This window comes from Streptomyces sp. Ru62, from assembly GCF_002920615.1.
In the GTDB taxonomy this organism is placed as follows: domain Bacteria; phylum Actinomycetota; class Actinomycetes; order Streptomycetales; family Streptomycetaceae; genus Streptomyces.
The window spans coordinates 1-57,671 of sequence record NZ_PQSU01000023.1 but is presented as its reverse complement, the minus strand read 5'-3'; the positions used below and the strand labels follow the sequence as shown (position 1 = coordinate 57,671).

The window sequence follows — 57,671 nt, the reverse complement described above, 5'->3', positions numbered from 1 at the left end:
GGTGGCCGAACGGTCTGGGCGAGGCCCACCTGCACGACCTCACGCTCACCGCCTCGGTGGGTGGCCAGGAGAGCGACCGGCGCACCACCCGCTTCGGCATCCGCCAGTTCGGCTACGAGTACGACGTACCGCTCCAGTTCACCGCGTCCGGCGACGCCTACACGCAGACCGTGACCTTCGACCGGCAGCAGGCCCAGCACGTCCGCATCCGCTGTCTGACGCGGGCCACCTCGTGGGGCAGTTCCCTGTGGACCCTGTCCGTGCGGGACAGCACCCGGCCGGACACCGACCTCGCGCTGCACGCCCACGCCGACGCGTCCAGCACCGATCAGGACGGCAACCGCGCGGCGAATGCCACCGACGGCGACTCCGGCACCCGCTGGTCCTCCGCCTACGAGGACGACCAGTGGATCAGCGTGGACCTCGGCTCCGTCCAGTCCTTCGACCGGGTCGACCTCACCTGGGAGCAGGCGTACGCGAAGATCTTCGTGGTCCAGGTCTCCTCGAACGGCTCGGACTGGACCGATGTGAAGTCGGTGGACAACGGGGCGGTGCCGCTGCCGTTCAACAACGGCAACGCCAGTCTCCAGGTCGAGGACTTCGACCGGCGGACCGCACGCTATGTGCGGCTCGACTGCGGCCTGCGCAACACCAGTTGGGGCAACTCGTTGTGGTCGCTGTCCGTCGTCGACCGGAGTGAACCCGGCACCGACCTCGCCCTGCACCAGAAGGCCACCGCTTCCACGGAGGAGTCAGACCACCCGGCGTCGAACGCCACCGACGGGAACCCGAACACCCGCTGGTCGTCCGCCTACGAGGACCACCAGTGGATCAAGGTGGACCTCGGCTCCTCGCGGGCGTTCGACCGCGTCGCCGTCGTCTGGGAGACCGCGTACCCGAAGTCGTACACGATCCAGGTGTCCGACGACGGCGAGCAGTGGACCGACGTCAAGTCCGTGTCGAACACGCCGGACCCGCTGAAGATCAGCGTCAACGGCGTGCGCGTGCTGGCTCGCGGCGGCAACTGGGGCTGGGACGAACTGCTGCGCCGGATGCCGGCGGAGCGCATGGACGCGGCCGTGCGGATGCACCGGGACATGAACTTCACCATGATCCGCAACTGGGTGGGCAGCAGCGACAGGGAGGAGTTCTTCGCCGCCTGCGACCGGCACGGCATCCTGGTGTGGAACGACTTCCCCAACGCGTGGGGCATGGACCCGCCGGACCACGACGCCTTCAACGCGATCGCGCGGGACACCGTGCTGCGGTACCGCATCCACCCGTCCGTGGTGGTCTGGTGCGGCGCCAACGAGGGCAACCCCCCGGCCGCCATCGACAAGGGGATGCGCGAGGCGGTGGAGCGGCAGGTGCCCGGCGTGCTCTACCAGAACAACTCGGCGGGCGGCATCATCACGGGCGGCGGCCCCTACGGCTGGGTGGAACCGGAGAAGTACTTCGACCCGATGACGTACGGCAGCCGTGACTTCGGCTTCCACACCGAGATCGGCATGCCCGTCGTCTCCACCGCGGCGAGCACCCGCAGCATGACGGGCGACGAGCCCGAGTGGCCGATCCGGGGTGCGTGGTACTACCACGACTGGAGCGAGCACGGGAACCAGGCGCCGCAGAACTACAAGGCTGCCATCGAGGCCCGCCTGGGCGAGTCCGGCGACCTGGACGACTTCGCCCGCAAGGCGCAGTTCGTCAACTACGAGAACACACGTGCCATGTTCGAGGCGTGGAACGCCAACCTGTGGGACAACGCCTCCGGTCTGATGCTGTGGATGTCCCACCCGGCCTGGCACAGCACGGTCTGGCAGACGTACGACTACGACTTCGACGTCAACGGCACCTACTACGGCGCCCGTTCGGCCTGCGAACCGCTGCATGTGCAGGCGGATCCGGTGAAGTGGCGGGTCATCGCGGTGAACCACACGTCGGCGGACCTGCGGGGCGCCACCGTCACCGCCCGGCTGTACGACCTGTCCGGCCGGCAGCTCGGCAGCGGCAGGACCGCCCGGGTGGACGTGGAACGGGCGGCCACCGCCGAGGCGTTCACCGCCGCGTGGACGGACGGCCTTCCGGACCTGCACCTGCTGCGGCTGACGCTGGAGGACTCCCGGGGCAGGGAGCTGTCGCGGAACACCTACTGGCGCTACCGCGAGGCCGCCGCGCTGCGGGGGCTGAACAAGGCGAGGCAGGTGAGGCTCACGGGTGCGATCACCCGGTGGTCGCGCTCCGGTGACCGCCAGGAGCTGACGGCGGTGATCCGCAACCAGGGCCCGGCGGTGGCCGCCATGGTCCGGCTGTCGCTGCTGGAGGACGCGCACGGCCGCCGGGTGCTGCCGACGCTGTACAGCGACAACTACCTGTGGCTGCTGCCCGGCGAGTCCCGGACCGTCCGGCTGTCCTGGCCGAAGGGGGCCGGCTCGGCGCGGCGCCCGGTGCTGACGGCGGAGGCGTACAACAGCCCGGTCGCGACGCTGCGCGGCTGAGCCGCTCCGCGCACCAGTCCGCCGCCCGGACCCGGCGAGCGCCGGGTCCGGGCGGCGGCCACGCGTCCCGCGCCGCTCATGCGTGATGCGGCGTCAGCCCGGGCGGTCGCGCCGGCGGCCATGGTAGGAGGCCCTGTCGCTGCCCTCGTCCGTCCCCTCTTCCCGGTGACGGCGTGCTACTGCGCGCGTCGGACGGAGGTGCGGACCCACAGCACGGTCGCGAGTGCGGTGACGCCGAGGCCGGTCAGGCAGATGCCGGCCCAGCCGGCCCTCGGCCATACGGAGGACGCCAGGGCGGAGCCGAGAGCACCGCCCAGGAAGTAGAACGTCATGTAGATGCTGTTGACCCGGTTGCGGGCCGCCGCGTCGACGTCGTAGATGACACGCTGGTTGAGCACGTGCAGCGCCTGGACGCCGACGTCGAGGACCAGCACGCCCACGATGATGCCGCCCAGCGTGTTGCCCGCGGCCAGGAGCACGGCGTAGGCCAGGGCGATGAGCGCGAGCGCGGCCGCGGTGGGCACGGGATGGGTGTGCCGCTGGACGCGGCCGGTGAGACGGGCGGCCGTCGCGCCGGCGGCGCCGAGCAGCCCGAACAGGCCGATGACGGCGGGTGAGTAGCCGAACGGGGCCTGGCTGAGCCGCAGGGCGGCGGTGGACCAGAAGACGCTGAACGCTGCGAAGCCCAGGGCGCCGTACGCGGAGCGGACGCGGACGGCGGCTTCGGTCCGGTAGATGCGGACGGTGGAGCGCAGTACCTCGCCATAGCCGACGGGCCGGCCCGGGACGGGATCGATGCCGTGCAGAGCGCGGCGCAGGACCACGTTGACGACGATCATCAGCGCCGCGGCCCCGAGGAACAGCGGGCGCCAGCCGACGAGTTCGGTCACGAGGCCCCCGACGGTCCGCGCGAGGAGCATGCCGGTGAGCAGGCCACTGATGACGGTGGCCACGGTGCGTCCGCGCTGGGTGTCGTCGGCGAGGTGGGCCGCCACGGGCACGAGCACCTGGGCGGCGACATTCGCGAGACCGAGCACGGCGAAGGCGACGAGGGCGGCGGCCAGTCGGGGTGCCAGGCCCACCGCGGCGAGCGCGGCGGTGTCGAGCAGCAGCAGAGCGCTCATCAGGGACCGGCGCCTGACGATGTCGGCCAGCGGGAGCACAGACACCAGGCCGACGGCGAAGCCGAGTTGGGTGACGGTGACGACGACACCGGCGGCGCCGGTGGAGGTGCCCAGGGAACGCGCGATCACGGCGAGCAGCGGCTGGGCGTAGTACACGTTCGCGGCGATCGCACCGGTGGCCACGGCGAGGAGCAGGGTCAGGGCGCGCGATATGCCGGGGTGCGCGGGAGCCGCCGGGGTGGCGGGCCGCGCCGCGGCGGTCTGGGACATGGGGCGTCTCCTTGGGGCGTGGCGTTGGTCCGCGTCCCACGCTCGGGCGGGGCGCTCACGATGTCCAAGACCTCTTTCGGCGTCCGTGATGCCTTGCGGGCATCAGTCGCCGACGGCCACAGCGCTGATGCCCCTCGGGTATCACAGGCGGCGGAAGAGGTCTTGGACGGGGGTCCGTCCCTGAGCGCAGGCTGGTCAGCGAAGTCAGCGAACTCCCCGAGCCACGGAGACAGGAGCCATCACCATGAAGATCTTCCTCACCGGTGGATCCGGATACATCGGCAAGGCCACGATCAGTGCGCTGATCCGCCACGGACACACCGTCGAGGCGCTGGCCCGCAACGACGTCGCCGCCGAGACCGTCGCGACCCTCGGGGCGACGCCGGTGCGCGGCGGGCTGGGGGATCTCGGCGTGCTGAACGCGGCGGCGGCCCGCGCGGAGGCGGTCGTCCACCTGGCGCAGGCCGAGACCGGGGACGAGGACCTCGCGGCGGCCACCGCCATGCAGGACGGCATCGGCACCGGCACCTACGTCCACACCGGCGGCACCTGGGTCTACGGCGACACGGACGGGGTCGTGGACGAGACCGCCCCCTGGAACCCGCCGGCCCTGGTCGCCTGGCGCAAGCCGGTGGAGTACGCCGTTCTGCGGCGCGCGCAGCAGGGTGGCCGCCCCGTCGTGGTGCAGCCCGGTCTGCTGTACGGCGGTGAGAACCGCCTGATCGACTTCTTCTACGCCGTCCCGGGCAAGGAGGCGGGAGCCGTTCCGTACATCGGCGACGGTGCGAACCGCTGGGCGCTGGTGCACATCGACGACATCGCGGAGCTGTACGTCGCCGCCCTGAAGGCGAAGCCCGGCTCTGTGTACGTCGGCGTGGGCGGTGTGAACCCCACCGCCAAGGAGTGCGCGCTGGCCGTCGCCCGCTCGCTCGGTCTCGACGGCAAGGTCGCCTCCATCACGCTGAAGCAGGCCCGTGAGCAGATGGGGCCGGTCGCGGACGCCTTCGCCCTGGACCAGCAGCTCACCCCGGCACGCGCCGAGGCCGAGCTGGGGTGGACCCCCGCGCACACCGACCCGCTGGCCGTCCTCGCCGGCGAGAAGTGACCGGGCCAGGGACAAGGCGGCACCTCTCGCGAAGGCGGCGGGCACCGTCCGTGACGGCTCGCCGTGGCCGGGGCGGGTAGATTCGTGCAGAACTGCCTCGGTCGTCCCACGGGGCGATCGAGGAGTCGTTCCAGGAGAGCCGACCGCCCGGCCGGGCCGTCGCCTCGGAGAGAGTGAGCGGTGAGTCCGGGTGGATCTTGACCTGCGGAAGCTCCGGTATTTCGTGGCCGTGGCCGAGGAGCTCCACTTCGGGCGTGCGGCCGAGCGGCTGCACATCGCGCAGCCGGTGCTGTCCCGGCAGATCCGGAGCCTGGAGGACGACCTGGGCGTCGAGGTCTTCGCACGGGACCGGCGCGGCACGCTGCTCACGCCGGCCGGGGAGCAGTTGCTGGAGGACGCCGTCCCGCTGCTCGCCTCGGCCGAGGCGCTGCTGCGGCGGGCGAAGACGGCGGCGCGGGGCACCCCCACGCTGACCGTCGGGTTCATGCCCGGCATCACGGTCACCCCGGCCACGGCCGTCTTCTCCGCCCGCCGTCCCGGCGTCAACGTGCGTCTGCTGCGCACGAGTTGGGACAACCAGGTGGAGGTGCTGCAGGACGGCCGGGCGGACATCGGCGTCGTGCGGCTGCCCATCGACCAGCGGGGCCTCCAGGTGCGGCCGCTCTTCAGGGAGCCCCGGGTCGTGATGGTGCCGGCCGGACACCGTCTGGCGGACAGGGCGTCGGTGACCGTCGGCGACCTCGCGTCCGAGCACCTGCTCCAGGACCCGGACGCCGTACCCGAATGGCGTGACGTGGCACTGGAGTTGCGGGAGCGGCGGCGCCCCGAGGTGCCCGTGATCCACCAGGTGGAGGAGAAGCTGGAACTGGTGGCCTCCGGTGCGGGCATCTGTGTGCTCCCGTTGTCCACCGCCAGTTTCTACACCCGCCCGGACGTCATCCCGCTGCCCGTGGAGGACATCGGCCCCAACGAGGTGGCCCTGGCATGGGTGGCGTCCCGGCGCTCGCCCCTCATCCACGACTTCGCCGAGGCCGCGGCGGAAACCCTCGGCCGGACCCGGACCGAGGAACAGCCGCCGCAGCGCTGACGACCGCACGAGGCCGAGGACCGCGCGAGCCTGAGCCCTCCTTGGAGGACTGGTCCGCCCGGCCTGGCGTCGGATGCCGGCGAACCGGGTGCGGGGCGCTGACGCACCCCCGGGCGCGCCCGCGCGGCAATTCCGCCGTACGCCCTACGCCGGCACCGAGCGCACCGGCGACAGCTCTGCCGCCAGACTGTCCGCCAGGCTCAGCAGGCCGGGACCGGAGAGCACGCGGGGTCCGCCGCCACCGAGTTATCCCCCGGTGACGAGGTCATCGGGTACCTCCGCGGCGACGTGCAGCGCGCGCACGGCGGACTGGCCGAGCTGGTGTCGGCCGATGTCCGCACGCCGGTGCACAAGCCCCGCACCATGAGCTTCGCCGAGGCCGCCGGACTGCCCCTCGCCGGCCTCACCGCCTACCGGGCCGTGGTGCGTGCCCTGCGTGTCCGGCAGGGTGAGACGCTGCTCGTGCACGGCGCGGCCGGCGGTGTCGGCTCGCTCGCCGCCCAGATCGGCCGGGCACGCGGCGCCCGGGTCGTCGGGACGGCCTCGGCGCGTGACCACGCCTACCTGCGTTCCCTCGGCGTCCTCCCGGTCGCCTACGGGGAGGGGGTCGCCCAGCGCGTCCTCGGGGTGCCCGCCGGCGCGGACGCCGTCCTGGACACGGTCGGGGGCGGCACGCTGGTGTCGGCCGCGGGCACCGTCCGGCCGGGTGGCCGTGTCGCCTCTGTCGCGGAGACCGGGCTGCCGGGTGTCGTCCCGGTCTTCTGCCGGCTCGGCGGAGACGATCTCAAGGCCGTGGCGGAGCTGGCCGACGCCGGCAGGCTGAGGGTGCGGGTGGGCGCCACCTTCCCTCTGGAACGCGCAGCCGAGGCCCAAGGGGTGCTGGCGGCGGGCGGCACCCGCGGCAACGTCGTCGTGGCCATGGGGGCTGATCCTCCTCGCGGCCGGCCGTGGGGCAGTGCGGGGGCACCCTACGGCCGGCGCGGTCGGCGCCCCCCCTGCCCGGCCGCCCCGGACGCGGGATGACGGCCTTTTTCGATCCAGACGTTTGTCTTTTAGGCTGCCGCCATGGGCTATGACTCTTCCGCGACGCGTGCCCGGCTGCTGGAGGCCGCGCACGAGGAGTTCGTCGCACATGGACTCGCCGGAGCACGCGTCGAACGCATCGCCAAGAACGCGCCCGCCAACAAACAGGCGATCTATGCCTACTTCGGGTCCAAGGACGCCCTCTTCGACGCGGTCCTGGAGGCCCGCGTCCGCATCCTGGCCGATGTCGTCCCCTTCACCCCGGACGACCTGGCGGCCTACGCCGGCGCTCTGTTCGACGCCTTCGTCGCCGACCCGGACCTGATCCGGCTCACCCAGTGGAAGTCGCTGGAGCGGCCGGAGGCGTCGACGGCGGAGCTGGAGGCACATCTCAGCAAGGCCCAGGCCGTCGCCGACGCACACGGGGCCGACCTGGAAACCGGCATGGACGCCCTCATGATCGCCCTCGCCGCCGCCCAGGCGTGGCTCTTCACGCCGCCGGCCATCCGCAATCCCACCGACGATGGCGAGGCGGCCCGGCTCAAGCGGCACCGCGCGGCCGTCGTCGCCTCGGTCGAGGCACTGACCGAGCGGCTGATGCCGGCCGAGTGACACACCCCTCGGCCGGGCCGCTCGGCGCAGGACGGGCAGCCCGGTCGTGCGGGTGCCGGTGCGCGTCCGGCCGTCGGCGTTCTCCAGCCCGGTCCGAGCAGGTACGGCACGGCCGCGCCGACGATGAGCTGTGCGCGCGCGTACGGTGCCGGCCGCGGCGGCCGGCGGTCGGGACTCCGCACCAGTGCCTCCGTCGCCCCCGCGGTCGGCTGTGCGCCTGGTCCGCCGAGCCGGGACGGCCAGGGACGGGGACGGCCACCGCGTCGTGCCCGCCCTCGCCGTGGCCGCTTCCGGTCCCGGTCTCAGCCGATCGTGACGACCCGTGCCCAGGGCGGTGGGGTGTCCGGAACGTAGTCGGGGTCTTCCTCGTCCACGGCGTGGGCGGGGCGGGGGAAGAGGCCGACGACGGTGCGGCAGGGCGGCTGGGTGGAGGGCCACGGGGTCTGTCCGTCCGTGAGGGCGACGATCACGTCCGGGCGGGAGCGCAGCGCCCGGGTGAAACCGGAGCGCAGATCGGTTCCGCCGCCGCCGACCAGTGCGATGTTCTCGGCGCGGCACAGGGGGACGGCGACCCCGGCCGCCGCGTCGCAGGAGATCACCGAGACCAGGTCGCGCCGTCCGCCCACCGCACGGGAGATCGCCGCGACCTCCAGCAGCGCGCTGCCCAGTTCGGCGTCGCTCACCGACCCTGAGGTGTCGATCACGACGCAGACCCTGGGCGGCTTGCGGCGCAGGCTCGGCAGCAGTGCTCCGGGGACGCCGGCCGAGCGCCGGGACGGACGCCGGTAGCTGTGGTCCTCCCCCGCCCCCGGCGCGCCCGTCGCCGAGCGGACCGCCGCTCCGAGCAACTGCCGCCAGGGCTGCGGCGGATGGAACGCCTCCTCGGCCCATCGGCGCCACCCCTCCGGCGCGTGGCCGGGCCGGCCTCTGATGCCCTCGGCCACCCGCCTGCTCAGCCCGTGTGCGCCGTCGGGTCCCAGCTCCCACGGCCGGGCCTGCCCGTCGGCACCACTGCCGCAGTCCAGCCAGGCCAGCTCCGCGGTGAGCGCGGACAGCGACGCCGTACGCAGGTACTCCTCCATGAGCAGACCCTCGGGCAGCCGCAGCATGGACGGGTGCACCGCTCCGGCAGGCCGGGGCAGGCCGTCGCCGTAGATGTCGTCGTTGATCTCGAAGTCGGCGGCGATGTTGCGCCGTAGCCTCTCGCGGCTCCCGGTCGGGGAGCTCCCCCTCCCGCTTCGCCCGCCGGGACCGTGCCCCTCGTGCTCCCGCGCGTACCGCTCGCCCCGCGCGTGGTGGTCGCGGAGCAGGTGGGAGACCTCGTGCACCCAGACGCCCGCCAGTTCCTCCACCGGGGTGCGCGCCACGAAGCCGGGTGAGACGTAGCAGCGCCAGTGCGCGTCGACCGCCATCGTCGGCACCGAGCGGTCCTCCACCACGTGCAGCGCGAAGAGGGCGGCGGCCAGGTAGGGGCGGACCTTCACCGCGTGCAGCCGGGCGGCCAGCAACTTCTCCTGGTCCAGCGGCAGTCCGGGACGGTCGTACGGTCCACCGCCGGCGGTCGGCGGGGCCGGCACCGCGGCCCGTACCGGGCGGGCCGGCGCGGGCCGGGGCATGGGACGTGGCAGCGGCCGCGGGCGCTTCGCGCTCCCCGTCACCGGCGCGTTCCCGTCGTACGCCCGGCGTCGGCCGCGGTGGCGCGTCCCACCGACCGCTCGGCCCGTCGGGCGAGGCCGACCACCCCGGCCAGCCGCTCCACCGCCTCCGGCACCTCCCAGTCGTCACGCCGCAGCGCCGCCAGTGTCGTCGCCGGGGCCACCAGCAGGTCGGGGGCGCCGGTCTCCAGGGCCCGGACCAGTACCGCCCAGCCCGCCTCCCACCGCTGCCGCTCCGGTCTCGCTCCGACGGCGGCCACCACCGCCTCCAGCGTCGCCTGGCGCAGATCGCCCCGCACGGGCAGCTCGGCAAAGGCGGGATCGGCCAGCAGGGACTCCGGGTCCGGCAGGTCCATCCGGTCCAGGTGGGCGAGGAGTTCGAGCCCTGGGCCGTCCCCGACCGCGCCCCGTACCAGCAACGCCAGCACCTCCCGGGAGACGGAGGCCGCCGTGCCGAAGGCCAGCAGGGTCAGCGCGGCGTCCCAGCTGCGGGGCGAGGGCCAGGCGGCGCCGCGTCGTGTCTCCGTGCTCGGCAGCCGGTGGATCAGCGTCGGCCGGGCTCGCAGGAAACCGCAGACCGCGCGCCGGGCGTGGGCCACCGCGTCCGGCAGCCGCTCGGGCACCAGCCGGGGCAGCTCCGCCCGGGGCCAGACCCCGCCCAGCCCGCGCACCACCACCTCCGGGTCGTGCGACCAGTGCAGATGCACGAACCGGTTGGCGAGCGGCGGGCTCAGTTCCCACCCGTCCGCCGCGGAAGCGCGGGGATTGGCGGCGGCCACGATCCGCACGCCCTGCGGCAGTTGGAGGGCACCCACCTTCCGCTCCAGGACGACCCGGAGCAGTGCGGCCTGCACGGCGGGGGTGGCGGTGGAGAGTTCGTCCAGGAAGAGCAGCCCCCGTCCGGCCCGCACCAGCTCCACGGCCCACTGCGGCGGCGCCATCGGCACGCCCTGCTCCGCCGGGTCGTCGCCCACGATGGGCAGCCCGGAGAAGTCGGACGGCTCGTGGACGCTGGCGATCACGGTCGTCAGCGGCAGGCCGAGGGAGTGGGCGAGCTGCGTCAGGGCCGCGGTCTTGCCGATGCCCGGTTCACCCCAGAGCAGGACGGGCAGGTCGGCCGCGACGGCCAGGGTGAGGGCTTCGAGCTGGTCATCGGGGCGGGGCTCGGTGCTGGTGGTCCGCAGGAGGGTCAGGAGATCGTCGGCGACGGCGAGTTGTGCGCGGGTGCCGGACGGGCCGGCGGGGAGTGGTGCGGGCGCGCCGACGGCCGCAACCGCGGTCCGCGGGAGGGTGCTGGATGTCATGGGCATCACCTGGGTGGGAGGAGGGAACGGGACGGCCCGTCCGGATGTCATGGGGGCATGGGGCACCGAAGGTGCGGTGCCTGTGGGTGTGCTGGGCGGAGGACGGCTGATCAGCGCAGGGAGCCGGTACGTGGCCGGGCCCGGCTGCTCCGCTTGCGGAGCATGGCGTGCGGGGTACGGCGATCGGGCCGCGGGCGATGACTCGCGTCGGCGTGTCCCGCGTCCGAGGCGTTCCCGCCTCCCGCGGCACGGGCAGCGGGGTGCACGGTGACCAGCCCCGAGCGGAAGAGACCGTGGTCGACGCGCCGGGTCGCGGCCGACTCCAGTTCCCGCCGGAGCGGCCCGTCGGGCAGGACGGCGCCGGGGCCGAGGAGTCCCTCGATCACGGTCAGCGCGCCGGCGACGTCACCGTGGAGGAGCCGCTCCCTGACCGCGGGCAGTGCCTCCGGGCTGCGGTGCACCGCGTCGATGGCCCGTAGACAGGGCAGCGCCGGCCCGCCGAGCGCCACCAGCAGTTCCTCCCGCCGTAGTTCGGCCGGATCATGGTCGATCGCCGTCAGCACCCCGTCCCGGAGCGCGATCCGGTGGACCTCGCCCCGGCACCGCACCCGGTGCGGGTCGTGGGGCTCGGGGGCCGGTCCGGTCGCTGCTGCCGGGCTGGGCTCCGCCAGTGCCGCGGCGACGAGCGGATGCAGACGGTCGGCCGCGACGAGCCCGGCGCGCAGCAGTTCCAGATCGGGCAGGACGCGAGCCGCCGCCTCCGGCAGCAGCGGAAGCGCGGCGACCTGCTGCGACGGCAGCGGCTCCCGCAGCGGCCGGAACGTCGGGGCGTGGCTGTCGTCGGGTGCGACGAGTTCGAGCACGGCGCGGCTGCGTGCACCGAGCCGCACGGTGAAGGCGCCGCGTGGACGGCGGCCCTCGGCCCGCAACAGCAACTCCGCCTCGGCGGCCCAGCGGGAGACCGCCCACGACGCGTCGTCACCGCTGGACCGGTCCGGGCGACCTGGATCATCCGGACGGTCCGGACGATCCGGCGGGGCTGGACGGCGAGGTCCGTCGGAGCGGCCGGACGGCATCGTCGGCGGTGCGCCGTCCGCTCCGCATCGCCGTGCGAGTTCGCCGCTTCGTCCGGAGTCCCAGAGGTGCCGGTGCAGGTCGAGGCGGTGACGCCGGTCGGGGTAGGGGTGCGGGTGGTGCCCCGGGACACTGCTCCCGGTCCCCTCCCACAGGGCCAGTGACATGCGCTGCCCGGCCTCCGCCCACGTCGGTGGTGTCCGCACCACCAGGTGCAGCGGTGTGCCGCCCGGACCGCCGTAACGGGCCAGGGAGAGGGTGAGGCCGGGCCGGAGCCGTCCGTCGGGGGCGATCCGGGGCATGTGCCAGCGGAGCAGATCCGGCGCCAGCCGACGCAGATCCGCACGAAGCCGGGTGGCGACATCGGTGCCGTGGCGCTTGCGCACGGCGCGCAGATCGAGATCGATGTCGACGCGGGCGGCGGCGCAGGCCCCCGCCCAGTCGCCGACCGCACGGCGCGCGGTCGCGGTCTCGATCATGGACGGTGGCACGGCGTACTCGCGCACGCGCTGCCACATCAACAGGCGGGACGGGATGTCGTTCGCGAAGTGATGTGCCATCAGCACTCACCTTGCGCGGACGATTCCCCCAATCCGTACGAGGAGAAGTTCTTCATCTCCGGCATCCTAACCACACCGCTGACCATCCGCCCCCGACTTTCGCACCCGCTCCCTCCTCCGGATGGGACGGCCAGGTCGGGCCGACCGGCTGCATGGCGAGCACGCGCCCGGAGGTCCTCTCCTGATCAACCACCGACGCGAATCACCGAGCTGTTGGCCGAGTACACCTAGACGCTGAGGGAGATCGCGGCGCCGATGCCGCCCAGGCCGAGGGCGACGGCAGCCTCCGCCCAGCCGCCCCGGCCCCAGGGGAAGAAGCGGTCAGCGGCCAGCCGGCCGGGGCCGATGGCCGCGACGGCCAAGGCGGCGACGGCGATCGCCACGTTGTACTCCACACCGCCGTCCGTTTCCCACAGGCCATGGGCGGCGGTCACCGTGACCATCGCGTTGATCATGACCCCGATCAGGGCGGCAGCCGCGAGCGGGGTCAGCAGCCCCAGAGCCAGGCCGAGACCGCCGAACAGCTCCGACAGGCCCCCGATCAGCGCGAACAGCTTGCCCGGGCGATAGCCCAGGGACTCGAAGGCCTTCCCGGTCGCGGTCAGACCGTTACCTCCGAAGAGACCGAAGACCTTCTGAGCGCCGTGCGCGGCCATGTACAGGCCGAAGGTCAGCCGCAGGAGCAGCAGGCCGACGTCGGCCGCGGTCACCATCGCCCCGGTGGCGGCCGCCGTGGGCGCCGTGGGGGTGGGGTGCGCCGCCGATGGCGTGGACTGAGGAGAACGGTTCAGGATGCGTTTGATCAACATGACAATGATCCGGTTGGAGCGCCGAAACGGGCGGTTCCCCCAGCTCGCGCGGATGCCGAGCGACCGATGGCGTGTGGGTGCGCACGCCGCACACCATCACGGAGCACACACGCCTCACAAGCGATCCTTGCGGGGCGGGCCGCGTTGTGCATCTGGGAGCCCCGCCACCGGGGTGGGCATCCGCCCGGTGCCCCCAGCACACTTCCTGACGTGAACACCTCCGCGAGCCAGCCACGTGCGCCTTCACGCAACCACGCACCAGCAGCACCCACGGCCGATGGTGAACGCCGCGTGACCGAAGGCCCGTGGACGCGCGCCTGATGGTCATCTTCGCCACCGGGTCCGGACACCTGTGCTCCGCCGAACCGGTGTGCGGTGGTCGTGGGCGTCGATGACCATCGGCGCGCACGTCTTCCAGGAAAAGCGTGATGACACTTCGTAACGAGAGACCCGCGGCGGCCGGCTCACGCCGTACCGCGGTGGCGACGGCGCTGGCGCTGGTGCTGGCCGGTGCCGTGGGCGGGGCGGGAACCGCCTTCGGCTCCGCCGACGCCACGGCCGCGTCCCGGCACACGGAGCACCGTGACTGGCTGCCGGACACACCGCAGAACTGGCCGGTGGTGGTGGACCACACCCGTACACCGGCCGAGACCGTCACCCGTGGGCTGCGGCACTACAGCGAGACCTACGACACCGTCGGCGGTCGCCAGCACATGCAGGTGCTCACGGCCGACCTGACCGACCCGAACCTCCGGGTCGGGATGGTGGAGGCCGGCGACACCCTGACCGACCCGGCGGACGAGACGCCGTCCTCGATGGCACACCGCACCGGCGCCGTCGCCGGCGTCAACGGCGACTACTTCGAGATCCACGCCAGTGGACGCCCGCTCGGCGGCATCGTCTCCGGCGGGCACATGCTGAAGAGCCCCGAGCCGGGCTTCGCCTCCCAGTTGGGCGTCAAGCCCGACGGCACCATGGTGATGGGTCCGGAGACGTTCTCCGGCACCATCACCGCGGGCTCCGCGACCCGCCCGCTCACCTCGGTGAACACGGTGAACGACGTGTCCGCCGGCGGCATCACCGAGGTCACCCCCGATCTCGGCGAGACCCCGGACCTGGCCGAGCCGTCCACGCTGGTGCTCGGCCGGGCCACGGACGGCGGCTTCGTCGTCGAGAGCGTGCGGACCGGGGTGACCACCGTGCCCCGGTTGACCGCCGGCCGGCTCGGCCTGCTCGGCGCCGGCGACGGCGGGCAGTGGCTCACCGACAGCCTGCACACCGGTGACGACGTGGGCATCACCACCCGCCTCTCCCCCGACAACGATGTCACCGAGCTGATCAGCGGTGTCGACACCCTGGTGAAGGACGGCAAGGTATACCGGGACCCGACCGGCACCCCGCCCAGCGGCGCCAACCCGGAGACAGCCGTCGGCATCACCGAGGACGGCAAGCACGCCGTCGTCGTCGCCGTCGACGGCCATGGCGGCGCTGCGACTGCCTTCGGCGTGACCAGGGACGAGGTCGCCGGTTACATGGTCGCCCACGGCGCCTGGACCGCGATGCTGTTCGACGGCGGTGGTTCCACCACGATGGTCAGCCGAGCTCCCGGCGCCGACCGGGCCGAAGTCGTCAACACGCCGTCCGACCTGCCCGGCAACACCGAACGCCCGGTCGCCAACGGCATCTTCTTCTACTCCACCGCCAAGGAGCCCGGACCGGCCGCCAAGGTCGTCGTCAACGGCGGGAAGACGCTCACCACCGTCGCCGGCGGCTCCGTCCCGCTGCCGGTGTACGCCGTCGACCGGTTCGCCAACCCTGCGGCCGGGCACACGCGGGTCCGCGTCGAGCCCACCGACCTCGCCACGTACGACGACGGCGTGCTGACCCCGCGCCGCACCGGCACGGGCCGGATCATCGCCTCCGACGGCACGGCCTCCGCCTCCGAGAAGCTGGAGGTCGTCGGAAGGCTCAAGACCCTCACGGTCTCGCCCGACAAGGCCGACCTCGACAACGGCGCCACCCGGCAGCTCACCCTGTCGGCCACCGACAAGGACGGCGACCAGGTGCGGATCCCCGCCGAGGCGGTCACCTGGAAGGTGAACCCGGCGGGCCTCGGCACCGTCGACGCGCACGGCCTGTTCACCGCCGACGCCGACGAGGGCGGACTCGCGGAGGTGACCGCGACGGTCGCGGGCTCCACCGGCACCACGTCGATCGCCGTCGGCAGCGTCCGCAAGGTCATCGACCCGATGACCAGCCTGGACGTCTGGCGGCTGAGCAACAACACCACCGGCAAGCCCGCCACCCTGGCCGCCGACCCCGGCGTCGTCCCGCCGGGATCCGACGAGCCGGGATCGCTGAGGCTGGACTACTCGATGCCGGCCGGGTCCGGGGTGAAGCAGCTGGTGCTCTCTCCGAAGACCACTCTGAAGACCGACACGAACAACGGTCAGGTTCCCACCGGCATCGGTGTGTGGATCAAGGGGGACGGCAACGGCATCGAACTCGCCGAGAAGTACATCGGCGTCAACGGTTCCTCCACCACGCTCTACCCGACGTACGTCACCTGGAAGGACTGGCACCTGGCGGTCGCCCAGCTGCCCGCCGGCATGCAGTTCCCGCTGACCATCAGCTTCATCGACTTCCTGGCGATCAGCCCGAGCACCCCCTACAGCGGCTCGCTCAACGTCGCGGGCCTCCAGGCCCTGTACTCTCCGCGGCCCGTCACGGCGCCCGAGTACCACGCCGTCCCGCAGAACCCCAAGTGGCTGTCCTTCGAGGAGGACTCCGCGGACTTCGCGAGGCACGGCACCACCCTCCTCACCGGTGACGACGCCCATCTGCTCGCCTCCGGCCCCGGGTCGGTGAGCAGCAACGTGATGGACTCGATCGCCGAGCGGCTGCCCTCGCTCACCCCGCAGGCCCGGCCGGACGCCGCCCAGTTCCTCGGCGACATGGCCGACGACGGCAAGCTCGCGGACCTGCGGTTCGCCAAGTCGAAGATGGACGCGCTCGGCGTTCCCGAGCGCGACATCGTCGGCAACCACGAGATCACCCAGGGCGCCGACGCCGAGAACGGCAACTACAGTGACACCTTCGGCGACACCCACTACGCCTACACCCAGGGCGCGGCGCGGCTGATCGTCACGGACAACTCGCACGGAAGCCTTCAGTCCTCGGACCCGTTCCAGGACCCGGAGGGCGCCCAGTACCCCTGGCTGATCCGGCAGTTGACGGACACCACCGCGAAGGACGTACTGGTCGTCACGCACATGCCCGCCTACGACCCGCACCCGGCCGCGAACAGCCAGTTCACGGACCGCTGGGAGGCCCGCATGTATCTGCGGCTGGTGCAGCGCTACCAGCAGACGCACCCGAAGCAGCACGTGATCATGATGTACGGTCACGCCCGCGGCTTCGCCGAGCAGATCCTCGATCCCGAGGGGCGGAGCGTGACCACCGAGGAGGGTGGCGTCCCGCAGTTCACCTTCGCCGACCTCGGCATGCCGGCCTACGCCCCGGCCGACCAGGGCGGCATCTACCACTTCGGTCTGGTCCGGATCGGTGACGACGGCGACCTTCAGTACACCGTGGAGCCCGCGCTCGCGTCGATCACCGTCCACGGTCCGAAGGACCCCGTCGCCAAGGGCGACCACATCGCCCTGAGCGCGACGGGCGAGCAGATCGGCGGCGACGACATCGCACCGCTCACGATCCCGATCGCGGACCCGGCCTCCCACGTCTGGACGTCCAGCGACCCCGAGATCGCCTCGGTGGATCCCGCCACCGGCGCCCTGACCGCCCACCGCCCCGGCACCGTCACCGTCTCGGTGACCGCCGGAGGCGTCACGGGTCGCACCGGGGTCGTCGTCCGGTGACCTGACCCAGGGCCGGGGTGCCCGGGCCCTCTCGGGCACCGCGGCCCGCCGAGGCCGCTCCCGGCGCCGGTCGGGCTCACCGCTGACCTGCCCGCTCCCGCTGACCCTGCGGCGCGGCCCGGGAGGGGGCCCGGACCGCGTCCGCCATGATGCTGACGCCCCACGCCCGAGGCTGGGCGGTTCAGGGGTTCGGGGCGGCCGGGGTCGAGGGGGTGGCGCGGCGTTCGGCCTCCGTGCGGCCGCCCCACACGCCGTACCGCTGGTCGGACGCCGCGGCGAAGCCCGCGCACGGGAGGCGCACCGGGCACTGCCGGCAGATCTCCTGTGCCCTCTGCTCGCGCCGGCGCCGTGCGGAGCCCCGCTCACCTGGCGGTGAGAAGAACACCGAGCTGTCCATGCCCCGGCAGGCGGCCTCGGCCTGCCATTCCCACGTCCGCAGAAGCGGCTTGAGCTGCGTCGTCATCGGCTGGTCCTTCCTTTCGGCTGCGGTCTCATGCGGGGGGGTGTGTGCCCTGTGGGCGGATGTGTGCGGGTCGGCTCACCGCGTGGACGGCGTCGCGGATGAGCCGGGCCACGGCCGTGGGCTGCGAGAGGGTGACGGCGTGCGAGGCACCGTCGATCTCGACCACGGTCGACCCGGCCCGCGCGGCACCGAAGCGCTCCACGTCCGGGGCGATCACCCGGTCGGCGCCGGCCACCAGGGCCCACGACGGTTTGGTCCGCCACGCGGCGGCAGTGGCCTTCTCCTCGAAGGCGGCCAGGGCCAGCGGAGGTTGACACGAGGCGAGCACCTGGGCGACCGGGGCCGAGACATCGGCGGCGAACACCGTCGCGAACGCCTCCACGCCGAGGGTGACCTCGACGCCCTCACCGCCACCGGGGACCGGGTAGCTCCACCGCTGGAGGTCGCCCGCCGGTCCGGTGGCGGGAAATCGGCCCTGGAGTTCGCCGGGGCTCTCCCCCTCCTCCGGCACATGGGCGGCGACGTAGACCAGGGCGACGACGTTGTCGGCGGTGCCCGCCACGGTGATCACCGCCCCGCCGTAGGCGTGCCCGACCAGAACGACGGGGCCGTCGATCTGCGCGGCCACCGACGCGATGCGCGCGGCATCCGCCGCGAGGCCGCGCAGCGGGTTCGGCGGGGCGACGACCGGGATGCCGTGGCTGTGCAGCTCGGCGACGACGCCGAACCAGACCGCCGTGTCGGCGAACGCTCCGTGGACCAGGACGACGGTGGGGGTGGGGGGCATGGCGGGGTTCCTTCCCGGTTCACGGGTGTGTCGGCGAGGGGTGGCCGGCCAGGGGGCGGACGCTGGCGTGCCCGGCGGCCTCGACGGCTTCGCATGGGTGGCCTCGTGGGCAGTGGTGGGATGGGGGCTGCGGCGGCGGGAGACGCCGGCGAACGGGCCGACGGATGGGTCTGGTGCCGGCGGGTGGGCGGCTCAGACGTCGGAGGAGACGGTGGCCTGCCACTCCTTGGGGGTGATGCCGTAGGTCTGCCGGAAGAGGCGGCTGAAGTGGGAGGGGCTGGCGAAGCCCCAGCTGTTGGCCACGGCGGCCACGGTGCGGCGCCGCCCGCGCAGTTCGGCGCGGCAGGCGTCGAGTCTGCGTTGCCGTATCCAGGCGCTCACGGTGGTGCCGCCGGACTGGAAGAGCTTGTGCAGGTAGCGCACCGAGATGTGGTGGGCCCGGGCGATCGACTCGGGCGCGAGGTCCGGGTCCATGAGGTTGTCCTGGATGTGCTGTTGGATCCGCGTCAGCATCTCGTGGGCGCCGGGGGCGGAGCGCCGTCCGCGCGTCTGGAGGACGTCGCCGACGAGGAGGGCCACGAGGTCGGCCGTGTTCAGGGCGAGGCGTCGGCCACCGGTCAGGCGCTGGTGGCGCGGCGTTCTGGCGAGTGCGGTCAGGAACTGCGAGACCAGCGACGTCAGGCCGCTCCTCCCACTGAGGTGGGTGTGCGAGAGCTCGTGCAGGTCGGCCGCCGACGCGTCCAGCAGGCACAGGGGAACACGGAAGAGGGCCAGGTTCTCCCGGCGGGAAAGGAGGTCGGGGCGGAAGGCGCCGCCGATGACGATGTCACCGGGCTCCAACCACAGAAGGGAATCGTGTGGGAAAAGCACTGTCTCGTCGGAGACGTTGACGGCCAGGTACAGGTGTTCGTCGTCGTCGGCGGTCGGCCAGGGCAGGTTGATGAAAGGGCCTGAATCATTTCCCGGGGCCGTAGCGGACGGCGCGTTTCCGGGGGTTTCGGGCATGGCAGGGGTGATCGACCGGGTCACATCGGTCTCCCGTCGTTTTCTTTTCATGTTCAGTTCTTCAGAGAGAAATCCGGACTCAGACGTTCACGTCGGTGTGATCCACCGGATCCGGCTGCTCGGAGAGGAATGCGCCGACGACGTCGTTGAAGGCCGGCGGATTCTCCAGGAAGGGAAAGTGCGAGTTGGCCACCGTGGTGGGGAAGACATGGAGCCGCGCGCTTGGGATCCGCTGGGCGACGAACTGCTGCGACCGCGGGTGGACATGGCTGCCGTCGCATCCGATGACCAGCGTCGGCACATCGACACGGGGCAGCACGTCCCGCCAGTCCTGGGCACAGTGGTCGAAGAGCAGCGGCACCCCCGCGTGCGCGGGGGTGGCCCTGATCTGCTCGGCCACGAAGGAGAGGATCGCGGGGTCGGGGTCGCCGGAGAACATGCCGCGGACGAACTCGTACCGCGCCTGTTCACCACCCGGACCGGCAAGCTCCGCGCCGAGCGCGACCAGACCGGCCACATCGAAGATGGCACCCGACTGCCGTTGCTCCTCGACCGACATCCACGGCACCGCGGCGACGGCCGCGGGCTGGTCCACGGCGACGAAGCGCCGGATACGACCGGTGCCGTACTGGTCGACGAAGCTCCACCACACCGAGGCCCCCATCGACCAGCCCAGGGCGTCGAACCGGTCGAGCCCCAAGTGGTCGACGAGCTCCAGCACATCGGCGGCGAAACGAGCGATGCGATAACCGTGGTACGGCTTGTCGGACACCCCGTGTCCCCGGAAATCCAGGGTGATGACACGGTGCGCGGGGGAAAGTCCCCGGACCTGATGACGGAACATCTCCTGCGTCTGGCCCCAGCCGTGCAGCTTGACCAGAGGGAATCCCTCTCCCCCGCTGTCCCGGTACACCAGGCGCACTCCGTCGCTGGTCGTCAGCTGGTTCACGGCCCCCACGTCGACTCCTTCTCGAACTCCACCGCCACGGCGTGCTCCGCGGCGGCGAGTTACGGATCTGTTTCACGGACCGGGCCTCGGCACGGCTCCCGCATACGGAATTCTGTGCCACCCGACACCGCGCGCACCACCGCGCTCCGTAGTGATCGGCCGGCGAAATCTTCGTCATTCTGTAGGGGGCTGGTACAACACCCCGGCGCCGCGTAGTGATCGGCCGGCGCGTATTTCGTCACTCTGTAGGGCGGGCGGTTCCGCCCGGCACCGGTGCCGCCCCGCGCTCTCGCGCACCGGGCGGCGCCCCGGTCAGACGGCGGGCTGGACGTCGCTCTGCGCCTGGAGCAGTTCAAGGGCGCGCAGGCCCAGGTGCAGGACCAGTCGGTCACCGCCGCTGTCCAGGTCGAGGCCGGTGATCTCCTGGATCTGACGCAGCCGGTAGTACAGCGAGGTGCGGTGGATCTGCAGGGCCTCGGCCGTGCGCGGGATCGATCCGGCGTGTTCGAGGAAGCACCGCAGCGTCTCCTCCAGGCGCTGGCCGCCGGGGCTGTCCAGCAGCCGGCGCAGCGGTGTGGGCAGCAGTGACGGGGTGAGGGCGTGGTCCGGTACTTGGAGGAGTACGGCGAGTTCGCCCAGCGACTCCCATGCGCCGACGCCCTTGAGGTGGGGCAGGCGGCGCGCGGCACGGGCCGCGACCCGCGCCTGCGCGTGCGAGGTCCAGGCGTCGGCGAGGCCGTCGTGGGTGCCGCCGATGCCGAGCACGGGGGCGGCCGAGGCTTCCAGGTAGGCGGCGAGGGCCTCCCGGACGGCCGTGGCCTGTTCCCCCAGTTCCTGTGCCGTCAACGGCCGGGCCGAGACCTGGAGGAGGACCGCGCCGTCCGGCGTGGCGGCCATGACGCCGTCCGCCGAGCGAGTGCGCAGGAACTTCTCCAGGGACGCGCGCAGCGCGATCTCCACCTGTCCCGGCGGCTCCACCGAGCGGGAGACCTGGACGACGCTCACCACCGCGTGCGGGGCGTCGGGCAGGACGCCGCCGTCCAGGATCTGCCGACGCGCCGCGGCGCGGGCCGTCTCACCGGTGCCGAAGAGGGAGTCCAGTGTCTCCTGCAGGTCCACCTCGTCGGCGGAGGCGGCCAGTTGGTCCGCGCGGAGCTGGGCGCTGATCGCGGGCACCGCCTGCGCGACACGGTCGGTCTCCTCGCGGGTGAGCGTTCCCTCCGGTGCGACGACCATCAGCAGGCCGAGCAGTTCGCCGCGCTCGCGCAGCGGAACGCAGTAGCGGGTGAGCAGCCCGAGGTCGTCGCAGGCCGGGATGAACCCCGGCTGGGTCCAGCGGGCCACGCCCTGGTCGAGGACGTACCGGATGGCGACGTCGTCGGCCCGGCCGCGCAGCAAGCTGCGTATGCGGACCGGGTCCTCGTCGCCGAAGTGCTGGCTGGAGCAGATCAGCCGTACCAGGGGGTCGTCGACGACCACGGACCGCTGCAGCCGTTCGGCGAGTTCCTCGATCAGTTCCTGCAGCGCGTCGCTGCCCACCCGGACTCGCAGTCGTCGCTCCGCCATGGCGTCTCCCTCCCTCTGACCGGGCCTTTCTACAAGCCGTGAAAGGGGAGGTTCAAATGTTCAACAAGGTGCGGAAGACCTTGCCGGAGGCCGCGGGAGCTGCCCGGTGGGCGCGGCAGGGACGGGTGGGGAGGCGTCGGCGGCCCCGCCGGGGCGGGGAAACGCCGGTTGTTTGCCTCACAGCGCACCGCCCCGGGTCCCCGAGCGCACAAAAGGGCTGCCGTCCTTGCTCTGGCAGGTCAGGCGGCACCCGCGCAAGAGTGCACTCACGGGAAATCTCCGGTGCACTCGGAGAACACTGGGCCGGAGTGACGCGCCGGGGTCAGCAGGTGCGGCCGACGTAGTGGGCGCCCTGGATCTTGGTGGCGGAGCCCAGCCAGGTCCTGCCCGGGGCGACGCAGCGCTCGTAGTCGGGCGCCAAGGCCACCTCGACCTTGATCACCACATGGGAGCCGTCGGAGGTGCAGTGGTTGTAGTAGGCGTCGGAGCCGGTCTCGTAGAAGCCGCACGGATCGGCGGCCGCCGGGGTCGCGGTGGCGGTGCCGGCGCCGAGGAAGGCGAACGCGAGGGCGAAGGAACCGAGGGCACTGGTGAGCTGACGACGGACACGCACGACGAACTCCTTGTGGGATGCGGGAGCGAACAAGCCGTACCGCCGGGGCGGCGGGGCCGCCCGGTCGGGCACGCGCCCATGCTCACGGACCGCGGGGGCCCGTTACGCCTCCTGCCTCCCGATGTCACCCGCCGAATCATTTCCTCGGTACGCCATCCGGGTCACGGATCCGGACGCGCGCCCGGTTCTCCCCCGGGCCGACGGAAGACGTGGCCCCTCTCCTCCCGCCGCGGGTCGTCGGCCGGCCAGGGTTCGGCCGCGGCCGGCGGACCGGCCCCTGGGACGAGCGCGGCGCACATCGCGCTCCGCTGCCGGCGACGTACGTGACCTCACTGGACCGCAACCGCCCGGCCGGGGGGGAGGGCGGTCACTGCTTCAGCGTGTAGAAGTGGATCGGCGAGTTCGGCTTGAAGCCGATGCGGGGATACACGGGCGCTCCCGCCGCGGTCGCGTGCAGTGTGGCGCGGGTCAGGCCGGTGGCCCGGGCTCCCTCGTACAGGGCCTTGCGCGTCACCGCCTCCCCGTAGCCCCTGCGCTGCCAGTCCGGCGAGGTGGCGACCAGCACGACGAACAGGCGGCCCTCCGCCTCGACGGTTCCGGCGCATGCCACCGGGACGCCGTCCCGCAACCCCAGGTAGGCATGCACCTGGTTCTTCCACAGCACCGAGCCGAGGAGTCCGTCGCGACCGTCCTCCAGCGGGAAGCCGTAGGCCCGTGAGTTCAGGTCCGCGTACGCCCGCAGGTCTTCCTCGGTGGTCACGCGCACGAACGTCAGGTCCGGGTGGGACGGTTCGGGGACGGGGAGGAGGTCGCCGGCCATTCCGGTGCCGGGGAAGGCGTACTCAAGGCCCGCCTCCTCGGCCGCGGTCCGTACGCCCGCACGCACCTCGTCGTCGAGGAGGTCCTCGAAGAGCCACAGGAACCCCGGGTGCCGCTTCGCCCGCATGATGTCCGCCGCCTGGCCCAGGCGTTCCTCGACCAGCGCCGTGTCCGCGTCGGCCTCCGTCAAGGTGACGCAGTTCCAGAAGGGGAACCGGCAGTCGGCCCAGCGGACGGCGATACCCGGGAGGTCCCGCACATCGGCGTCCGGGTCACGGTCGAGCACCATGGCGCGCCAGACCACGGCGAGCTGCTCCATCGATTCGACCGACTCCGCACGATCCTTACGATCCGTCACTTCGCCTCCTGGCGGGTGGAGTTGTCGCAGCCTACCCAGTCCCGTTGGCTACAAGTGCTCAACGCACCAGGCCGGCCGGGGAGTTTCTTGTCATCGACTCTTGACGGGTCTGGTCCAGACCTTTAGGTTCACCGGCCAGCAGCATCTACGCATACGACCAGCACTCACGTTCATGAACGCCTTCGTTCATGCCTGGCCCCCCTCCCGGGCCCGGCCGAGAAGGGAGCATCGGATGCAACAGGTGAGATCCGGCGCGGCACGCATCCCCATGTGGCTGGCCTTTCTCCTCGCGGCGCTGGTCAGCCTGACAGCGCAGCCACCCGCGCGGGCCGCGGCGGCCGCCGAGCCGTTCCGCGTACTGGCGCTGTACAACGGCACATGGGACGCGGCACACATCAGCTTCGTCCGCGAAGCCAACCAGTGGTTCCCCCAGCAGGCAGCCGCGAACGGCTTCACCTACACCGCCAGCAACAACTGGGACCTCCTCGCGAACGGCGGTGTCAACAACTACCAGGTGGTCCTCTTCCTCGACGACCTGCCCCAGTCGGCCGCCCAACGAGCGGGCTTCGAGCAGTACATGCGCGGCGGCGGCGCCTGGATGGGCTTCCACGTCTCGGCCTTCACCACCGATGCGCAGAGCTGGCCGTGGTACCACAACCAGTTCCTGGGCAGCGGGAACTTCCGCTCGAACACCTGGGGACCGACCACGGCCGTCCTGCGCGTGGAGGACCGTACGCACCCCTCGACCCGGAACCTGCCCGCCACCTTCACCTCGTCGGTGAGCGAGTGGTACAGCTGGTCCAACGACCTGCGCCAGAATCCCGACATCAAGATCCTGGCCTCCGTCGACCCCAGCAGCTTCCCGCTCGGCACCGACCCCAACCAGACGTGGTACAGCGGGTACTACCCGATCCTGTGGACGAACACCAAGTACAAGATGCTGTACGCGAACTTCGGCCACAACGCGATGAACTACGACACCGACACGGCCCTGTCGTCCACCTTCGCCAGCGCCACGCAGAACCAGTTCCTCCTGGACGGGCTGAAGTGGCTGGGCGGAGCGGCGTCGTCCCAGCCGCCCACGGACGGCATCTCCGAGACCGCCTGGTACACGCTGCGCAACGCCGGGAACGGAACGTGTGTCGACGCCCGTGCCGCCGGCACGGCCAACGGGACCGTCGTCCAGCAGTACACCTGCAACTCCACCACGGCACAGCAGTTCCAGTTCCGCTCCACCGACAGCGGCTACATGCGCATCGCCGCCCGCGGCAATCCGCAGCAGGTCATCGATGTCGTCGACCGTTCCACAGCGGACAACGCGCCCTTGCAGCTGTGGTCCTACGGTGGTGGCACCAACCAGCAGTGGCTGCCGGTGAAAGAGGCCGCCGGGCGGTACCACTTCACCGCCCGGCACAGCGGAAAGTGCCTGACCGCGTCCGGCACGGCCGCCGACAGCGTCCAGCTCACCCAGCGGACATGTGACGGGTCCACCGCCCAGAGCTTCCAACTGGCCGCCCAGCCCTGATCGCTCGGCCCCCGGTCCCGCCACCGGGGCCGTGTCGATGACCTGGCCCCGGTGAGCGGAGGTTCTGCGGTTCGGTGCAGCGGCGGGGCCGGAGGTCGGGCTCGGCTCCGCTTCAACTCCCCTTCTCCGCGCGGCGCGAGGCACCTGCGCAGCGCGAGTAGGATGATCGAACACATGGCCTGAACCGCTCACCCGCGCAACGGAGCTGCTATGACGACCGACTCACCGCCGCCCCTGGAGATCGACACCAGCAAGGCGCATCCCGCGCGGGTCTACGACTGGCTGTTGGGCGGCAAGGACAACTACCCGGTCGACGAGGCCGTGGGAGAGCGGCTGCCGGCCGAGGCGCGGGACGCGGCACGACAGAACCGTCAGTTCATGCACCGGGCCGCCGCCTGGCTCGCCCGGCAGGGGATCGACCAGTTCCTGGACATCGGTACGGGCATCCCCACCCAGCCCAATCTCCACCAGATCGTCCAGGAGATCGTGCCGACGGCGAAGGTCGTCTACACCGACAACGACCCGATCGTCCTGCGCCACGCCGAGGCGCTGCTGATCAGCAGCGACGAAGGCGTCACCGACTACATCCAGGCCGATGTGCGGGAGCCGGACTCCATCGTCCGTCACGCCCGCCGGATCCTGGACTTCGACCGGCCGATCGCGCTGTCGCTGATCGCGCTGATGCACTTCGTCACCGACGAGCAGGACGCCCACGGAATCGTCCGGAACCTGGTCGCCACGCTGCCGCCGGGCAGTCACCTGGTGCTGTCGCACGCCGCGTCCGACCTCTATCCGGAACTCGCCGCGCAGGTCACGGCCGAGTACGCCAAGGGCGGCATCAAGCTCGGTTTCCGGTCGCGCCCGGAGGTGGAGCGCTTCTTCGACGGCCTGGACCTCGTGCCGCCCGGCCTGGTGACCGCCACGGAGTGGGGCGTGCCGGGTACGGACACGGTGCCGGAGGGGAGCGGGATCTACGCGGCGGTGGCCCGCGTTCCCTGACCGCGGTACGGGTGGGGCGGCGGTGCGCCGCCCCACCGCGTCGATTTGCCTTCGAGTGGGCTCCAGCCTCCACACTGATCGCGACGAGAAGGCCGGCATCCGTGCCAGGGCAGAACGGCGGCAGCAGATGGCAACGACGAGTGGGGCGGGGCATCCCCTGCCGTACGACACCTACCGTGAGGCGATCGAGCGGGAGACCCGCCGGTTCGCCGAGGCGGTGCGGGGCGCCGACCCGGCGAGCGCCGTCCCCTCCTGTCCCGACTGGACGCTGGCCGATCTCGCCCGGCACGTGGGGACGTTGCAGCGCTGGTTCGGCACGCTGCTGACCCAGCGCGTGCAGGAGCCTCCGCGCAGCCGTGAGGTGGAACTGGGGTTGCCGGACGACCCCCGGGACTACGCCGACTGGGTGGCGGCCGGGGTGCCCGGGGTGGCGGCCGTACTGCGGGACACGGATCCGGACGCGGCGATGTGGGCCTGGGGCGAGGACCGGCACGCCCGGTTCTGGGCCCGCCGGATGCTCTGCGAGACGCTGGTGCACCGGGTGGACGCGGAGCGCGCCGTCGGCCGGGAGCCGGACCTCGACCCCGTACTGGCGGCGGACGGCGTGGACGAGTTCCTCGTCAACCTGCCCTACGCGGGGCTCTTCGCTCCCGGTGTGACGAAGCTGCGCGGCGACGGCGAGATCGTCGCGTTCCTCCGCACGGGCCCCGGTGGCGCGGCCGGTGAGCAGTGGCGGGTACGGCTCGACGCGGACGGCTTCCGGCTGCTGCCGCCGGCCGGTGGGGACGCCGGGTCCGAGCCGGAGACGGTGACGGTGCGCGGGGAGGCGGCGGATCTTCTGCTGCTGCTGTACGGGCGGCGGTCGTACCAGGAGCCCGTCTTCGACGTCTCGGGAGACCGCACGGTCCTCGATCGCTGGTTCGCGCACACGGCCTTCTGATCCGGTGGCGGCCCGGGGCGCCGCGCACCGTGCTCAGCCGGGCGGTGGCGCGACCGGCACGGACGGCTGGTCGGCCGGGAGGCGGACGGCGAGCGCCGCGATGTCGTCCTGCAGACGGTCGCCGCTGTAGTCCAGCAGGTCCTGGTGGAGCCGTTCCAGGAGCTCCCGGGGCGGCAGGGAGCTCCAGGAACGCAGGCGCTGGAGCAGGGGGTAGAAGGAGCCGGCCGCGTCACGCGTCTCCGTGATGCCGTCCGTGTACAGCAGGAGCTGGTCACCGGGCCGGAAGGAGTAGGCGTCCACGTGGTACGGCTCCCCCAGCAGCATCCCCAGGTTCAGCGGCGGCGCCGACCGCCCCCTGTCGAGTTCGCACACCTCGCCGGAGCGGATGCGGACCGGGGGTGGATGGCCGCAGTTGACGACGCGGATCAGCGGCTCCCCGAGGGGGATCTCGGCGAAGACCGCGGTGACGAACCGTTCGCCCACCTCACCACCGCCCAGCAGCACGGCCCTGCGGTTCATGCTCGTCTCCACCCGGTCGGCCAGGGCGGGCAGCGCGGGTTCGTCGTGCGCCGCCTCGCGGAACGCGCCGAGCAGGGCCGCGGCGGTCTCCACCGCGAGCAGCCCCTTGCCCCGGACGTCGCCGATGAGCAGCCGGACGCCGTACCGGGTGGGGACGGCCTCGTACAGGTCGCCGCCGATGCGTGCCTCCGCGGCGGCGGACCGGTAGAGGCTCTCCAGGTGGAGGCTGCCGATCCGGTGCGGAACCGGTCGGAGCAGGACCCGCTGGGCGATGTCGGCCACGAAGCGTACGTCGGCCAGCGTGCGCTCGCGGCGGACTCGGTGTGCCGCCAGGATCATGCCGAGGACGCCGACCAGGCCGGTGCAGATGTAGGAGGCCACATAGTGGCGGTCCCACAGGTAGCCGACCTCGCGGCCCGCGCAGCACGGGGTACCGGCCAGCACCCCTTCCAGGACGGCGGCGAACACGGTGGCGCCGCCGACGGCGACCGGGCCGTGGGCGAAGGCGGCCACGAGCGGCAGGGCGATCAGCACGAAGCTCACCGGCCACTCCACGGGCGTCGCGGGTTCCAGCAGCAGAAGGGCCGCGACGTACAGGACCGGTAGCCATCGCATCCATGCCGGAGGGGCCGACAACTGCGTCCGCGCACCGGCTCCGTCCTCCGGCACCTCCCGACCGGTATGTCCAGGCTTCGGCATACGTGGTCTTCGCACACGGACTCCTGTCACAGGAACTCGACAAGACGTCCAGCCTGGTGCGCGGGCCCGCGACGCGCCGTGATTGCTCCACTCAACGGCATGTTCCGGCACGGGCATTGACTCCATGGGCGCGCACTGGTTCAGTGGCTCAGCCACTGAACCAGTGAACATCTCACCGCGGAACCCCTGTGTTGCCGGAGGCCGGAGTGGAAGCACTGCCACGCGAGACGATCGTCGACGTACTGGAGAGGAAGCTGCGCGAGGACATCCTCGCCGGGCGTCACCCGGCCGGGAGCTATCTGCCGCCGGAACGCGAGCTGGCCGACGGGTTCGGGGTCACCCGCACCACCCTCAAACACGCCTTCGGCCGGCTGGTGCAGTCCGGGCTGCTGGAGACTCGCCACGGGGTGGGGACGCGCGTACGGGACTTCCTGCGCCTGGGCGGAGCCGATCTGCTGCCCATGCTCGTGCGCCACAGCCCCGACTGGATCGGTGAGATCTTCGAGGTACGCCGCAGCATCGGTGCGTTGATCGCCGAACGCGCCGCGGCCCGCGCCACGGCGGCCGACACCGCCGCACTGCGCCGGCTGCTGGCGGCCGTCGCCGAAGCGGACGGCGGCGACCCGGCGCAGCTCGCGGACGCCGAGGTGCACCGGGCGCTGGCCCGGGCCACGGGCAACCGCGTCTACGTGCTGCTGACCAACACCCTGTTCAACGCGTACCTGCCGGTGCGCGCCGCGCTGGCCGGACCGTTCGAGGACGCCCGGGCCGCGCACGACCGCCTGGCACCGGTCGTCGAGGCGGTGGCGGCCGGCGACCCGGACGCGGCACGCACCGCCGCCGGGCACTACCTGTCGGCGACGGAGCGCATCATGCTCGAAGGGCTCGCGCGCTCCGGCGGGCGCCGGGGGGACGCCTCGTGACCCCGCGCGGAACGGTGTTCCGGGAGACGATGCTGGGCCGGGTCCGCCTGGCCGGCGACGCGGCCGACCGCCCCGTACGGCTGGACCTGCTGGCCCGTGCGGACAGCCTGGTGCTGCCCCACCGCACGACCCGGGCGCGGCTGACGGGACGCCTCCGGATAGCGGGACGGGCCGACGACCCCTCGGCCGAGGGCGAGTTGGAGATCTCGCTGCTGGCGCGCCGCCGGATCCGCTACCGGCTCGGCTTCGACCTGGAGGGCCGGCGGCTGCTGCTGGACGGCTGGAAGTCGGTGTCGTTCAGGCGTCCCCTGTCCTCGATGACCGTCCTGCCGTACACGCTCTACGAGGACGGCGCACGCGTCGGCGAGGGCACCCTGCGCTTCCCGATCGCCACCGGTCTGCTGCCCTTCCTCGCCGGGTTCCGGTTCCCGCGGGCGGGCGGGTCCGCCGCCGACCGGTATCTGGCGCCGCGCTGGGACGGCACGCCGGGGCGGACGGAGGTCTGGTACACGACCCTGACCGATCCGGCGACCGGCACCGGTGTCTGGCTGCACCACGAACTCGTCGCCCCACGCGACGGCGCGCCCGCCTACGCGCACGGCTGGATCGCCGTGTTCCCCAAGGAGGGCCCGGTGGAACACGCCCGGTTCGGACCGGTGCCCTGGGCGGGTCGGCAGGGCGGCCACGGGGGCCGCACCGACACCGACGGCTCCACCGCCCGGACCGACACCGCGACGGACGGCTGGACCGATCGGACTGGCGCCCCGACCGACGGCTGGCCCGACCGGACCGGCACCCCGACCGACGGCTGCACCGACCGGACCGACGCCCCGACCGACAGCTGGCCCGACCAAACCGACACCCCGACCGACGGCTGGCCCGACCGGACCGGCACCGCGACCGGTCGGGCCGACGGCTTCGTCGCCGGGGGCGTCGGTGTCGCGCCCGGTCGGCTGACCGGTTCGGCGGGGTCGTTCACCTGGGCGCTCACCGAGGAGCTCCAGGGTCCGCCGCTGCACACGTTTCCGCGCTGGTCCTGGCGGCGTCCCTGGCTGCCGGCCACGCACCTGCTGCCCGCCACCCGTGCCCGCTACACGGGAACCGTCCGCCACGGGACCCGCGAGCTACGGCTCACGGACGCTCCCGGCGCGAGCGCGCGTATCTTCGGGCACGGCAACGCCCGCCGCTGGGCCTGGCTCCACGCCGACCTCGGGGGCGGTGACGTCCTGGAGATCGTCGCCGCCGTGTCGACGCGGCGCGGGCTCGACCGGCTGCCCCCTCTGGTGTTCCTCCGCCTGTACCGCAACGGCCGCACCTGGCCCCGGCGGGTGGAGCGGACCGCCGTGGGCTGGGCGGGCATCGGCCGGTTCCGCGCGGACATCGGACTGCCGCGCTGGCGGGTCGAGGGCCGTGCGGGCCTGCGGCGCATCCGGGTGACGGTGACCCAGCCGCCGGACGGGACGCTCGCCCTCGACTACACCGACCCGGACGGTACCGCCGCCGTGTGCCACAACAGCGAGCGGGCGGACGCGGACGTGCGCGTGGAGCGCTGGTGGGGCCGGTGGCGGCCGGAGGCGGCATGGCGGCTGTCGGGCACCGCACACGCGGAGGTCGGGGGCCGATGAGCACGACTCCCCCCGCCCTGACGGGACTCGTGGCCGCGGTTCTCGCCGACGACGGCACGGCCGAGTGGACCAGGGCGGTACCCCGGCGCGTCGCGGCCCTGCTCGACGTCATGCCGGCCCCGGCACGCGCGGCCGTGCGCGGCGCCGCCGTGGCGATCGACGCGTACGCCGTCGCCCTCACCGGCAGGCGGCTGTCCGCACTCGGCGCGGAGGAACGAGAGCACGTCATGACGTCGCTCGCCGCGCACCCGGCTCTGCTGCCGCTGCTGGACGCGGTCAAGGTACCGCTCCTGCTGGCCGCCGGCACCGAACGCATGCTGCACCGCGACCCGACGCCCTCGGTGTCCGCACCGGCGCATCAGCCGCTCGACGGCACGCCCTCGCAGGCCGCACCTCTGGAGTCCTCGCCCTGGGGCCCCACCCCTTCGCCAACCACGTCGTCGGGGCCCCCGCCCGACGATCCCCCGCTCGACTGCACGCACTCCTCCGGCTGGCCCACCCGGTCCACCGCCGACGCGGTCGTCGTGGGGTCGGGGGCGGGTGGCGCGATGGCCGCGCGGACGCTCGCCGCTGCCGGGATGCGCGTGCTCGTCGTCGAAGAGGGCGAGCACCACTCCACCGCGTCGTTCGGCCGTCGGGCGCCGCTCGACCGCTTCACGAGCCTGTACCGGGACGGCGGCGCGACCGTAGCCGTGGGGAGTCCCCCGCTGGTCCTGCCCGTGGGCCGTGCGGTCGGCGGTACGACCGTCGTCAACTCGGGAACGTGCTACCGGACACCGGAACACGTGGTCGCCCGCTGGCTCAGCCGGTACGGGTTCGCCGCCGCCGAGGACTTCTCCACGTGCCTGGACGAGGTCGAACGCCTGCTGCGGGTGGCACCGCAGCCGCTGGACGTCCTCGGCGCCAACGGCCGGCTCGCCCTGGCCGGGGCCCGGGAACTCGGCTGGACCGCCGCGCCCCTGCGGCGCAACGCCCCCGGCTGCCGGGGCTCCTGCCAGTGCGTCGTCGGCTGCCCCACCGGCGCCAAGCAGAGCGTCCAGCTGTCCGTGCTTCCCGAGGCGTGCGCGTCCGGCACACGCATCGTGACGGGCGCCCGGGTACGGCGAATCCTCACCGACCGCGACGGGCCGGGCGGTCCACGGGCCGCCGGGGTGCTCGCCCACCGTCCGGACGGCAGCGAACTGGAGATCCTCAGCCCCTTGGTCGTGGTCGCCGCCGGGGCCCTCCACACCCCGCCGCTGCTGCGCCGCTCCGGCCTGGGCGGGCACCCGCGGCTCGGCCGCAACCTCAGCGTGCACCCCGCCATCAGCGTCGCGGGCCGCTTCGGCCGTCCGGTCACCGCCTGGCAGGGCGTCCTGCAGAGCGTCGGCGTGGAGCACCTGCGGGCCGACGGCATCCTGATCGAGGCGACCGCGGCGCCTGCGGGCCTGACTTCCTTCGTGCCGCCGGGGATCGGCCGGGAACTGCGGCGGGAACTCGAACAGGCGGACCGGCTGGCGACGCTCGGCGCCATGATCGCCGACCGCCCGTCGGGCCGGGTCCTCGGCCGTGACCGCCCACTGCCGCGCTACCGCCTCGCGGCGCGTGACGCCGGCCGGCTGCTGCGGGCCCAACGGGCCATGGGGCGTCTGCTGTTCGCCGCCGGCGCCGAGGAGGTGCTGACGGGCGTCCCCCGGGCCCCGCGCGCCCGCACCCCTGCCGAGCTGGAGGCCGTGCTCGACACAGTCAGCGCGCGCCACCTGCACCTCTCCGCGTTCCACCCCACCGGTACGGCGGCGGCAGGCGCCGACCCCGAGTGGTCGCCGGCCGACCCGGAGGGGTGGTTGCGCGGCGTACACGGCGTACTGATCGCCGACGGTTCCGTCCTGCCGAGCTGTCCGAAGGTGAACCCTCAGCTGAGCATCATGGCCGCCGCCCTGGCCGTGACCCGGCGTTTCGTGACACGCGCCGGGTGACGGGAGGCGCGCCCGATGCCCGGTCCGGGGTGCCCGCGAGCCTGGCCGACGACACCCGGCAGGGCACGGGCCGCCCCGGCCCTCGATCCCCGCGCCGCCCGTGACACCCCCCTGCCCAGCCCCCACACCTCGGCCCCCCACAGGCCAGGCGTCCGCTCACCTCGGCTCGGCACGCGCCACCCGCACCCATCGACGACCACACCGGTCGCGGTACCGGCCACCCCGACACACAGACCCAGTCATCCGCCCCACCGGCCCCCGTCCCCCGGCGGCCACCCCACAGGCCGGGCGCCCGCCCCGGCCACCCCGGCACACAGACCCGGCCATCCGCCCACCCCGACACCGCGTGCGCCCGCCCCCCACCCATCGGCGGGCACACCGGTCGCCGAGCACGCGGGCCCAGTGCTAGAAAAGGGAGATGAGCGGACGTTCCCGCTGGCCATGGGCGGGCGCGGCGCCGCCGCCCGGCTCACGTGGGTCTTCCGGCCCGGCCCGTGGCCGCGGGCTCTGGCCGCCACGCAGACGCCGTCTTTCGCCGTCCCTGAGCGTCCGCACGCTCGCCGCGCAGGTGTTCGTGCTACAGGCGCTGATCATGCTGGTGCTGGTCGCGGCGGGAGCCGCAGCCCTGGTGGTGCAGGGCCGGTACGACGCCCAGCGCACCGCCGAGGACCGTTCCCTGGCCGTGGCGGAGGCGTTCGCGCACGCACCGGGAACGGCGGGCGCGCTGCGGTCGCCGGACCCGGCGGCCCGGTTGCAGTCGGCGACGGAGCAGGTGCAGAAGGGGTCCGGCGTCGATTTCGTCAGTGTCCTCGACCGGCGCGGAGTCCGGATCACCGACACCGATCCCACCCTGATCGGCACGGAGGCCGAGGGCGTCGGCCGGGCCGCCATGGGCGAGATGTACACCGAGACGTTCCACGGCCGGCCCGGCGACGCCGTGCGGGCGGTCGTACCGGTGACGGACTCCAGCAGGCGCGTGGTCGGCATGGTCACCGCCGGGATCAAGTACAGCAACGTCGGCCAGGTGCTGAACCAGCAGCTGCCGATGCTGCTCGGCATGGCGGCGGGGGCGCTGCTGCTGGCGACCGGGGGCACGGCGCTGGTCAGCCGCCGGCTGCTGCGGCAGACCCACGGACTCGGGCCGGCCGAGATGACCCGGATGTACGAGCACCACGACGCCGTGCTGCACGCGGTGCGCGAGGGCGTGCTGATCGTCGGCGGTGACGGGTGCGTGGTGCTGGCCAACGACGAGGCACGCCGGCTGCTGGACCTGCCCGGGGACGCCGACCAGCGGCATGTGCGGGAGCTGGGGCTGGGGCCGGGTCTGGCGCGGCTGCTGCTGTCGGGTGAGACGGCGTCCGACGAGGTCGTCCCGGCCGGGGACCGGCTGCTGGCGGTGAACACCCGGCCCACCGCCCCGTACGGCGGCGCCCAGGGACTGGTCGCCACCTTCCGTGACACCACGGAGCTGAGGGCGCTCTCCGGGCAGGCCGAGGTGGCACGGAGCCGGCTCTCGTTCCTGTACGAGGCGGGCGTGCGGATCGGCACCACACTCGACGTACGGCGGACGGCTGAGGAGTTGTCCGAGGTGGCGGTCCCCCGCATGGCCGACTTCGTCACCGTGGAACTCCTCGACTCCGTGCTGCGCGGTGAGGAGCCCACGAGCGCGGTCCGCGAGATGCGCCGTACCGCGCTGCGGGCCGCACAGGGCGGACACCCCTTGCAGGCGGTGGGCGAGGTGATCCGGTTGATGGTGGCCGACACGCCGATGGCGGCGGCGCTGCGCCGGGGCAAGGCCGTCCTGGTCCCGGACCTGCACTCCGCCGGGGACTGGCGGGCGCAGGACCCCGAGGGAGCGCGGCGGGCACTGGACTACGGCATCCACTCGCTGATCACGGTGCCGCTCCGGGCGCGTGGGGTGGTCCTCGGCATGGTCGACTTCTGGCGTGGTGCGGGCTCCCCCCGGTTCGAGGAGGAGGACGTCGCCGTGGCCGAGGAGCTGGTGGCCCGCGCCGCCGTCGCCATCGACAATGCGCGCCGGTACTCCCGTGAGCACGCGCTCGCCGTGACCCTGCAACGCAACCTGCTGCCGCTGGGCCTGCCGGACCAGGGCGCGCTGGAGATCGCCTCGCGTTATCTGCCGGCGGAGTCCGGCGTGGGCGGCGACTGGTTCGACGTCATCCCGCTGCCCGGCTTCCGGGTGGCGCTGGTGGTCGGGGACATCGTGGGACACGGGCTCCAGGCCGCGGTCACCATGGGGCGGTTGCGCACGGCCGTGCTGAACTTCTCCTCGCTGGACCTGGCCCCGGACGAACTGCTCGGACATCTGGACGAGATGGTGACCCGGCTGGACACCCAGAGCGCGACCGCCGCCGACGACGACCAGGTACCGCTCACCGGTGCCACCTGCCTCTACGCCATCTACGACCCGGTCGGCGGGCACTGCACCCTCTCCCGCGCCGGGCACCTGGCACCCGCCGTGGTGGATCCGCAGGGCAGGGTGTCCTTCCCCGACCTCCCGCTGTCGCCGCCTCTGGGAGTGGGCGGTCATCCCTTCGAGGCCGGGGAGCTGGAGCTGCCCGAGGGCAGCCGTCTCGTGCTGTTCACCGACGGGCTGATCGAGAACCGTGGACGGGACGTCGACGAGGGCCTGGCGCTGCTGTCCTCGGCCATCGCCGACGCGGACCGGACACCGGAGGAGACCTGCCGCGCCCTCGTGGAGACGATGCTTCCCGGGCATCCCAGTGACGACGTGGCGCTGCTGGTCGCCCGGACCCGGCTGCTCGACCCGGCGTGCGTCGCGACCTGGGACGTCCCCTTCGACGCGGAGGCCGTGCCCCGGGTTCGCGGCGAGGTGAGCCGGCGGCTCGCCGACTGGGGGCTGGAGGAGACGGCGTTCGGCACGGAGCTGATCCTCAGCGAACTGCTGACCAACGCGATCCGCTACGGCGCTCCGCCGGTACGGGTGCGGCTGCTGCTGGGCCGCACCCTGGTGTGCGAGGTGGCGGACGGCAGCAACACCTCACCGCGGCTGCGGCGCGCGGCCAGCACCGACGAAGGGGGCCGCGGTCTGTTCCTGGTGTCCCAGTTCGCGGACATGTGGGGTACGCGCTACGCGGCGAGGGGCAAGGTCATCTGGGCGGAGCAGCGACTGGAGGGTGCCCCGGAACCGGACCCGTCGGCCCTCCTTGACGTCCTGGGCATCTGACGTCCCGGTCCGGCACCGGGGGGTCAGGAGAGCCAGTCCTCGTAGCGGGTGGGGGCGAGACGGGCGTGCGGGTCGGTCAGCGCGTCCCCCTTGACGACGGCGAACATGCCGGCGGTCGGATCGGTGACGACGCTGCGGTTGTCGCCCTTGCGGGAGAGGGTCATGCGGCCCAGCTCGTCCAGGGTGAAGACCTCGGGGCCGGCGATGTTGCGGATGCCGTTCAGCGGGGCGCCCATGGCGGCCTCCGCCACCGCGTCGGCCACGTCCTCGGCGGCGATCGGCTGGATCGGCGTGGCGGGCAGCCGGACGGTGTCGCCGTCGGTGGTCCAGGACAGGACGTCGTCCATGAACTCCATGAACTGCGTGGCCCGGACGATCGAGTACGGGACGGGACCGGCCGCGAGGATGTTCTCCTGGAGCACCTTGGCCCGGTAGTAGTCCAGCTCCGGCACCTGGTCGACGCCGACGATCGAGAGGATCACGATGTGGCCGACGCCGCCCTTGCGGGCCGAGGCCAGGAGGTTGTCCATCGAGGTCTGGAAGAAGGCCAGGGAGGCCGCGTCGAAGGTCGGGGAGTTCGTCGTGTCGACCACCACATCGGCTCCCGCCACGGCCGCGTCCAACCCCGCGCCGCTGATGACGTCGACCCCGGTGGAGTGCGAGTGCGGCACCGCCTCGTGCCCCGCGGCCTCCAGCTTCCTGACGACCTGCGACCCGATCAGCCCGGTACCGCCGATGACTGCGACCCTCATGACACACCTTTCGTCGGGATTAGTCGAAATATGACATATGCGCCGCCGAGGGGCACGGGATGGGACGGTGGGCGCGGCAGGGGATGACCGGTTACGGCGCCCGCCCGGCAGCCCGTTCGAAACTTTCCGTGGGCCCGCCGTCGCCGGGCCCGTAATATCGGTGATCTCTTGGGGGAGGTGGTCATGGGCAAGCGGCGCCCTGGCTCGCCGACGCTGGAGGAGGTGGCCGCTCACGCCGGAGTGGGCCGGGGCACGGTCTCCCGCGTCGTCAACAACGCGGCAGGTGTGAAGGAGTCGACACGCCGGGCCGTGCAGCAGGCCATCGCGGAACTGGGCTACGTGCCCAATCTCGCGGCCCGTTCCCTCGCCGGGCGACGGGCCGACGCGGTCGCGCTCGTCATGACGGAGCCGGACTGGCGGAAGTTCGCGGAGCCGTTCTTCTCCGAGATCGTCCGTTCGCTGGGCGACGCCCTGACCGACACGGGGATGCAGTTGCTGCTGACCCTGGTCCGCTCGGACACCGAGCGCGAGCGCTTCCTGGAGTACGCCCGCGGCGGCCGGGTCGACGGGGTGCTGGTGATGTCCGTGCACGCCGACGATCCGCTGCCGGACATGCTCGCCGAGGCCCGGCTGCCGACCGTCCTGCTGGGCCGCCGTTCTGCCGACGAGCACGTCAGCTACGTCGACGCGGACAACGTCGGCGGCGCCCGCAGCGCGGTCACCCACCTGCTGGACAAGGGCCGGCGGACGATCGCCACGATCACCGGGCCGCTCGACATGTACGTCACCCGGTGCCGGCTGCGCGGCTACCGCGAAGCCCTGGCCCACGCCGGGCTGGACGCCCCGCCGTCCTGGGTCGCGGAGGGCGATTTCACCGCGGAGAGCGGCCGGCGCGCCATGGCCCGGCTGATCGAGCGGCACCCGGAGATCGACGGTGTGCTCGCCGCCTCGGACACCACCGCCGCCGGCGCCCTCGACGCGCTGCGCGCGGCGGGACGCCGGGTGCCGGAGGACGTCGCCGTCATCGGTTTCGACGACTTCCCGCTGGCCGAGCGGACCGAGCCACGGCTGACCACGGTGCGGCAGCCGCTGGAGGAGATCGGGCGGGCCATGGTGCGCCTGCTTCTGGAGGAGCTGGAGGAGTCGTCCGTGGCGTGGCGGCATGTGATCCTCCGTACGGAGCTGGTGGTGCGCGAGTCGGCGTAGTGCCGTCGGCGCCCGGGTGTGCCGCGGCCGGGCCGAATATTTCGGGAGCGCTCCCAGACCCCGACCGTCCCGCCGACCGGCCCGCTTCCACCTGCGGTTTCGAGACTTCTTCGACACTCACCCCGCGCGGAGCCTTGTCAGGGACATGAACTCTCCCTACAGTCCCTGCCCAACGGAGGGAATGGGAGCGCTCCCATCCAGCTGCGTCCGGGAGCGCTCCCGAACTCCCCTCACCGTCATGGAGAGGACCCGCATGCGACCGTACAAGCACCCTGTCCGTGGAGCGCGCGGCCTGCTGGGCGCACTGCTCACCGCGCTCGCCGCCCTTGCGGCGCTGCTCACCGTCGCTCCCGCGGCCCAGGCCGACACCACGATCTGCGAACAGTACGGCTCGACGACGATCCAGGGCCGCTACGTCGTCCAGAACAACCGCTGGGGCACCAGTGAGAGCCAGTGCATCGACGTCACGGACTCCGGGTTCCGCGTCACCCAGGCCGACGGCTCGGTACCGACGAATGGCGCCCCCAAGTCCTACCCGTCCGTCTACAACGGCTGTCACTACACCAACTGCTCGCCCGGGACGGACCTTCCGGCCCGGCTCAGCAGCATCTCCCGCGCGCCCACCAGCATTTCCTACGGCTATGTGAGCAACGCGGTGTACGACGCCGCGTACGACATCTGGCTCGACCCCACGCCCCGCACCGACGGCGTCAACAAGACCGAGATCATGGTGTGGTTCAACAAGGTGGGCTCCATCCAGCCGGTGGGCTCGCAGGTCGGCACCGCGACCGTCGCCGGGCGTCAGTGGCAGGTGTGGTCCGGCAACAACGGCGGCAACGACGTGCTGTCCTTCGTCGCGCCGTCGGCGATCACCAGCTGGAGCTTCGACGTCATGGACTTCGTCCGGCAGGCCGTCTCCCGCGGGCTCGCGCAGGACAGCTGGTACCTGACCAGCGTGCAGGCGGGCTTCGAGCCCTGGCAGAACGGCGCCGGCCTGGCCGTGACCTCGTTCTCCTCCACCGTGGACACCGGCAGCGGCGGCCCCGGGAGCCCGGCGGCCTGCAAGGTGGCGTACGGGACCAACGTCTGGCAGGGCGGCTTCACCGCCGAGGTCACCGTCACCAACACCGGCTCCTCCCCTGTCAGCGGCTGGCAGCTCGCCTTCGCCCTGCCCGCGGGGCAGCGGATCACCAGCGCCTGGGGCGCCGCCGTGGCGCCGTCCTCGGGGGCGGTCACGGCGAGCTCTCTCGCCTACAACGCGCAGATCGCGCCCGGCGGTCAGGTGTCCTTCGGGTTCCAGGGCAGCTACGGCGGCACGTTCGCCAAGCCCTCCGCGTTCAGCCTGAACGGGGCCGCCTGCACCACCGCGTGACCCGCGCACCCGGCGCACCGCCCGCGTGACCCACCCACCCGCTCCGGGACCCGCTCGTCCCGCACCCGACGATCGGGCGGGTCCCGGCTCCACCCCGCTCCCGGCTCCACCGCAGCGCCGCCCCGCTCCCGGACCGCTCCAGGAAAGGCCCGCCCGCATGAGCCTCCCGCTCGCCCACCGCCGCCCGGTGACGGCCCTGGCCGTGTGTGCCGCGGCCCTGGCCCTCACCGCACCCGCCGCCGCACCGGAGCCCGTCGCCACCTCGCCGGCCGCGGTCCTGCCGTACCAGGACCCGTCCTCACCCGTGCCGGACCGCGTCACCGATCTGCTGGCGCGGATGACCCTGGACGACAAGCTCGGCCAGATGACGCAGATCGAGAAGGACGCCCTCGTCCCGCAGTCCGACCTCGCCGCCCACCGCATCGGCTCCGTGCTCTCCGGCGGCGACTCGACCGTCAGCCCCAACAACGCCCAGACCTGGGCGGACACGTACGACTCGCTCCAGCGCACGGCCCTGGCGACTCCGCTCGGCATTCCGATGATCTACGGCATCGACGCGGTGCACGGCCACAACGCGGTGCGCGGGGCCACGCTCTTCCCGCACAACATCGGCCTCGGCGCCACCCGCGACCCCGCGCTCGTCCAGCGGATCGGGCGGGCGGTGGCCGAGGAGGTGTCGGGCACCGGGATCGACTGGGACTTCGCGCCGTGCCTGTGCGTGGCCCGCGACGACCGGTGGGGCCGTACCTACGAGTCGTACGGCGAGAGCCCCGGACTTCCCGCCTCCCTCACGACGTTCATCACCGGGCTGCAGGGTGAGACCCTGGGCGGCGGGCCGGCGCCCGTGCTGGCCACCGCCAAGCACTACCTCGGCGACGGCGGCACGGTCGGCGGTGTGGACCGGGGCGACACCAAGCTGTCCGAGGCCGAACTGCGCGCCGTCCACCTGCCGCCGTTCAAGGAGGCGGTGCGCCGTGGCGTGGGCGCGGTGATGCTGTCGTACAGCAGCTGGAACGGGGTCAGGTCCCACGCGAACACGTACCTGGTCACCGACCTGCTGAAGGGCGAGCTCGGCTTCGACGGGTTCGTGGTGTCCGACTGGGCCGCGGTCGACCAGCTCGACGGGCAGAGCGGCTTCACCGGCGCCGAGATCAGTACGGCCGTCAACGCGGGCGTCGACATGGTGATGGTCCCCCATGACTACAAGAGGTTCCTCACCCTGCTGCGCGGCGAGGTCACCGCGGGCCGCGTCCCGCAGTCCCGGATCGACGACGCCAACCGGCGCATCCTGACCAAGAAGTTCCAACTCGGCCTGTTCGAGCGGCCTTTCACCGACCGTTCGTACACCGCCACGGTCGGATCTGCCGCGCACCGGGAGCTGGCCCGGCAGGCGGTGCGCGCCTCGCAGGTGCTGCTGAAGAACGAGGGCGGTGTGCTGCCCCTGCCGAAGTCGGCCAAGCTGTTCGTCGCGGGCAGGTCCGCCGACGACATCGGCAACCAGAGCGGCGGCTGGACCGTCGGCTGGCAGGGGCGCAGCGGTCCCGTCACGGACGGCACCACGGTCCTGCGGGGCATCCGGGCCGCCGTCACCGACCCGTCCCGGGTCACCTACGACCGGTACGGCAACGGCATCGACTCCTCCTACCGCGCCGCGATCGCCGTGGTCGGCGAGACCCCGTACGCCGAGGGCCGGGGCGACCGGCCGGGCGGCCTCGGACTGGACCAGGAGGACCTGGCAACCCTCGCCCGGCTGAAGGCGAGCGGGGTGCCGGTCGTCGTGGTCCTCGTCTCGGGCCGTCCGCTCGACGTCTCCGCCCAGCTGCCCGACTGGAAGGCGCTGCTGGCCGCCTGGCTGCCCGGCACGGAGGGCGCCGGTGTGTCCGACGTGCTGTTCGGCGACTACGCGCCCACCGGCAAGCTGCCGGTGAGCTGGCCGCGGACCTCCGCGCAGGAACCGGTCAACGACGGTGACGGCAAGGACCCGCTCTTCCCGTACGGGTACGGGCTGACGTACTCCGGTGCCGGCCCCGCGTCCCCGCCGGCGCCCGGCGCGTGCACCGCGCGGTTCCGCACGACCTCCTCCTGGCAAGGCGGTCACCAGGCGGAGGTGACGGTCGAGAACACCGGCTCCACCCCGCTGACGGGCTGGTCCGTGGACTGGGACCTGGGCGGCTCCCGCGTCACCAGCCTCTGGAACGGCTCCCTGACCACGGCCGACGGCCGGGCCTCCGTCCGCAACGCCGCCTTCAACGGCTCCTTGCAGCCCGGTGCCACCACCTCGTTCGGCTTCACCGCGGAAGGCACCGCCGGCACACCCGCCCCGCACTGTGCCGGGAGCTGACCGCGCGCCCGTCGACCGCACCTGGCCCGTACCACCCGCAGCCCCGCACGAGGAGGACCCATGACACACCCCACCCGCCGGACACCCGCGCACCGGCCGAGACCGGGGCGCCGACGGCACCGGGCGGCCTCGCTGGGCGCGATGTTCGCCACCCTGGCACTGGGTCTGGCCGGGCAGCTCACCGCGCCCCCCGCCGTCGTGACCGGTGCCGCGAACCCGTTCGCCGGCCGCGGCCATGGCACCGGCGTGACCCACACCGACGCCCCGGCGGTCCCGGCGTACTCCGGTACGGCGCCCGCCCGGGGTTTACCGCCCGTCTGATCCGAATCGGAAGGAGCTGAACGTGGCTCGACGCAACAGACTGATGTCGGTGGCAGCGGCTCTGTCGACGCTGCTGGCGGCACTCGCCCTCACCCTCCTGGGGCAGACCAGCGCCCAGGCGCACGGCGTGGCGATGCTGCCCGGATCCCGCACCTACCTGTGCTACCTTGACGCGCACACGACGACCGGCGGCCTGGACCCGACCAACCCGGCGTGCCGGGACGCGCTGGCCAAGAGCGGTGCGACGGCGCTGTACAACTGGTTCGCCGTGCTCGACTCCAACGCCGGTGGCCGGGGCGCGGGTTACGTCCCGGACGGCACCCTGTGCAGTGCGGGTGACCGGTCGCCGTACGATTTCCGCGCCTACAACGCGGCCCGCTCGGACTGGCCGCGCACCCATCTGACCAGCGGGGCGACGATCCAGGCGCAGTACAGCAACTGGGCGGCGCACCCGGGTGACTTCCGGGTCTACGTCACCAAGCAGGGCTGGTCGCCGGCCTCCGCCCTGCGCTGGGCCGACCTCGATCTGATCCAGACGGTCACCAATCCGCCGCAGCAGGGGTCGCCGGGCACCGACGGCGGCCACTACTACTGGGACCTGAAGCTGCCCTCCGGGCGGTCCGGTGACGCCCTGCTGTTCATCCAGTGGGTGCGTTCGGACAGCCAGGAGAACTTCTTCTCCTGCTCGGACATCGTCTTCGACGGCGGCCACGGCGAGGTCACAGGCATCCGCACCTCCGGCGGTACGCCGACGCCCACGCCCACGCCGACTCCCACGGATCCGCACACCGGGTCCTGCATGGCCACGTACTCCGTGGTGAACTCCTGGAGCGGTGGCTTCCAGGCCTCCGTCGAGGTCATGAACCACGGCACGGCGCCGCTCGACGGGTGGGCCGTGGCCTGGCAGCCCGGGGCCGGCACCAAGATCAGCAGCCTGTGGAACGGCACGCCGTCCACCGGTACCGACGGCACGGTCACGGTCCGCAACGTGGACCACAACCGGGTCGTGCCCGCCGACGGCAGTGTCACCTTCGGCTTCACCGCCACATCCACCGGCAACAACGTCCCCGCCGGTTCCATCGGCTGCGTCACGGCACAAGGCACCACCTGACGCATCCGGCGCCCGCCGCCTCCCCGGCCGGTTCCGGGGAGGTGGCGGGCGCCCCGGGAGAGGCGGGACCCGGCACTGGCGGACTCGGGCCCTGTCGGACGACCATGGCCCGCATGACTGAGCAACCCGCACGCTGGAGCCAGGCAACCGTCCACCCCGACATGTGGGTCGACCCCGCGGACGATCCCCGGCACAGCGAAGGAGCCGGTCCGGAGGGCGAGCCGGCGACGCTGGAGGACTTCCTGACGGGGTACCGCACCACCCTGCTGATGAAGTGCGAGGGCCTGGACCCCGAGCAGCTGGCCCGCCGGTCGGTACCGCCGTCGACCATGTCGCTGCTCGGCCTGCTGCGCCACCTCGCGGAGGTGGAGCGGGACTGGCGTGGCTGGATCAGCGACGGCGACCCGCTGCCGAAGCTGTACGGCGAGCCGGACGGGGACTTCCACGGGGCGGTCGCCGAGCAGGCCGTGGTCGACGCCGCGTATGCCGATCTGGCGCGCGAGCAGGCCGCGACCGACGCGGCGCTGGCCGAGCACCCGGATCTGGGTGAGCGGCTGGGGAAGGACAGGATCGCGGTGCGCGAGCTGCTGGTGCACAGGATCGAGGAGTACGCCCGTCACTGCGGACACGCCGATCTGCTGCGCGAGTGCGTCGACGGACGGGTGGGTCAGTGACCGGGGCTGTCCTCGGCCGGTGAGGTCCCGAGGGGCGTGCGGCCCGACGGCCGCGGTGCCGAGCGGGCCGACGCACACCCCCGCACCTGGGGCCGGGCTCAGGAGGTGCCGGCTGTCGTCCTCGCCGTCGCGTGCCACGGGACGGCGTACGTGATGCGTGTCAGGTCGGTCATGAGGGAGTCCAGCCACGCCACGGTCGCGTAGTACCGACGGGGGGCGCCGGGCGGCTCGGCGGTGAGGCCGGGCAGGGTCGGATCGATCAGCGGTGTCGCCGCGACGGGGGTGTCGTCCCCCGGGTCCAGCGCCGCCGAGACCAGCAGCATCCGGCCCGCCACCCGCTCCCCCAGCATGCCGGCCGACTGGGCCGCCGCCGGGCTCAGCGGGGTGAGCGGCGGCTCCAGCAGCCGTGCCGAGCCCCACAGGGTGTGATGCCCGGCGATCAGCGTCGCCTGCCAGTCCACGGCGGGCGGCCGCACCCGGCGGCCGCTGCCTCCGAAGGGCGGCGTCGGCTCGCTCTGCACCTGCGCGTACGCGGACTCCGCGAGGACGATGGCACGTTGCAGGCAGCGGTGGTGCGACGCCCTGGACAGCGGCGGCGACACCGTGCCGCACGCCACCGAGGCACTGGTGGCCACGACGATCTCCGCGGCCCTGCGCAGCAGATCGGCCGCCGTCCGGCGCAGTTCCTCATGGCCGCCCCGGGGCCAGGCCAGCACGCCGAAGACCGCGCCGATCGCGCTGCCGATGAGCACGTTCAGCACGCGGACCTCCGCCAGCCGCCAGGTCGGCGGCGCCAGCTGCGCGAAGACCAGCGCCACGAGCACGGTGAACAGTCCCTGCGCCCATCCGACGCCCCTGACCGGCCCCACCGTGAAGCCGAGCAGCATCCACAGCGGCAGGAGGACGGCGTACACGGTGGTGTCGGAACCCACGAAGATCAGGACACCGGCGCTCAGCAGGGCCCCGGCCAGCGTGCCCGCCAGCGCCAGACGGATGGTGCTCCAGGTCTCGCCCATGGTGGTGCGGGTCAGGGTGAGGGTCGCCAGCATCGCCCAGAAGCCGTGCGGCAGGGTGTCCACCCCGGCGACCAGCCGGGCCGCCGTCAGGGCCAGGGCGATGCGCACGGCGTTCTGGAAGAACACCGAGCGGCGCCCGGCATGGCCGCGCAGCCGGTGCCACCACAGGACGGGGGCCCAGGTGGTGGCGTACCAGAACCGGCCGGGCTGCAGTTCCACCGAGGCGTGCCGGCCCCGCACCGCCAGATCGGCCGCCGCGCCCATGGCCAGCGCCGCGTCGGCGATCTCCAGCACGGCGGCGTGGCAGCGCAGGACGGCGGGCGGGAGGCAGTCGTCGGCCGGGGTGGCAGGGGGCCCCGCGGACACGGCGGACAGGTCGGCGCGTGCCGCGGTCAGTTCCATGTGCTGTGCCGCGGGGGACGTCCCGGCCCGCAGACAGCTCGTGGTCGCCGTGGCCATGCGCGCCACCGCCCCCAGTACGGCGGTCACCTCGGGTGCCGTGCCGTGGTGCGGCAGGGCGGGCAGCCCGGCCAGCCTGCCGAGCAGGGTACGGGTGGCCAGGCCGGTGTGGGCGAGGGCACGGGCGCGCACCCCGGGCCCCGCCGGCCGCTCCGCCTCGGGCACGCTGAGCGACCGCAGCGACTGGCTCATCTCCTGGGCCGCCAGGACGTCGGTGCCGGCGAGGGCGTCCCGGTGTGCCGCGAGCTTCGCCGCGCACCGCTCGGCGACCACCGCCGCCCGGGCGACCCGCTCCTGGTACGACGCCGGGGCGGGCTCCCGGAAGAGCAGTGCCTCGGCCGCGACGAAGAGGGCCAGCCCCGTCGTCGTACCGATCAGCCGATCACCGAGCGAGCCGGGGTCGTACGGCGGGAAGGAGGGGAGGATGTAGAGGAGTTGGAGGCCGGGCGCCGCGCCCGCCGGGCGGGGTCCGCCGACGGCGGCGAAGGCCAGCGTGAAGCCGACCACCAGCATGCCGACGACCGCGCTCCAGGTCCGCACCGACAGATAGGTGCCGGCGGCCACCAGCACCCAGCACACCGGCAGCAGGCGCGCCATCACGGCCGCGCGCTGCCGCCCGGTACCGGGGATCCTGGCCAGTCCGCCGAGTGCGACCACGGTGAACAGCGCGTAGGTCGCCGCCACGGGGCGGTCGAAGCCGTAGCGGAAGACGTAGAAGCCGGCCGCGGCCACGAGTGTCACGCGCAGCGCGCGACGACCGGAGGCGGCGTAGGCCTCCCGGAGCCGCGCACCTCGCTCACCCCGCATTCCTACAGGATCACCCACCGCGGGGCATCCGGCACCTTGCTGGGCAGGCGGGGCACCGAGGGGGCGACCGGTTCGGCGAGGCGTTCAGGTGTGCGGGTGATCGCGGCCGTTCTGTCGCCCGGGCGCAAAGACAAAGGCAAGGAGTCAGCCACTCCTTGCCACCATCAACTTATAGCGCACCGGGGGGCTTGCGGCAAGGCCCCGGTCGTGCCGCAGAATTGCCGGCCCAGGCCAGGAAGCTGCGGAAACAGGTGATTCACGAGGTGCGCGTACTTCTGTCGACGTATGGGTCACGCGGGAACGTCGAACCCCTGGTGGGGCTCGCGGCGCGGTTGCGGGGACTCGGCGCTCAGGTGCGGGTGTGCGCGCCGCCGGACGAGGACTTCGCGCAGCGGCCGGCCGAGGTCGGCGTCCCGCTGGTCCCGGTCGGCCCGTCGGCGCGCGCGCTGACGCGAGCGGCGCTCCCGCCCGCGTCCCTGCCCCGGCGCGCGGCCGAGCTGATCGCCGGTCAGCTCGATACGGTCACCGAGGCGGCACAGGACTGCGATGTGCTGGTGGCGACCGGCGCGCTGCCCGCCGCGGCCGGCGCGCTGTCGGTGGCGGAGAAGCTCGGCATCCGCTCCGTGTCCGTGACCTTCCAGCAGCTCACCCTGCCCGCTGCGCACCGTCGGCCGCTGGCGCGCCCGGGCCTCCCGCTCCCGCCGGAGGTGACCGACCACGAGGTGCTGTGGGAGCTGGACGCCCGGAACGCCGACGCGCTGTTCGGTGAGGCGCTCAACACGAACCGGGCGTCGATCGGGCTGCCGCCGGTGGAGCACGTGCGCGACTGCGTCATCGGCAACCGGCCGTGGCTGGCGACGGACCCGGTGCTGGACCCCTGGCGCAAGAGCCCGGACCGCGATGTGGTGCGGACCGGGGCGTGGGTCCTGCCCGACGGACGCCCGCTGCCGGCCGACCTGGTGGCGTTCCTGGAGGCCGGTGCACCACCGGTGTACGTGGGCTTCGGCAGCATGCCCCTGCACGCGGCGGCGGACATCGGCCGGGTCGCCGTCGAGCCGGTCCGCGCGCGGGGGCGGCGTGCGGTGGTGGCCCGGGGCTGGGCCGGTCTGTCCCCGGTCGACCACCGGGACGACTGCTTCGTCGTCGGCGAGGTGAACCAGCAGGCGCTGTTCGGCCGGGTGGCCGCCGTCGTGCACCACGGCGGCGCCGGTACGACGACGGCCGCGGCGCCGGCCGGCGCGCCCCAGGTGGTCGTGCCCCAGCCGGCGGACCAGCCGTACTGGGTGGGCCGGGTGGCCGAGTCGGCCATCGGCGCGGCGCACGAGAGTTCCACGCCGACGTTCGCCTCCCTGTCGGCCGCCCTTGGGACGGCCCTCGCCCCGGAGACCCCCGTACGAGCGGCTGCCCTGGCCGGCCGCGTCCGCACCGACGGGGCGTCGGTGGCCGCACGGCTGCTGCTCGACGCGGCCGGCTGAGCCCGTCGGCCTGGACCGGGAGCGGCCACGCGGGGCACGCAGCACCGTGCGTCGTGGCCGCGGGTTCGTCGCCCCCGTCCCTCACCCCACCGTCCCACCGTCCCACCGCCCTGCCACCTGCCACCTGCCACGGCCCAACCGGCCTCACAAGGGAGCCCCTGACGTGAAACTTCCCCTGCCCACCCGCGCCTTCGACCTCCCCGGCCGCCTCGCCGCCAAGGCCGACCCGGCGCTGATCGCCGACGACGAGCGGCACTTCACGGCCATCGCGGAGTGTCTTGAGGAGCAGATCGCCGAGCTCTCCGACCGTCTCGACGCCGAGCGCAGGGCGCCGGGCGGCCAGGGACGGCAGGCGATGGACCGGGATGCCGAGATCCACCGGCTGACCGGCCGTCTGCGCGCCCTGCGCCGCTACGGGCTGGACCTGTGCCTCGGACGCATGGTCGGCGCGGACGGCCAGGAGCCGGTCTACGTCGGCCGGCTCGGGCTCACCGACAACGCGGGCCGCCGGCTGCTGGTGGACTGGCGCTCCCCCGCGGCCGAGCCGTTCTTCGGAGCCACCCACGCGCACCCGATGGGTCTGGTGAGCCGCCGCAGGTACCGCTGGACCGATGGCCGGATCACCGACTACTGGGACGAGGTGTTCACCCCGGACGGGCTGGCCGGGCATGCCGCGCTGGACGACCAGTCCGCGTTCATCGCCAGTCTGGGCGGCAGCCGGTCGCCGCGGATGCGGGACGTGCTCGGGACCATCCAGGCCGACCAGGACGCGGTGATCCGGGCGGGCTCGCGCGGCGCCCTCGTCGTGGACGGCGGTCCGGGCACGGGGAAGACCGTGGTCGCCCTGCACCGCTCCGCCTACCTCCTGCACTCCGACCCGCGCCTGGGTCACCGCCGGGGCGGCGTCCTGTTCGTCGGTCCGCACCGGCCGTACCTGTCCTACGTCGCCGACGTCCTGCCCAGCCTCGGCGAGGAGGGCGTGCAGACGTGCACCCTGCGGGACCTGGTCGCCGAGGGCGCCACAGCGGTGGCCGAGGCCGATCCGGAGGTGGCCCGGCTGAAGTCGTCCGCGGACATGGTGAAGGCGATCGAGAAGGCCGTCGGGTTCTACGAGGAGCCGCCGGCCGAGGGCATGACGGTCACCACCCACTGGTCCGACATCCGGCTGACCGCCGATGACTGGGCCGTGGCGTTCGACGCGGCGGAACCCGGTACTCCGCACAACGAGGCGCGCGAGCAGGTGTGGGAGGAACTGCTCACCATCCTGGTGGACAAGCACGACGGTGACGCCCCGCCCGAACTGCTGCGCAGGTCGCTGCTGCGGAACAGGGAGCTGCGCACGGCCTTCGGCCGTGCCTGGCCGCTGCTGGAGGCGGCCGACCTCGTCGGAGACCTCTGGACGGTACCGGCGTATCTGCGGATGTGCGCCCCGTGGCTGAGCCGTGAGGAGGTGCGGCTGTTGCAGCGCGCGGAGGCCCAGGCCTGGACGGTGTCCGACCTGCCGCTCCTGGACGCGGCCCGGCAGCGGCTCGGCGACCCGGAGACGGCCCGGCAGAAGCGCCGGCACGCCGCCGCACTCGCCGCCGAACGCGAGCGCATGGACAGGGTCGTCGACAACCTGCTGGAAGCCCACACCTACGACGACGGCGAAGGCGTGCTGGTCATGCTGCACGGGCAGGACATGCGGAACTCCCTGGTCGACGACAGCGCCCTGCCCGCTACCGACCCCGACCTGCTCGCCGGGCCGTTCGCGCACGTCGTCGTGGACGAGGCGCAGGAACTGACCGACGCGGAGTGGCAGATGCTGCTCCTGCGGTGCCCGTCCCGGAGCTTCACCATCGTCGGGGACCGCGCCCAGGCCCGGCACGGGTTCACGGAGTCGTGGCAGGAGCGGCTCGCCCGGGTGGGGTTCGACCGGATCCGCCTGGCGTCCCTGACCGTCAACTACCGGACGCCGGAGGAGATCATGACGGAGGCCGAGCCGGTCATCCGGGCGGTGCTGCCGGACGCCAACGTGCCGACGTCCATCCGCAGCAACGGCGTCCCCGTCGTCCACGGGTCCGTCTCGGAGCTGCGCTCGGTCCTCGACGCCTGGCTCGCCGCACACGCCGACGGGACCGCCTGTGTCATCGGCGATCCCGCGTTCCGGCCGAGCGCCCGCGTCCGTTCCCTGACGCCGGAGCTGTCGAAGGGACTGGAATTCGACCTGGTCGTCCTGGTCGACCCGGAGAGGTTCGGCGAGGGCGTCGAAGGGGCGGTCGACCACTATGTCGCGATGACCCGGGCGACCCGGCAACTGGTCGTCCTCACGAGCCCCTGACATCAGTCGGCGCAGGCCGGTACGCCGGCCGGCCAGGCCGGCCCCGGGTGTCACTGACCATCACCTGGTGCCGGACCGGCGGGCCTCCACCATCATTCCGGCGCCGAGGTGGAGGGCGATGAGGGCCGGGCTGGGCGCCGTGGCCGCCGCCCCAGGTGTACCAGACACCGGCCGCGACCGGTGCGCAGGCGGTGTCGACGGCCCGCCCCGGCCGGCCGGGACCGCCGGTCGGCGGGTTTCCCGTCGCGCATGGGGTCCGTGCCGGGGAAACAGCGCGTGACCAGGGGGAGCGGGCGGGACGGGCAACCGACCCGCCCGCTTCGTATACGGCCTCGGCCCAAAGGGCACAGAGGTTCATCCGGCAATGGGCCCTGCCCGAACGGGCAGCGGAAGCGCTTTCCCGTGACCGATGTCACGATTGACGATGTCCGGACCCTTTCTTTAACCGTCCGGTAAATCAACGGACTGTAAAAGGACGTCTCGGTGGACCATCCACACAGTAGGGCAGGGAGTCATCAAGGGCGGCAGTTGACAACGTTGGCCTGGACAGATAGCGTTTCTGCCTGCTATGAGCACCTAATCTTTATTCGGTACTTCACCAGCAAAGCCGCGGACATCCGAACCAAAGTCAGCCATAAATTGGCCGAAATCATTCGGGTACATCGATGCGATACTCTTCGCCGCCGGTCAGGGGCCGTTCCGACCGATTACGAGCCGACCCGGCGCGCCGCCTTTGCGACAGTGCCGTCGCCTTACAAACTCTCCACGCAGCGTCGCACGACGCCGCCTCGTCATGGGGGAAACGGGGCACCATCTCGCTCGAAAAAATGAATCTAGGGGGATCCTCGATGCACCTTTTCGGCCGTACGCGAGAACTGCAGGCCTTGGGTGAGGCGTTCACTGACAGCGTGCGGGGACACGGCCGTCTCGTGATCATCACGGGTGGTCCCGGATCGGGCAAGACCCAGCTGGTGCATGAATTCCTCACCACGCTGAACAGCACCGGCGCGCACATACTGACCGGTACTGCCGGTTCGGCCGAACGAGATCAGCCGATGAGTCTGGCCGGGCAATTGCTCCGCAATGCCGAAGCGGAGTGCGCCATGTCACACCCTGCCGCGTCGGCAGCGCACCCCTCGGCGGATGTCCGCCGGCCCACGGACCCCGTGCACGAGCCCGTCGGCGCGTCCGCCGGGCACGAGACGGCGGTCGAAACACTGCTGCGTCTGGCCGGTGGCGACCGGCCCCTGGTCGTCGCCGTGGACGACGCCCACGCCATGGACCGGGCCTCGTTACAGACCATCGTCCACCTGCTGCACCGCAGCCGCTCCCGGCGGGTCCTCGTGGTGTGCGCCACCTCGGGACACTTCGGGGAGACCCGCTCGCCCGCGCACACGGAGCTGCTCCGCCAGCCGCACCGACGCGTACGCCTCGCTCCCCTGTCGGAGGCGAGCGTCGGCGAACTGCTGGCCGCACAGGCCGGCCGGGCCCTTCCCGCACACATCCGCGACGCCTACCACCGGGCCACCGCAGGCAGCCCGCTCCTCGTCCACGCCCTGCTGGACGACAGCACCCACGTCGCCCCCGAGATCGGACCGCCCGTCGCCGGCGCCGCCTACCGCCAGGCGGTGCTGTCCCTGCTGCACCGCGGCGAGCCGGGCCACGTCCGGGTGGCCCGGGCAGTGGCCGCGCTCGGCACCCTGGCGGGGACCGTCCCCGTGGGGGAGCTGGCCGGCACCACACCGGCCGGCACCCAGGAAGCCGTGGACGTCCTCAACTCCTCGGGTCTGCTGGACGGTCACGCCTTCCGGCACCCGACCGCCGCCGCGGCCGTGCTGGAGGACATGGACGTCGTCGCCCGCACCCGGCTGCACGGCCGGATCGCCCACATGCTGTACCGTTCCGGCGCCCCGGCCGTCGAAGTGGCACGCCACCTCCATCTCGCGCAGCTCGTCCCGGCGGGCTGGGGGGCGGGCATCCTGCGCACCGCCGCGGATCAGGCACTGGCCGCGGACGACGTGGAGCGCTGCACCGACTACCTCGGCCTGGTCCTGGGCGACTGCGCCGACGAACGGGAACGCCACGCGCTGTCGGTGGCCCTCGCGCGCGCCGAATGGCGCACCAACCCGGCAGCGGCCGCCCCCCACCTGGAACCACTGCGCGAGGCCGCGCTCGCCGGCGAACTGAGCATGCGGGACGCCGCCACCGTCCTGCGGTACCTGCTGTGGCAGGGCGACACCGAACTGGCCGCCCAGGCCGTCGCCACCCTCGTCCACGCGCAGTCGCCCGCCGACGCCCAGATCGTCGCCGAGGTCGAGTTCGTGCGGCAGTGGTTCTACGGCGTGGCGCTCCCCGGCAAGGGCGCTCCCATGGCCGGCCTCGACCCGCACCGCCGGCAGGCGCACGCCGGTGCCGGCGGACTGGCCGCCCGGGTGGCCGCGCTCATCGGCGGTGAGGCCACCGACGACTCCGCTGCGGCCGTCGCCCAGGCCCTCCAGGGCCACCAACTCGACCACCTCAACCTGGAGTTGGTCGCCATGTCACTGCTCGCGGTCGCCCACGCGGACCGGCCCGCGATCGCCGCCGAGGCCTGTGCCGCGCTGCTGGAGCGGGCCGTGGAACGCCGGGCGACGACCTGGCAGGCCCTGCTCGGCAGCATCCGGGCGGAGATCGCCCTGCTCCAGGGTGACGTGACCACCGCGTCGCAGGGCGCGCTCGCCGCGCTCGGCACCCTGCGCGCCGAGAGCTGGGGTGTGCTCATCGGCCTCCCGCTGTCGACGGCGATCTCCGCGCACACCGCCATGGGCTCCTACGACGAGGCCGAGGAACTGCTCAAGCACGATGTGCCCGAACCGATGTTCCGCACCGTGTTCGGCATCCAGTACCTGCGTGCCCGCGGTCACCACTTCCTCGCCACCGAACGGCCCTTCGCGGCACTGGGCGACTTCGAGACCTGCGGACGGCTGCTCCGGGAAGGCAACCCCAGCCTGCAGAAGGGCATCCCCTGGCGGTCCGACCTGGCCCTGGCCAACCTGCGGATCGGGAAGGCCCGCACCGCCCGGGAGTGGGCCGAGGAACAGCTGCGGCTGCCCGGTGGGCACAGTTCCAGGGCCCGGGCGATGGCGCTGCGCCTGCTGGCAGCCACCTGCAAGCCGCACCGCCGCGCCTCGCTGCTGCGCGAGTCGATCGACCTGCTCAAGGCGTGCGGCGACCGGTACGCACTGGCCCAGGCGTACGCCGACCTCTCCGCGGCGCACTACGAACTCGGCGAGTACGCCCGGGCCCGGCTGGTGGCGCGGCAGGCGGCACGGGAGGCCGAGGCCTGCCGCATCGAGTCGCCGGTCGACGCGCACCTGCTGGAGGACCCGGTACGCACCGACAGCGCCGAGTCCGACGCCGGCCCCGCCATCCTGAGCGACGCGGAGTGCCGGGTCGCCGGGCTGGCCGCGCTCGGGTACACCAACCGGGAGATCAGCGCCCGCCTGCACGTCACGATCAGCACGGTGGAGCAGCACCTCACCCGGGTCTACCGCAAGCTGAACGTGGCCAACCGTTCGGAGCTGCCGTCGAAGATGCTGGACCACCGCATACCGAAGCTGTCGGACCGCTGGGCCAGCACCCACTCGTCCGCGGGCTGAGCGGTCCCGGCGGCTCGCCGTCCACGGACCGGGAGCACCGAACGGAGCGCGGCTCCACCGGAGAGACCTCCGGTGGAGCCGCGCTCCGTCGGGCGTGCGCCTCAGCTGAAGCTGCCCAGTTCGTCGTCCAGGATGTCGAACAGCTCGTCGGCCGTGGCCGTCTCCAGTCCCGTGTCCCCGGTGGTACCGGTGGCGCTCTCCCGCCACTCGCCGGTGCCGTCCCAGCGCGCGCTCAGGGTGCGCAGCCGGGCGGCCACCCGGGCCCGCTGCTCCTCGTCCAGCGCGGCCGAGTCCAGCGCCGTACCCAACAGCGTCTCCAGCCGTACCACTTCGGCCTCGATGTCGACCGGGTCGCCGGAGGTGTCGCCGCCCAGTTCCTCGAAGAGGTGCCGTGCGAGGGCTTCGGAGGTCGGGTAGTCGAAGGTGAGGGTGGTGGACAGCCGCAGGCCGGTGTCGGCGCTCAGCCGGTTGCGCAGGTCCAGGGCGGCGAGCGAGTCCACGCCCAGGTCGCCCAGGGAACGCTGCGGGTCGACGGCGCTGCCGGAGCCGTGTCCGAGGACGTCGGCGACGTGCCCGCACACCGTCTCCACCAGCAGCCGCACGGCGTCGGCGGCGCTCAGCCGGGCCAGCCGCCGCGGCAGCGACTCGACGGCTGCCGGCGCCTCGGTGGCCGCCGGCCGGGCGGTGCGGCGTACGGCCGCCGGGGCGAGGCCCCGCACCAGGGCGGGGGCGTCGGCGGTGACCTGGACGTGGACCGGGAGCAGCAGGGCGCGGTCGGCGGCCGGGCTGCCCGCCTCGGTCAGCGCCCGGTCGAACAGGTCCAGCGCGCGGTCGGCGGGCAGCGGCAGGATGCCGTCACGTGCCAGCCGGCGCAGCTCCGTCTCGCCGAGACCGGCCGCCATGCCCTCCCCCGTGTCCCACAGTCCCCAGCCCAGCGACAGGGCCGGCAGCCCGTCGGCACGGCGCCGCGCGGCGAGGGCGTCCAGGAAGGCGTTCCCGGCGGCGTAGTTGGCCTGCCCCGCCGCGCCAAGGGTGCCGGCGGCGGAGGAGAACAGGACGAACGCGGCGAGACCGAGGTCACGGGTCAGCTCGTGCAGATGCCAGGCGGCGTCGGCCTTCGGGCGCATCACCGCCTCCAGCCGCTCGGGGGTCAGGTCGGTGAGCAGCCCGTCGTCCAGGACGCCGGCGGCGTGCACCACGGCGGTCAGCGGGTGCTCGGCCGGCACGGACGCCAGCAGGGCGGCGAGCGCGTCCCGTTCGGTGGCGTCGCAGGCGGCGACGGTCACCTGCGCGCCGAGGGCGGTGAGGTCGTCCAGGGCGCCGGGCTCGGACAGGCGCCCGCTTCGGCCGGTCAGCAGCAGGTGGCGCACGCCGTGCCGGGTGACCAGGTGCCGGGCCAGCAGCCGGCCGAGGCTGCCGGTACCGCCGGTGACGAGGACGGTGCCGTCGGGATCCAGCGCGGGCGCCGGGCCGGGCTCCGCGTCCGTGGCCCTGGCCAGTTCCGGCACGTGCACCGTGCCCGCGCGCAGGGCGAGTTCGGGTGCGCCGGTGGCCACGGCGGCCGGGAGGACGGCGGCCGAGGCCGGGTCGTCGTCGGTGTCGACGAGCACGAACCGGCCGGGGTGCTCGACCGCCGCCGCCCGCACCATGCCCCAGAGCACGGCCTGCGCCGGGTCGGGCACGGCGTCGGCGTGCACGGCGACGGCGGACCGGGTCACCACCACCAGCGGCGCACCGCCCTCCGGCACGCCGGCGAGGTCCCGCCGCAGCGCGGCGAGGGCCTGCACGGCGGTCCGACGCGCCAGCGCGGGCAGGTCGGCACCGGGTTCGCCGTCCGGGGCGGCGGTGGGCGTCTCGGAACCGTCCGCCGTCACGGTGAGGGTGCGGGGCTCGGGGGCCGGGTCGGTGAGGGTGAGCGGGAGTTCGGTCCAGCGCACACGGAACAGGTCGCCGGGGGCGGGTGCGGCCGCTTGCAGTTGCTCGGTGGTGACCTGGCGGACGCGCAGCGCGGTCACCTCGGCCACGGGGGCGCCCGTGCCGTCGTACAGGCGCAGGGTCATGTGGTCGGTGCCGTGCGGGGTGAGGCGCAGCCGGACGGCCGTGGCGCCGGTGGCGTGCAGGGTGACGCCCTCCCAGGAGAAGGGCAGGGTCATCACGGTCGGGTCCTGGCCGGCGAGCAGGTCGATGGCGTGCAGCGTGGAGTCGAGCAGCGCGGGGTGCAGTGCGAAGCCGTCGGCCGCTTCGGCGTCGGGCAGGGCGAGTTCGGCCCACACCTCCTCGCCGAGCCGCCAGGCGCCGCGCAGGCAGCGGAAGGTCGGGCCGTAGTGGTAGCCCTGCTCGGCGAGGTGGTCGTAGGTGCCGGTGACGTCCACGGTGACGGCTCCGGCGGGCGGCCAGTCGGTGACGGCGGCCGGTTCCTGGGCGGTGTGCGGGGCGAGGACGCCGGCGGCGTGCCGGGTCCACTCCCCGTCCGCGCCCTCGGGCCGGGCGTGCACGGTCAGCCGCCGGCGCCCGTCGGCGTCGGGGGCCGCCGCGGCCACCTGGAGGTGGACGGCGCCCCGCTCGGGCAGGACCAGGGGCCGTTCCAGGGTGAGTTCCTCCACACGCGGGCAGTGTGTGCGGTCGCCGGCCTGGACGGCCAGTTCGACGAAGGCGCTGCCCGGGACGAGGACGACCCCGGCCACGGAGTGGTCCGCGAGCCACGGGTGGGTGGCGAGGGACAGCCGGCCGGTGAGCGCCACCTGGTCGTCGCCGGCGAGTTCGAGGGCGGCGCCGAGCATCGGGTGGCCGGCCGGTGCCTGGCCCAGCCCGCCGGCGTCGGTGACCGCGCCCGGCTCGTCGTCCAGCCACAGCCGCCGCCGCTGGAAGGCGTAGGTCGGCAGATCGGTGCGGCGGGCGCCGGTACCGGCGAAGACCCGTTGCCAGTCGACCGTCACACCGCGCACGTGGGCGGCGCCGAGCAGCGTCGCGAAGGTCTGCTCCTCGTCGCGGTCCCGGCGCAGCGCGGGGACGAACGCCGACCGTTCGGCGTCGGCGACGGCCTGCACGCCCATGGCCGACAGGACGGCGTCGGGACCGAGTTCGAGGAAGGTGCGCACGCCGTCGGCCTCCAGCGTCCGGACGCCGTCGCCGAAGCGGACCGCTTCGCGGACGTGCCGGACCCAGTACTCGGGCGCGCACAGCTCGTCCTCGCTCGCGCGTGCGCCGGTCACGTCGGAGACGACGGGGATGGCGGGCGGCGCGTACCGCAGCTCGCGGGCCGTCTTCTCGAACTCCGCCAGCATCGGGTCCATCAGCGGGGAGTGGAAGGCGTGGCTGACCCGCAGCCGCTTGGTGCGGCGGTCGGAGAACGCCTCGGCGACGGCGGAGACGGCGGCCTCGGTGCCGGAGACGACGACGGCGCGGGGCCCGTTGACGGCGGCGACGGACACCTCGGGGCCGAGGTGCTCCAGCACCTCCTCCTCGGTGGCGTCGACGGCGAGCATCGCGCCGCCGGCGGGCAGCGCCTGCATCAGCCGGCCGCGGGCGGCGACCAGCCGGGCGGCGTCCGCCAGGGCCCAGACCCCGGCCACGTGGGCGGCCGTCAGTTCGCCGATGGAGTGCCCCGCGAGCCGGTCGGGCCGTACGCCGGCGGACTCCAGCAGCCGGTACAGGGCGGTCTCGACGGCGAACAGGGCGCTCTGCGTGTAGAGGGTGTGGTCGAGCAGGCCGGCGTCCTCGGTGCCGGGCTCGGCCCACATCACGTCCCGCAGCGGGCGGTCGAGGTGGGCGTCGAGCGCCTGGCAGACCTCGTCGAGCGCCCGCCGGAAGACCGGGTGGGCGGCGTACAGGGCGCGGCCCATGCCGGGGCGCTGGGCGCCCTGGCCGGTGAAGAGGAAGGCGACCTTGCCGCCGGCGGGCCGGCCGCGGACCACGGTGTCCGATGCGGTGCCGTCGGCCAGCGCGGTGAGTCCGGTGAGGAGTTCGTCCCGGTCGCGGGCCACGACGGCGGCCCGGTGGGTGAGGGCGGCGCGGCCCGTGGTCAGGGAGCGGGCGAGGTCGGGCAGCGGCCGGTCGGCGACCGCGCGCAGCCGTGCGGCCTGCGCGGCCAGGGCCTCGGGGGTGGCCCCGGAGATCACGAGCGGCAGCAGCGGGGCAGGCGCCGCGTCCGTGTCCGGCGCGGGCTCCTCGGCCGGGGCCTCCTCGATGATGGTGTGGACGTTGGTGCCGCTGATACCGAAGGACGACACT

General features: G+C 73.2%; 38 protein-coding genes (1 of these 38 running past the window's edge). 22 read left to right on the top strand and 16 right to left on the bottom strand.

Annotated elements, in window-relative coordinates; all coding sequences use genetic code 11:
* Positions 1–2,495, top strand: the 3' portion of a protein-coding gene (locus C3492_RS28565; RefSeq protein WP_103815425.1) for a discoidin domain-containing protein. It extends 1,594 nt beyond the left edge of the window; 2,495 of the gene's 4,089 nt are visible here — the last part of the coding sequence; the start codon falls outside the window, past its left edge; its stop codon occupies positions 2,493–2,495.
* Between the two features lie 176 nt (positions 2,496–2,671).
* On the opposite strand, the gene C3492_RS28560 is transcribed toward C3492_RS28565, so the two are convergent.
* Positions 2,672–3,889, bottom strand: a complete 1,218-nt coding sequence (locus C3492_RS28560; protein WP_103815423.1) for an MFS transporter — start codon at positions 3,887–3,889, stop codon at positions 2,672–2,674.
* Positions 3,890–4,133: 244 nt separating this feature from the next.
* Here C3492_RS28560 and C3492_RS28555 point away from each other — a divergent pair, with 244 nt between their 5' ends.
* The 4 genes from C3492_RS28555 to C3492_RS28540 all read left to right on the top strand — a co-directional run bounded on the left by C3492_RS28555 (position 4,134) and on the right by C3492_RS28540 (position 7,716).
* Positions 4,134–4,994 carry an NAD-dependent epimerase/dehydratase family protein gene (locus C3492_RS28555; protein WP_103815421.1) on the top strand — a complete coding sequence of 287 codons (861 nt, stop codon included), beginning with the start codon at positions 4,134–4,136 and terminating at the stop codon, positions 4,992–4,994.
* A gap of 190 nt (positions 4,995–5,184) precedes the next feature.
* Positions 5,185–6,081, top strand: coding sequence for a LysR family transcriptional regulator (locus tag C3492_RS28550; protein ID WP_103815419.1), 897 nt, complete (start codon positions 5,185–5,187; stop codon positions 6,079–6,081).
* Positions 6,082–6,369: 288 nt separating this feature from the next.
* A complete protein-coding gene (locus C3492_RS28545) occupies positions 6,370–7,104 on the top strand; it encodes an NADP-dependent oxidoreductase (RefSeq protein ID WP_258055935.1) in 735 nt (244 codons plus the stop codon).
* A 42-nt stretch (positions 7,105–7,146) separates the two neighbouring features.
* On the top strand, positions 7,147–7,716 hold the full coding sequence (locus tag C3492_RS28540) for a TetR family transcriptional regulator (protein WP_103815415.1): 570 nt from the start codon (positions 7,147–7,149) through the stop codon (positions 7,714–7,716).
* Between the two features lie 302 nt (positions 7,717–8,018).
* On the opposite strand, the gene C3492_RS28535 is transcribed toward C3492_RS28540, so the two are convergent.
* The 4 genes from C3492_RS28535 to C3492_RS28520 all read right to left on the bottom strand — a co-directional run bounded on the left by C3492_RS28535 (position 8,019) and on the right by C3492_RS28520 (position 13,022).
* Positions 8,019–9,332, bottom strand: a complete 1,314-nt coding sequence (locus C3492_RS28535) for a VWA-like domain-containing protein (RefSeq protein WP_258055933.1) — start codon at positions 9,330–9,332, stop codon at positions 8,019–8,021.
* Between the two features lie 38 nt (positions 9,333–9,370).
* Positions 9,371–10,675: a MoxR family ATPase gene (locus C3492_RS28530; protein WP_103815413.1), complete on the bottom strand. Its 1,305-nt coding sequence runs from the start codon at positions 10,673–10,675 to the stop codon at positions 9,371–9,373.
* A gap of 110 nt (positions 10,676–10,785) precedes the next feature.
* Positions 10,786–12,309: a hypothetical protein gene (locus C3492_RS28525; RefSeq protein WP_103815412.1), complete on the bottom strand. Its 1,524-nt coding sequence runs from the start codon at positions 12,307–12,309 to the stop codon at positions 10,786–10,788.
* Between the two features lie 227 nt (positions 12,310–12,536).
* A complete protein-coding gene (locus C3492_RS28520; protein ID WP_103815575.1) occupies positions 12,537–13,022 on the bottom strand; it encodes a DoxX family membrane protein in 486 nt (161 codons plus the stop codon).
* Between the two features lie 524 nt (positions 13,023–13,546).
* Between C3492_RS28520 and C3492_RS28515 the strand changes: the two genes are divergently transcribed.
* A complete protein-coding gene (locus C3492_RS28515) occupies positions 13,547–16,996 on the top strand; it encodes a phosphodiester glycosidase family protein (protein ID WP_146075731.1) in 3,450 nt (1,149 codons plus the stop codon).
* Between the two features lie 181 nt (positions 16,997–17,177).
* On the opposite strand, the gene C3492_RS28510 is transcribed toward C3492_RS28515, so the two are convergent.
* The 7 genes from C3492_RS28510 to C3492_RS28480 all read right to left on the bottom strand — a co-directional run bounded on the left by C3492_RS28510 (position 17,178) and on the right by C3492_RS28480 (position 23,517).
* The gene (locus C3492_RS28510; protein WP_103815408.1) at positions 17,178–17,459 is read right to left on the bottom strand and encodes a WhiB family transcriptional regulator; all 282 of its coding nucleotides are present in this window, start codon (positions 17,457–17,459) and stop codon (positions 17,178–17,180) included.
* 28 nt (positions 17,460–17,487) lie between these two features.
* Positions 17,488–18,246, bottom strand: a complete 759-nt coding sequence (locus C3492_RS28505) for an alpha/beta fold hydrolase (protein WP_103815406.1) — start codon at positions 18,244–18,246, stop codon at positions 17,488–17,490.
* Positions 18,247–18,438: 192 nt separating this feature from the next.
* Complete coding sequence (locus tag C3492_RS28500) at positions 18,439–19,086, bottom strand: helix-turn-helix domain-containing protein (RefSeq protein ID WP_258055931.1); 648 nt, start codon at positions 19,084–19,086, stop codon at positions 18,439–18,441.
* A gap of 244 nt (positions 19,087–19,330) precedes the next feature.
* Complete coding sequence (locus tag C3492_RS28495) at positions 19,331–20,200, bottom strand: alpha/beta fold hydrolase (protein ID WP_258055930.1); 870 nt, start codon at positions 20,198–20,200, stop codon at positions 19,331–19,333.
* A 312-nt stretch (positions 20,201–20,512) separates the two neighbouring features.
* The gene (locus C3492_RS28490; RefSeq protein WP_103815400.1) at positions 20,513–21,766 is read right to left on the bottom strand and encodes a CdaR family transcriptional regulator; all 1,254 of its coding nucleotides are present in this window, start codon (positions 21,764–21,766) and stop codon (positions 20,513–20,515) included.
* 322 nt (positions 21,767–22,088) lie between these two features.
* The gene (locus tag C3492_RS28485; RefSeq protein WP_103815573.1) at positions 22,089–22,379 is read right to left on the bottom strand and encodes a DUF6355 family natural product biosynthesis protein; all 291 of its coding nucleotides are present in this window, start codon (positions 22,377–22,379) and stop codon (positions 22,089–22,091) included.
* 367 nt (positions 22,380–22,746) lie between these two features.
* Positions 22,747–23,517: a GNAT family N-acetyltransferase gene (locus C3492_RS28480; RefSeq protein WP_181140602.1), complete on the bottom strand. Its 771-nt coding sequence runs from the start codon at positions 23,515–23,517 to the stop codon at positions 22,747–22,749.
* A gap of 271 nt (positions 23,518–23,788) precedes the next feature.
* Here C3492_RS28480 and C3492_RS28475 point away from each other — a divergent pair, with 271 nt between their 5' ends.
* The 3 genes from C3492_RS28475 to C3492_RS28465 all read left to right on the top strand — a co-directional run bounded on the left by C3492_RS28475 (position 23,789) and on the right by C3492_RS28465 (position 27,020).
* On the top strand, positions 23,789–25,081 hold the full coding sequence (locus C3492_RS28475) for a ThuA domain-containing protein (RefSeq protein WP_103815397.1): 1,293 nt from the start codon (positions 23,789–23,791) through the stop codon (positions 25,079–25,081).
* 210 nt (positions 25,082–25,291) lie between these two features.
* The gene (locus C3492_RS28470) at positions 25,292–26,080 is read left to right on the top strand and encodes an SAM-dependent methyltransferase (RefSeq protein ID WP_103815395.1); all 789 of its coding nucleotides are present in this window, start codon (positions 25,292–25,294) and stop codon (positions 26,078–26,080) included.
* A gap of 127 nt (positions 26,081–26,207) precedes the next feature.
* The gene (locus C3492_RS28465; RefSeq protein WP_103815571.1) at positions 26,208–27,020 is read left to right on the top strand and encodes a maleylpyruvate isomerase family mycothiol-dependent enzyme; all 813 of its coding nucleotides are present in this window, start codon (positions 26,208–26,210) and stop codon (positions 27,018–27,020) included.
* 33 nt (positions 27,021–27,053) lie between these two features.
* On the opposite strand, the gene C3492_RS28460 is transcribed toward C3492_RS28465, so the two are convergent.
* A complete protein-coding gene (locus C3492_RS28460) occupies positions 27,054–28,154 on the bottom strand; it encodes a PP2C family protein-serine/threonine phosphatase (protein WP_103815393.1) in 1,101 nt (366 codons plus the stop codon).
* Positions 28,155–28,444: 290 nt separating this feature from the next.
* On the opposite strand from C3492_RS28460, the gene C3492_RS28455 reads away from it, so the two are divergent.
* The 4 genes from C3492_RS28455 (at position 28,445) to C3492_RS28435 (ending at position 35,949) form a co-directional block, all read left to right on the top strand.
* A complete protein-coding gene (locus tag C3492_RS28455; protein ID WP_103815391.1) occupies positions 28,445–29,161 on the top strand; it encodes a FadR/GntR family transcriptional regulator in 717 nt (238 codons plus the stop codon).
* 29 nt (positions 29,162–29,190) lie between these two features.
* Positions 29,191–30,786 (top strand): hypothetical protein, encoded by a 1,596-nt coding sequence (locus C3492_RS46085; protein WP_258055951.1) that lies wholly within the window; start codon positions 29,191–29,193, stop codon positions 30,784–30,786.
* On the top strand, positions 30,783–32,741 hold the full coding sequence (locus tag C3492_RS28440; RefSeq protein WP_103815569.1) for a GMC family oxidoreductase: 1,959 nt from the start codon (positions 30,783–30,785) through the stop codon (positions 32,739–32,741). The genes C3492_RS46085 and C3492_RS28440 overlap by 4 nt, the downstream gene beginning before the upstream one ends.
* A gap of 574 nt (positions 32,742–33,315) precedes the next feature.
* Positions 33,316–35,949 carry a SpoIIE family protein phosphatase gene (locus C3492_RS28435; RefSeq protein ID WP_103815567.1) on the top strand — a complete coding sequence of 878 codons (2,634 nt, stop codon included), beginning with the start codon at positions 33,316–33,318 and terminating at the stop codon, positions 35,947–35,949.
* A 23-nt stretch (positions 35,950–35,972) separates the two neighbouring features.
* Here the strand turns inward: C3492_RS28435 and C3492_RS28430 are convergent, their stop codons facing one another.
* Positions 35,973–36,701: an SDR family oxidoreductase gene (locus tag C3492_RS28430; RefSeq protein WP_103815389.1), complete on the bottom strand. Its 729-nt coding sequence runs from the start codon at positions 36,699–36,701 to the stop codon at positions 35,973–35,975.
* A 183-nt stretch (positions 36,702–36,884) separates the two neighbouring features.
* Between C3492_RS28430 and C3492_RS28425 the strand changes: the two genes are divergently transcribed.
* The 6 genes from C3492_RS28425 to C3492_RS28395 all read left to right on the top strand — a co-directional run bounded on the left by C3492_RS28425 (position 36,885) and on the right by C3492_RS28395 (position 43,726).
* A complete protein-coding gene (locus C3492_RS28425; protein ID WP_103815387.1) occupies positions 36,885–37,907 on the top strand; it encodes a LacI family DNA-binding transcriptional regulator in 1,023 nt (340 codons plus the stop codon).
* 253 nt (positions 37,908–38,160) lie between these two features.
* Positions 38,161–39,279, top strand: coding sequence for a cellulose binding domain-containing protein (locus C3492_RS28415; protein ID WP_103815385.1), 1,119 nt, complete (start codon positions 38,161–38,163; stop codon positions 39,277–39,279).
* A gap of 157 nt (positions 39,280–39,436) precedes the next feature.
* The gene (locus C3492_RS28410; protein WP_103815383.1) at positions 39,437–41,620 is read left to right on the top strand and encodes a glycoside hydrolase family 3 N-terminal domain-containing protein; all 2,184 of its coding nucleotides are present in this window, start codon (positions 39,437–39,439) and stop codon (positions 41,618–41,620) included.
* A 141-nt stretch (positions 41,621–41,761) separates the two neighbouring features.
* Entirely contained in the window at positions 41,762–41,941 is a 180-nt protein-coding gene (locus C3492_RS28405) for a hypothetical protein (protein ID WP_258055929.1), read from the top strand.
* A gap of 22 nt (positions 41,942–41,963) precedes the next feature.
* Positions 41,964–43,052 carry a lytic polysaccharide monooxygenase gene (locus C3492_RS28400; RefSeq protein WP_103815379.1) on the top strand — a complete coding sequence of 363 codons (1,089 nt, stop codon included), beginning with the start codon at positions 41,964–41,966 and terminating at the stop codon, positions 43,050–43,052.
* A gap of 104 nt (positions 43,053–43,156) precedes the next feature.
* Positions 43,157–43,726 carry a DinB family protein gene (locus C3492_RS28395; RefSeq protein ID WP_181140595.1) on the top strand — a complete coding sequence of 190 codons (570 nt, stop codon included), beginning with the start codon at positions 43,157–43,159 and terminating at the stop codon, positions 43,724–43,726.
* Positions 43,727–43,824: 98 nt separating this feature from the next.
* Here C3492_RS28395 and C3492_RS28390 read toward each other — a convergent pair whose 3' ends face one another.
* On the bottom strand, positions 43,825–46,008 hold the full coding sequence (locus C3492_RS28390; protein ID WP_258055928.1) for an FUSC family protein: 2,184 nt from the start codon (positions 46,006–46,008) through the stop codon (positions 43,825–43,827).
* Positions 46,009–46,271: 263 nt separating this feature from the next.
* Here C3492_RS28390 and C3492_RS28385 point away from each other — a divergent pair, with 263 nt between their 5' ends.
* The 3 genes from C3492_RS28385 to C3492_RS28370 all read left to right on the top strand — a co-directional run bounded on the left by C3492_RS28385 (position 46,272) and on the right by C3492_RS28370 (position 53,441).
* The gene (locus C3492_RS28385; protein WP_107500680.1) at positions 46,272–47,483 is read left to right on the top strand and encodes a glycosyltransferase; all 1,212 of its coding nucleotides are present in this window, start codon (positions 46,272–46,274) and stop codon (positions 47,481–47,483) included.
* Positions 47,484–47,646: 163 nt separating this feature from the next.
* Positions 47,647–49,803, top strand: a complete 2,157-nt coding sequence (gene helR / locus C3492_RS28380) for an RNA polymerase recycling motor ATPase HelR (protein WP_103815373.1) — start codon at positions 47,647–47,649, stop codon at positions 49,801–49,803.
* An 848-nt stretch (positions 49,804–50,651) separates the two neighbouring features.
* On the top strand, positions 50,652–53,441 hold the full coding sequence (locus tag C3492_RS28370; RefSeq protein ID WP_103815369.1) for an AAA family ATPase: 2,790 nt from the start codon (positions 50,652–50,654) through the stop codon (positions 53,439–53,441).
* 101 nt (positions 53,442–53,542) lie between these two features.
* Here the strand turns inward: C3492_RS28370 and C3492_RS28365 are convergent.
* Positions 53,543–57,671, bottom strand: a 4,129-nt coding sequence (locus C3492_RS28365; RefSeq protein ID WP_146075730.1) for a type I polyketide synthase, incomplete at its 5' end; no start/stop codon positions are given.

Bases quoted from the DNA above. Each gene is read 5' to 3' on its own strand.
- C3492_RS28430 (WP_103815389.1), bottom strand. From the start codon at position 36,701: ATGAGGGTCGCAGTCATCGGCGGTACCGGGCTGATCGGGTCGCAGGTC.
- C3492_RS28475 (WP_103815397.1), top strand. From the start codon at position 23,789: ATGCAACAGGTGAGATCCGGCGCGGCACGCATCCCCATGTGGCTGGCC.
- C3492_RS28390 (WP_258055928.1), bottom strand. From the start codon at position 46,008: ATGCGGGGTGAGCGAGGTGCGCGGCTCCGGGAGGCCTACGCCGCCTCC.
- C3492_RS28405 (WP_258055929.1), top strand. From the start codon at position 41,762: ATGTTCGCCACCCTGGCACTGGGTCTGGCCGGGCAGCTCACCGCGCCC.
- C3492_RS28515 (WP_146075731.1), top strand. From the start codon at position 13,547: ATGACACTTCGTAACGAGAGACCCGCGGCGGCCGGCTCACGCCGTACC.
- C3492_RS28540 (WP_103815415.1), top strand. From the start codon at position 7,147: ATGGGCTATGACTCTTCCGCGACGCGTGCCCGGCTGCTGGAGGCCGCG.
- C3492_RS28510 (WP_103815408.1), bottom strand. From the start codon at position 17,459: ATGACGACGCAGCTCAAGCCGCTTCTGCGGACGTGGGAATGGCAGGCC.
- C3492_RS28470 (WP_103815395.1), top strand. From the start codon at position 25,292: ATGACGACCGACTCACCGCCGCCCCTGGAGATCGACACCAGCAAGGCG.
- C3492_RS28465 (WP_103815571.1), top strand. From the start codon at position 26,208: ATGGCAACGACGAGTGGGGCGGGGCATCCCCTGCCGTACGACACCTAC.
- C3492_RS28370 (WP_103815369.1), top strand. From the start codon at position 50,652: ATGCACCTTTTCGGCCGTACGCGAGAACTGCAGGCCTTGGGTGAGGCG.
- C3492_RS28525 (WP_103815412.1), bottom strand. From the start codon at position 12,309: ATGGCACATCACTTCGCGAACGACATCCCGTCCCGCCTGTTGATGTGG.
- C3492_RS28555 (WP_103815421.1), top strand. From the start codon at position 4,134: ATGAAGATCTTCCTCACCGGTGGATCCGGATACATCGGCAAGGCCACG.
- C3492_RS28395 (WP_181140595.1), top strand. From the start codon at position 43,157: ATGGCCCGCATGACTGAGCAACCCGCACGCTGGAGCCAGGCAACCGTC.
- C3492_RS28490 (WP_103815400.1), bottom strand. From the start codon at position 21,766: ATGGCGGAGCGACGACTGCGAGTCCGGGTGGGCAGCGACGCGCTGCAG.
- C3492_RS28480 (WP_181140602.1), bottom strand. From the start codon at position 23,517: ATGGAGCAGCTCGCCGTGGTCTGGCGCGCCATGGTGCTCGACCGTGAC.
- C3492_RS28415 (WP_103815385.1), top strand. From the start codon at position 38,161: ATGCGACCGTACAAGCACCCTGTCCGTGGAGCGCGCGGCCTGCTGGGC.
- C3492_RS28460 (WP_103815393.1), bottom strand. From the start codon at position 28,154: ATGCGATGGCTACCGGTCCTGTACGTCGCGGCCCTTCTGCTGCTGGAA.
- C3492_RS28440 (WP_103815569.1), top strand. From the start codon at position 30,783: ATGAGCACGACTCCCCCCGCCCTGACGGGACTCGTGGCCGCGGTTCTC.
- C3492_RS28520 (WP_103815575.1), bottom strand. From the start codon at position 13,022: ATGGTGACCGCGGCCGACGTCGGCCTGCTGCTCCTGCGGCTGACCTTC.
- C3492_RS46085 (WP_258055951.1), top strand. From the start codon at position 29,191: ATGCTGGGCCGGGTCCGCCTGGCCGGCGACGCGGCCGACCGCCCCGTA.
- C3492_RS28505 (WP_103815406.1), bottom strand. From the start codon at position 18,246: ATGCCCCCCACCCCCACCGTCGTCCTGGTCCACGGAGCGTTCGCCGAC.
- C3492_RS28560 (WP_103815423.1), bottom strand. From the start codon at position 3,889: ATGTCCCAGACCGCCGCGGCGCGGCCCGCCACCCCGGCGGCTCCCGCG.
- C3492_RS28425 (WP_103815387.1), top strand. From the start codon at position 36,885: ATGGGCAAGCGGCGCCCTGGCTCGCCGACGCTGGAGGAGGTGGCCGCT.
- C3492_RS28535 (WP_258055933.1), bottom strand. From the start codon at position 9,332: ATGCCCCGGCCCGCGCCGGCCCGCCCGGTACGGGCCGCGGTGCCGGCC.
- C3492_RS28410 (WP_103815383.1), top strand. From the start codon at position 39,437: ATGAGCCTCCCGCTCGCCCACCGCCGCCCGGTGACGGCCCTGGCCGTG.
- C3492_RS28530 (WP_103815413.1), bottom strand. From the start codon at position 10,675: ATGACATCCAGCACCCTCCCGCGGACCGCGGTTGCGGCCGTCGGCGCG.